This window comes from Rhodanobacter aciditrophus (assembly GCF_050026795.1).
Taxonomy (GTDB): Bacteria; Pseudomonadota; Gammaproteobacteria; order Xanthomonadales; family Rhodanobacteraceae; genus Rhodanobacter_A.
Window position 1 is genome coordinate 453683 of sequence record NZ_JALBWP010000012.1, and the last position, 55441, is coordinate 509123.

A 55441-nucleotide genomic window follows, 5' to 3' on the forward strand; every position below is an offset into this window, starting at 1 on the left:
TGGACCCTCAGGAACGTGCTTAGTGGGCTGTGCGTGGCGACCGAGAACGCCTCGACCTCCATTCGCGCGGCGGTGGTCCAGGCAACCTGCACCGGCGGGGCAGAACAGGAATGGCGGTTCCAGCTTCAAGGGAGCGACTACGAACTGGTCAACCAGAACAGCGGCCAGTGCCTCGATGTGGCCAACGGTTCGACACTGCCGCGCGCGCCGCTCATCCAGTACCCCTGCCGGGGCACCGCCAACCAGCGATGGACACTGGTACAGGCGAACTGAGATCCTGCACCGCGATGCACCGCCAATCCACGTCGAACGGCCCTGCTTCGGCGGCATCCGAACCATCGCCCGCCGTTCCCCGACCGGGGCATGAACGGAGGCCCATGGCCAAGCGGGCGGCACCGCACCGCAACGGCGGAACGCATCACGCGACAACCACGAGCCCTTGGCCATCCACCGCCATCGGCGTCGTGCCGCGCCGAAGCTGGAACCGGCGATCGCCGACCAGGCTGCCGGGTTCGTTCGACATGACCACGCCGAAGCGTACGCGGCTGGCGAGCTCAAGCGCGATCGCAGGCGCTGGTCGACGAGGAGATGCCCGTCGTGGCGGTGACACCGAGCGGTCCGCTGCTCGACAGGCCGAAATTCAACCTGCAGGAAGTGCGCGCTCGCGGCGGCCGCCGATCATGTTCGCCGACGGCGGCATCGGCATGGACGACATGAGCGGATACGGCACGATGCCCCGCGCCGCTTCGGGCGGCAGCTTCATCGCACCCGCGGTGTTCACCGTGCCGCTGCAGCTGCTGGCCTATCACGTCGCCGTCTTGCGCGGCACCGACGTGGATCAACCGCGCAATCTCGCCAAATCCGTGACGCTGGAGTGAGTCGACAAGCCCTGCATTCCTGAAGATCGCCCGCTCTACGGCATCCTGCCGATGCGCACCGAGGTACTGCGCGCCGCTCTCGCCGCGGCGTCCTGCCGGACCCATGCGGATTGCGTCGGGCGGGATGTTCATTGCGCGATCCGTGTCGGCATCCTGCCGCCCATCGACGCCTGCGATGATGGCCGCAGTGTGCCCACGACCATCGCGCACGTGATGCGCGTACTCGTACACGCAAAATTGACTTGTTCATGCCGCGGATTCAGACAGGGTTCGAGCCAGGGTCCCTACGATCGGGACGACTCGGCGTGAAACTTCGCATTCATGTCGTTGCACACGATGCGTGCATCGATCCGCCGCCAGCGGCCGATACAACACACGCGACCGGATCATTTGGCTGTTGTTCACTGACCGGCAATCCGGACGTGCAATGATCGATGCTCATTTCGTGCGGTGATGACCGGTCATCTCCAGCATGCGTTCGACGCATCGACATGACTGCGTAACGCCGAAAACGAAATAACCAGCGGGCATGCAAGCCGGCTTGCTATTCAGCCTCTTGAGTGAGGCGTGCGATTCAAATCCAAAACAGGGCCACGAAACTCGCACTTGTGTGGGTTTTCCTGACATTGACAGGAGGCCGGACCGCCATTTCTAGCATCCTTGGATCGACGCTGCATCGGGATTCGGGAGTATGACGGCGCTGTGTTTGAGCGGATACTGATCGTCTGCCTGGGTAATATCTGCCGCAGTCCTACGGCCGAATACCTGTTTCGACAGCGCACGGAATCACGTCACGTTGCCTTCAGCAGCGCGGGGCTTTGTGCGCCCATCGGAAGGCCCATGGATGCGACCGCCCTGCAGCTGCTTGCCGAAAACGGCATTGACGGCACGATGCACCGCGCACGCCAGTTGATGCCATCGATGCTGCGCGAAGCGGACCTGATACTTGGCATGGAAAGGGACCACGTCGCCGCAATGATTCACCTTGCGCCGGAAATCCGCGGCAAGGTTTACATGCTGGACAAATGGCTGGGTGAAAAAGATATCCCCGACCCTTATCGCCAGCAACGAATCGCCTTCGAACATGTTCACGAAATGATCGAAAAAGGAGTCGACAGCTGGCAGCTCTATCTTTGATCCCTGATTTCGCCTCCGGAGATGGCTACCCATATGACCGGCACACTAGCTCCCCTGCAGCGCGACAATGAAATCGACCTGGGCGAAATGCTCGGCACGCTTCACGACAACAAGTGGTTCATTGTCCGCATCGTCTGTATTTTTGTCCTGCTCGGTGTCATCTATGCACTGGTGGCCACGCCGGTCTATCAGGCCACCTCGACAGCCCAGGTCGAGCAGAAGGTGCCGGACCTGCCCGGCCTGAGCGCGCTCACCCAGACGCTTGGAGCGGAGGATCCCGAGGCCACCACCCAGTCGGCATTGATCACCTCGCGCATGGTGGTCGGCGCGGTGGTCGACAAGCTCAAGCTCACGGTGCAGAGCGGCCCGGAACGCTTCCCCCTGTTCGGCAACTTCATCGCCCGCCTCTATGCCTCGCACAACCCCGGCAACGTAGCTGCGCCGTGGTTCGGGATGGTCGGCTATGACTGGGGCGGCTCGAAGCTGGACATCTTCCGGCTGAACGTGCCCGACAATCTCCTGGACAAGCCGTTGACCCTCATTGCTGGCAGGAACGGCAACTACGTCCTGGAGGACGCGAAGGGAAACATCCTGGTCACCGGCAAGACGGGAGAAGTCGCCAGCAGCCAGGGCGTGACCATCCAGGTGAAGGCGCTCGCCGCCAACGAAGGCACGCACTTCCGCGTCATCCGCCATCGCCGGCTGACGGTGACCAACCAGCTCCGCAGAGCCATCAAGGTCAATGAGGAGGGCAAGGACTCGGGCATCCTCGACATGAGCTACGACAGCACCGATCCGGTGCTGGCGGCGAAGGTGCTGGGACAGGTCGGCGAACTGTATGTGCGCCAGGACGTGGAACGCAATTCCGCGGAGGCGGCGAACAGCCTGGAATTCGTCCGGGAGCAGCTGCCCAAGGTCCGCATGCAGCTGGAAAAGGCCACCGCCGCGCTCAACGCTTACCAGCTCAAGGCGCGTTCGGTTGACATCAACATGCAGACACAGGCGCTGCTGAACCAGGAAGTCGCCATCCAGACCAACATCCAGCAGCTGCGCCTGCAGCAGGCAGACATGCAGCGCCAGTACACGCCCGCGCATCCGGCCTACAAGGCCTTGATGCAGCAGATCGGCCAGCTGGAAGCCCGCAAGAACGCGATCGACAAGCAGGTCGGCAACCTGCCGAACACCCAGCAGGAACTGCTGAAGCTGACCCGCGACGTGCAGGTAAGCAACGACACCTACACCGGCCTGCTGAACCAGGCCCAGCAGCTGGACATTGCCCGCGCCGGCACGGTGGGCAACGTGCGGATCATCGACAACTCGGCGGTGGACATCACGCAGCCGATCTGGCCGAAGAAATCCATCGTGGTGCTGAGCAGCGCGTTCCTCGGCGGCTTCGTGGCGCTGCTGTGCGTCTTCATCCGGCAGGCGCTCAACCGCGGCATCGAAGACCCCGCCGTGATCGAGAACCTCGGCCTGCCCGTGTATGCCTCCATCCCGGTCAGCCTGCGCGAGCGGGCGCTGCACGACAGGCGCGTGCGCGGACACGACAGGCAACGGCTGCTGGTCACGGACGCGCCGGCGGACATGGCCACCGAGGCCCTGCGGAGTCTGCGCACCAGCCTGCATTTCGCGCGCCTGGAGGCAAAGAACAACGTACTCATGATCACCGGCTCCAGCCCGGACGTCGGCAAGACGTTCGTCTCCGCCAACCTGGCCTCGCTGGTTGCGCAGGGCAACCAGCGGGTACTGCTGATCGACGGGGACATGCGCATGGGGTCGCTGCACCGGGTCGTGGGCTGCCAGGCCGGCCCCGGCCTCTCCGAGCTCATCTCGGGCCAGGCCGATCTGGATGCGACGATGCAGCAGATAGGCTCGTCGCCGAACCTGCAATTCGTCGGGCGCGGCAAGGTGCCGCCGAACCCCTCCGAGCTGCTGATGAACGCCCGTTTCTCCACGCTGCTCGACCTCGTGAAGAAAACCTTCGACCTGATCATCATCGACACCCCGCCCATCCTGGCGGTGACCGATGCGGCGATCATCGGCCACCACGCCGGCACCGCGCTGATGGTGGTGCGCTTCGGACTCAACCAGGCGCGCGAGGTGGCGCTGGCCCGGCAGCGGTTCGAGCAGAACAACATCCACCTTCGCGGAGCCATCTTCAACGCCGTGGAGAAGCGCAGCAGCGGCTACTACTCCTACGCCTACTACGGCCTGGGCAAGCCGGCCAGGTGAGAGGTTCTGGCCCGTTGCAGCGACAAGGCGGCTGCGGGCATCGATGCCTCGCCGCACGCGGCGCCGCTGCGCCGGCCGCATCGCGAGAACGGACGGCGCCGGGCGCGGCGGCACCACGGACGGGCGGAAACCTCAATCGCACGAAGGCCGACACCGGCCACGCAGGAGCAGGATCCGTTTCCATGACCATCCCGTCGAAGAACTTCGCCCTGATCGGTGCCGCCGGTTACATCGCGCCCCGCCACATGCAGGCCATCAAGGCCACCGGCAACCGCCTGCTGGCCGCCTTCGATCCGAACGATTCGGTCGGCATCATCGACAGCCACTTTCCGGACGCCGATTTCTTCACGGAGTTCGAGCGCTTCGACAGGCACGTCGATCTGCGCCGGCGCGCCGGCAACGGCGGCCAGATCGACTACGTCTCCATCTGCTCGCCGAACTACCTGCACGACTCGCACATGCGCTTCGCCCTGCGTTCCGGCGCACACGCGATCTGCGAGAAACCGCTGGTGCTCAACCCCTGGAACATCGACGGCCTGCAGGAAATCGAGCGCGAGACCGGCAGGCGCGTCAACACCATCCTGCAGTTGCGTCTGCATCCGGCGATCATCGCGCTGCGCGACCGTGTCAAGCAGGGCCGGCGCCGCACCAAGCACGAGGTGGATCTTGCCTACGTCACCTCGCGCGGGCACTGGTACCTGCAGAGCTGGAAGGGCGACCCGAAGAAGTCCGGCGGCATAGCCACCAATATCGGCGTGCACTTCTTCGACATGCTGCATTACATCTTCGGCGCCCTGCAGACCAACCTGGTGCACGTGCGCAGCGACACGCGGGCGGCCGGTTACCTGGAATACGAGAACGCCCGCGTGCGTTGGTTCCTGTCGGTGGACATCGAGGACGTACCCGCGCCGCTGCGCGAGAACGGACAGCGTACCTACCGGTCGATCACCGTGGACGGCGAGGAGATCGAGTTCTCCGGCGGCTTCACCGACCTGCACAACCGCAGCTACGAGGAGATCCTCGCGGGACGGGGCTTTGGCCTGGAGGAAAACCGCGTCGCGATCGAGACCGTGGCCGCGATCCGCACCGGAAACATCGTGCCCGCTGCCGGCAACGGCCATCCTTTCCTGAATCGACAGGCCTGAGGAGCGAAACGCATGGACTACTACCAGCACCCTTCCGCCATCGTCGACGAAGGCGCGCGGATAGGCGCAGGCTCGCGCATATGGCACTTCGTGCACGTCTGTGGCGGGGCACGCATCGGCAGGGACGTCTCGCTGGGCCAGAACGTGTTCGTGGGCAACAATGTGCTCATTGGTGATCGCTGCAAGATCCAGAACAACGTGTCGGTATACGACAACGTGACGCTGGAGGAAGGCGTGTTCTGTGGCCCCAGCATGGTCTTCACCAACGTCTACAACCCCCGTTCGATGATCGAGCGCAAGGACCAATACCGCGACACCGCGGTGAAGCGCGGCGCCACGCTGGGTGCGAACTGCACCGTCGTCTGCGGCGTCACCATCGGCGAATTCGCTTTCGTGGGCGCCGGTGCGGTCGTCAACCGCGACGTACCGGCCCATGCCCTGGTGGTGGGCGTGCCGGCGCGCCAGATCGGCTGGATGAGCGAATTCGGCGAGCAGCTCGACCTGCCGCTGGAAGGAAGCGGCGAGGTCACCTGTCCGCATACCGGCACACGCTACCTGCTGAAGGGCCGCGCGCTTCACAAGGAGGTCGCCGCAACGTGATCGACTTCATCGACCTTGGCACCCAGCAGGCCCGCATCAAGGATCGTCTCGATGCCGCCATCGCGCGCGTGCTGGCGCATGGCCAGTACATACTCGGGCCGGAAGTCGCCGAGCTGGAGGAGAAGCTTGCCGCTTTCGTCGGCGCCAGGCACTGCATCAGCTGCGCGAACGGGACCGACGCGCTGCAGATTGCGCAGATGGCGCTGGGCGTCGGCATCGGCGACGAGGTCATCATGCCCGGCTTCACCTACATCGCCACGGCGGAGACCACGGCGTTGCTCGGCGCAAGGCCGGTGTACGTGGACATCGACCGGCGCACCTACAACCTCGACCCGGCCAGGCTCGAGGCGGCGATCACACCGCTGACGCGCACGATCGTCCCGGTGTCGCTTTATGGGCAATGCGCGGATTTCGACGCCATCAACGCCATCGCCGACAGGCACGGCATTCCGGTGATCGAGGATGCCGCGCAGAGTTTCGGCGCGCTCTACAAGGGGCGGCGCTCGTGCAACCTGAGCACGGTCGCCTGCACCAGCTTCTTCCCCAGCAAGCCGCTGGGCTGCTACGGCGACGGTGGCGCGGTGTTCACCAACGACGACCTGCTTGCGCAGGCGATGCGGCAGATCGCGCGTCACGGCCAGGATCGCCGCTACCACCACGTTCGCATCGGCATGAACAGCAGGCTGGATACGCTGCAGGCAGCCATCCTGCTGGCCAAGCTGGAGATATTCGAGGACGAAGTCGAACTGCGGCAACAGGTCGCGGCCCGTTACGACGCACTGCTCGCGCAGGCCGGCGTCGCCGTTCCACCTCATGTCGAAGCCCAGGGCACCAGCGTCTACGCCCAGTACACCATCTGCGTGGAGGAGCGCGAGTCACTGCAGGCGCGGCTGCGGGATGCCGGCATCCCGACCGCCGTGCATTACCCGCTCCCGATCAACCGACAGCCGGCTGTCGCGGATTCCCGCGCACACCTTCCGGTCGCCGACGAGGTGGCCCGGCAGGTGCTCAGTTTGCCCATGCACCCGTATCTGACGGAATCGCAGGCAAGCCTGGTCGTGGAGAACCTCGCCGCAGCATCAACGGAGCAGGTTCGCCGATGCTCGATCTCCTTGCCAGAGTGATAAGCGGCGCCGTCAACTGGGCGCAGCGCAGGAGTCACGCTCGCCGGCTGCGGGAGTACGTCGGCATATCGCCGCGCGCCACGGTTGGCCTCGGGTCGAAGCTGATCGGCCCCAAGCAGCATTTCCTGATCGGCGAACTGAGCTACCTCAACCAGGCGCATCTGTCGTGCGGAGCCCATTCCAGGGTCGTCATCGGCTGCAGTTGCGCCATCGGCTACAACGTGTCGATCAAGGCGATCACGCACTCGCTGCACAAGCCGACCAACAACGCGGCGGGCCCGATCATCCATCTGGAACGCGACATCGTCATCGGCGACGACTGCTGGATCGGCGACAACGTCTATATCCGGGAGGGGGTCACTCTCGGCAACAACGTGATCGTCGGCGCCAACTCCGTGGTCACGCGATCGGTGCCGGACAACCAGGTGGTCGCCGGCGTTCCTGCGCGAATCATCAAGGAGCGATGACATGCGCGTACCGCTCATCCAGCCCAGTCCAACGCACGATCCTGCCGCAGGCAATGGCTGCTGCCCCGGAGAGCAGGCGCGTCCGCCGCATCGGCACGAACGCGAGGCCGGCAAGGCCAGTCCGCCATTGCGGCCCGCGCGGGAGTCAACCACATGAAGAAGATCATATTCGGCAAGTGCTACGCCTTTTCCTGCGAAGCGGCCCTGCAAGGACTCCTGGCCGAAAGCCTGGAGCTGTACGTCGATGCCGATGGCCGGGAGCCTGCGGTGAACATCCACGTCGGCCACACCATCGCCAAGCGCAGGCCTTCGTCGATCAACCCCGCGGTGCACGACACGTTCGAGAACGGGATGCTTACCTCGTTTCCTTCGATCGACGTCTACTGGGAGCGCAGCGGCGGCGACACACTGGACGTGGAAGTGGCGCTCAAGCCACGCCGCGGCGTCCGGCGGCTGATCCACAAGCTGCTGTCGATGGAATATCCGCGCGAGGTCGAGGCGTTCGAGCAGCTGCTGCACGAATTCGTGCTGGTGCCCTCGGTCTATTTCTTCAGTGACCTGATGCCGATCCACGCGGCCTCGGTGGTGATCGGCGAACACGCCCTGCTGCTCGCCGGAACCGGCGGCGCCGGCAAGTCCTCCGCCTTGCTGGCGCTGAGGCGCAACAAGGATGCCTGCTTCATCGGCGACGACATCGTGGTCATGTCCGCCAATGCGCACATCTACGGCAACATGGCGTGGCCAAAGATCTACGGCTACAACTGCATCGGCAATGCGATGAAGCGCGAGATCCTCGCGGGGCGGGGTCTGATCGACCGCGCCCACTTCAGCATCAAGAACCGCATGAACTCGGCCAACGTGCGGCGGAAGATGTCGCCCGACCGCCTCTATCGCCACGTGGAATCGACGTCGGCTCCGCTTTCGAGCCTGTACTACCTGGTGCGCGAGGACGTACCCGGCATCTGCGTATCCGCGCTGGACCCGGATCACGCGATCGACATGACGATCGCCGTCGTCAGTGCCGAGTACAGCATCTTCCACGACCATCTCTACTGGGAGAAGTACAACGCCCTGGCCACCATGCGCACGGCCATGCTGACGATGGAGGAAGTGACCGCGAACTGGCGGCGGGTGCTTTCGGCAAGTCTCGCCAGGATCAGCTGCTTCAAGATCAGCATCCCGCTCCACGTGGACCACGCCGTCTACGAGCACAGCGTGACCGACATCATCGCTTCCAGCCTGGCGGTGAAGCCATGAAGGTCGCCATCCTGACCAACGCGTACCCCTATCCGCCCGGCGAGCAGTTCATCGAGGACGAAATCGGCTACTGGGCGACGCAGCCCGACCTCGACGTGACGCTGTTACCGGCGCTGGCCGCGGGAACGCCCCGGCCCGTGCCCGCTGGCATCGCGGTCGACCTCGCCATGGCGCGCTCCGTCCGGTCCGGGCGGCTGTGGTTCATGCTGCAGGCACTGGTTTCCGCGATCTTCCGGCGCGAGCTGGTTCAGCTAAGGCAATCGCGGAAGATGAGCCCGCCGACCGTCGTACGCGCCCTGCTGCACACGTCCAAGGTGCTCGAACAGGCTGCGCAGCTGCGCAGGTACGCCAGGATCCACGGCCGCATCGACGTGGCCTACTGCTACTGGAACGAAACCCAGGCCTATGCCGCCCTGCTCGCCCGGCAAGCCGGCGCGGTGCGCAAGGTCGTCTCCCGCGCGCACGGCTTCGATCTGTACGAGGTGCGCCGCAGCCATGGCTACATGCCGCTCAAGCGGCAATTCATTGCCGACCACGACGCGATCTTCGTGCTGTCGCGCCAGGCGTGGGGCTACCTGCGGCGGACCTACGGCGCGCCGCCGGAACGCATCCGGATCAGTGCGCTTGGCGTGCCGCTGCCCCCCGCACTCGCGCAGCCGAGTGCTCCTGGATGCCTGCATGTCGTCTCGGTGTCGTTCTGCCTGCGGGTGAAGCGGTTGGACAAGATCGTCGACGCCATGGCGCTGCTCGCCCGCCGGCACCCGGACGTCAGCATCGCCTGGACACACATCGGCGGCGGCCCGCTGCTGGAAGAGATCGAGGCGCTGGCGCAGGCGAAGCTGGCCGGCCTGGGCAACATCACGTGCACGTTCACCGGCGAGCTGCCCAACCGTGCGGTCAAGGCGTATTACCTCGGCGCCCCGGTGGACGCGCTGGTGAACGCCAGCGAGTCCGAGGGTGTCCCGGTTTCCATCATGGAAGCGATGAGTGCGGGCGTACCGGCCGTCGCTCCCGACGTGGGCGGCGTTGCCAGCCTGGTATCCGACCGCTGCGGCGCCCTGCTGAGCCCCTGCCCCGATGCCGGCGAGATCGCCCGCGCAGTGGAGCGGGTCGCGCTCGCGGAAGGGCGCGACGGGCTGCGCGCACAGGCGCGGCAAGTCATCGAATCCGCTTTCGACGCCGCCAGGAACTACCGCGACTTCGTCGCCAGCGTCGTCGCCATCGGCGCATCGGGCGACCGGCAACCGGCCCGGCACCCTCCCCGGGCCGCATACCCGCTCAGGCAAGGGTGACACAGCGGTGACGGCAACAAGGACTCAACTAGACAGGTCGACGGGTGAACATACGAACCGTTCTGGCATTTGCCATTGGCCCCATCACCAGCGCCGGGCTTGGACTGATAACGGTGCCGGCGATCGCATGGGTCTACCCTCCCGCCGACGTGGGGCGGTTGAACATCGTCCAGATCGCGGTGTCGTTTGGCGTGTTGCTGTTCAACCTGGGGCTCGACCGCGCGTACGTGCGGGAGTACCACGAGTGGAACGATCGCGGCGCGCTGCTGAAAGCCTGCTTCACGCCGGGGCTTGCGCTGATGCTGCTGGTGATGCTGGCTTCGATGCCGTTCGAGCGGCGCCTCGCCAACTGGCTGTTCGGCCTCGGGCATATCGGGTACTACTGGGCGCTGATGGCCTGCGTGGTCGTGAGCTTCATCTCCCGCTTCCTCTCGCTCATCCTGCGCATGCAGGACCGCGGCATGGCGTTCTCCGCGAGCCAGATCCTGCCCAAGGTGATCTTGCTGCTGGCCGTGGTCGCGCTCTCGCTGCCGGTCTTCTCCCGGACGTTCGGGGAACTGGAGGCGGCCTACCTGGCGTCGCTGCTGTCCGTGCTGTTCGTCTACAGCTGGAACACCCGGCGCGAGTGGAGCCCGGCGCTGCAGGCCCCGTTTCCCCGCGCGCGCATCCGCGGCCTGCTCGACTACGGCGTGCCGCTGATCTTCGCCGGCGTGGCCTACTGGGGGCTGGACGCCACCAGCACGCTGACCCTGCGCTCGCTCTCCACCCTTCCGCAGTTGGCGATCTACTCCGTCTCCATGAGCTTCGCCGGCGTGGGCGTGGTGTTCCAGACGATCTTCACCGTGCTGTGGGCGCCAATGGTCTACAAGTGGGTCGCCCACGGCGTGGACATGCGGCGTGTCGATCACGTCGCCCAACAGGCCCTGGCCGTGGTCTGCGCCATCTGGGTCCTGAGCGGGGCGCTGTCGTGGCTGACCGACTTCGTGCTGCCCGCACACTACGCCCAGGTGAAGTACCTGATGCTGTGCTGCATCGGCGAGCCGCTGCTCTATACCCTTTCCGAGGTGACTTGCGTCGGCATCGGGATCACGCGCCGGTCGATGCTGTCACTGTGGTCGACCGTCGCAGGGCTGGTCGTCAACGTGGCCCTCAGCGTATGGCTGGTGCCCGGCCATGGCGCCGCCGGCGCGGTGGTGGCCAACGCCACCGCGTTCCTGGTTTTTTTCGTGGCGCGGACCGAAGCGTCGGCCTACGTCTGGCGCCCCTTCCCGCGCGCGCGGCTGTACGCGTTCGTCACGCTCGGCGTGGCGCTTTCCATCGCCACGCTGGTGTACGGGCCCCGTGCCCCCGTCCACTTCAGCCTGGTCTGGCTGATGCTGCTGCCGGTCGTCGCATGGTGCTTCCGCAACGAATGGAGCGGCATGTATCGCTCGCTGCTCGATGCACTCAAGTCGAGGCGTGCCTACCCGCAGCCGGAAGAACAACCCGGGGCCCTGCCATGAACCGGGCCACACCCCACCCCGCGCAACGCTGCCATGGCGGATCCCGCCGGCGTCCTGCGGCAACGCCGCCGCAGGGCCCTGTCGCCCTGCCCGACATCGCCGCCGCATACCGTTGAGGCTGCGACGATGACGAAGATCAACGTGTTCGTCTTCGCGGCGCACCACCTGTCCGGCAACATCGCCGCACAACGGTTCAAGGGCCTGCTGAAATATCTGGACCCGGCGAAATACCGGATCTTCGTGTTCGCCCGCGGAACCGCAACGGGAACCGGCACGACACGGTCGGCGACCGGGAACGTCACCATCTTCGCGCTGCCGGGACACTGCGTGGGCAGCGAATCTTCCGCTGCAGCTTCGCTGCTGACCCTGGCGTCGGCTTTCCTGCGCCCGCTGCCGTTGCTGCTCGGCAACAGCAGCGGACAGCGGCGCCCCTGGCTCGTCCAGGCGCTGGCCAAGGCCGATCGGCTATGCGCGGAAAAACGGGCGACGGGCGAACGCTGCGCAGTCATCGGCACGTATTCGCCGATCGACGCCCTGGTCGCCGCCGCCAGCCTGGCCAGCCGGCACCGCATCGGCTGCATGCAGGACTTCCGCGACGGCCTGGTGTACGAACCGCTGGGCAGACCGGGACGCCTGCACGCGCTAGCGCGCCAGATGGTCGAGCGGCGCGTGGTGGCCCCCGCCACCTTGATCTCCTCGGTGAGCCGGCCCCTGGTCGACGACTTTCAACGCCGTTACCCCCACAAGACCACGATCAACCTTCCCAACGGCTTCGACCCCGAGGATTTCGCCAGCCCGGCCGACAGCTCCGGCAGCGCAAGGCAGGCTGCGGCGATCCTGGCCCGGCACGTTCCGCCCGGCGCGCAGCTGATCGGCCATTTCGGGCGCATCGGCGCCAGCGATGGATCCGCGTCGGACAGTCTCGACTACCTCATCGATGCCCTGAACGACTCCGCCGACGCCACGGCAGGCAGGCACCTGATGTTCGTGGGCGAGCTGACGCCGCGCGAGCGGACGTCCATCGAGCGCGCCAGGTTCTCCGTCAGCGTGCTGGAACCGGTCGAGCGCGCGCTGGCGCTGCAGCTGATGAAGCGGTGCGACACCTTGCTGCTGCTCACCGGCTCGCGCACCAGCTGCGCCACCGGGAAACTGTTCGAATACCTCGCCGCGGGAGCCGCCATCGTCTGCATTTCCGCTGTCCCCAACGAGGCGACGGCGATCCTCGGCGAGACGGGCGCCGGGCGGACCCTGCTGACCAGCACCACGACGGGGGCCGCAGCGCTGCGCGCGGCATTGTCCCCGCCCGCCGCCGACGCACGTCGCGACGTCAGCGCGTACAGCCGGGTTGCGCAGGCCGGCGCGCTCGACCGGTGGATCAGCCAGATGGTGACGGCATGAATTTCGGCAACGATCCGTCATCGGCGTCCCCTGCGCTGCCCGCCGCGCCGCCCGAGCTGCTGGGCGGCGCAGGCAAGTACCGCATCACTGCGCGGCACATCTTCCTTGGCGTGGCCTTCCTGCTGCTGCTGCTTGCGGTGGTCATCCCCAATTCGCTGCCCGTCCCCACGGCGGCGGCGATGGGGCTGGCGTTCTTCCTGGCACTACCCGGCATGCGCGTCGATCCCGGCTTCCGGACCCTGCTCGCGCTCTACGCCGCCACGGTGATCGTGACCGTCTTCTACATGGTCGTGGGCGGCATGCACGATGCGCCATTGGTCGCCCTCGCCCAGGTGTTCGCGATCTACATCGCGTCGCCGTTGCTCTGGATGCTCATTGCCCATTCCCTCCTGAGATGGATCGGGGCCGACCGGCTGATCGACTGGCTCGCCCTGCTCAGCCTGTTGTGCGCCCTGAGCGTCGGCGTGTTCTTCTACCTGTACCTCACGCGCGGCGCGGCGGCCGTGGCGTTCTTCTTCAAGGGCGCCAACGTCAATCTCAACAACGGATTCGCCGGCGCCACCATGCACGTCTACGGCTCGCTGATCTTCCTGTGCGGAGCCTTCTTCAGTTCGCCCGAACTCATCCGTAACCGGTTGCTGCGGTTTGCGCTGTTGGCGATGCTGCTGGCCAGCGCGCTCACCTCCGGCCGTTCTGCGCTGATCCTGTCGGTGCCCATGGGCTGGCTGCTCGGCCTGGCGCTGATGTCGCGCACGATCGGCAACACACGAAGGTCGGCGTTCACCCAGCTGGTCCGCTACGGCCTGCCGATGCTGGCGGCCGCCGCGGCCGCACTGTTCCTGCTGCAGGCCTATACGCAGATCAACCTGAGCACGGTGTTGAGCACCGTCACGGACAAGGTCGCCTCGGGCGGCGGCAGCGCACGGGTACAGATGGGCCATTCGCTGCTCCACGGCATCCTCGAGAACGGCGGCTTCGGCTCCGGCCACGGCGTCGGCGTCGACTACGTCAGCGATCCCATCCATCCGTGGCGCTACGAACTGGTGTGGATGGCCACGCTCTACCGGGTCGGAATATTCGGCACGCTGGTCTACGCCTTGCCGTTCCTGCTCTATTTCATCGGAGTGCTGCGCCTGGCCTACGGCCGTCGCCTTCCGGCGCGGCACAAGTTCATGTTCTGCGGCCTGGTCTGCGCCTTCCTCGCCACCAACACGAACCCCTACATCGAGGCCTTCGCCTTCCAGTGGATGTACGTCATCCCGCTGGTGGCGCTGTTCATCGAGTACCCGGACTGCTTCAGGAAGGCGCCGGAATGAAACGCCTCAAGGTGCTGCTGTTTTCCAGGTATTCGCGGCTAGGCCCAAGCAGCAGGCTTCGCAGCCTGCAATATCTGCCGTTGCTGCAGGACCGCGGCATCGACGTCGAAGCGCATGCGCTTTTCCCCGACACTTATCTCGAGAAGCTGTACGGAGACCACCCGGAGGCCGCCCGGCGCGGCGCGTGGCGACACTACGTTCGCCGGATCGGACAAGTCCTGCACCACGACAGGCACGATGTCGCCTGGATCGAGGGCGAGTTGTTCCCTTATCTGCCGCACTGGCTCGAATCGGCGCTGGCGCGCGCCGCCAGGCCCTACGTCGTGGACTACGACGATGCGCTGTTCCACAAGTACGACTTGTCGTCCAGTCCGCTGGTAAGGCGCGTGCTTGGCGACAAGATCGACCAGGTCATGCGCGGGGCCGCGTGCGTGGTCGCCGGCAATCGCTACCTCGCCGCGCGCGCCGCGCAGGCAGGCGCCAGGCGGATCGAGATCATTCCGACCGTCGTCGACGAGAAGCGCTATTCCGTGGTGGATCACGCGGACGTTGCGCGGCCGGTCATCGGCTGGGTCGGGTCGCCAGCCACCGAGGAATACCTGCTCGACAACCGCGAGGTGCTGGAGCAGGTGTGCACCAGGCTCCACGCCCGCCTGCTGCTGGTCGGGCCGCGGACGGAGGTCGCCGGCCAGTTCGGGGGTCTGGAACCCGAGGTGGTGGCATGGTCGGAGGACAGCGAGGCCGCCACGATCGCCCGCATGGACATCGGCATCATGCCGCTGCGCGACGGCCCGTGGGAACGCGGCAAGTGTGGCTACAAGATCATCCAGTACATGGCCTGCGGCCTGCCGGTGGTCGCCTCGACGGTCGGCGCGAACATCGACATCGTGCGACACGGCGAGAACGGCTTCCTGGCGAGCGGGACGGCTGCGTGGCGGGACGGTCTCGAACGGCTCATCCTGAGTCGCCCCTTGCGTACGCGCATGGGCCGGGCCGGCCGCGCGCGGGTCGAGGACGAATACAACGTAACCGCGCAGGCATCGCGTCTTGCCGAGGTGCTGCGCAGCGCGGGGTCGCACTGATGTGCGGCGTCGCCGGGTTCTGGCAGTTGCGCGGCGGCGCGCGGGACGCACTCCTGGACCAGGTGCAGTCGATGTCGGCCAGGCTGACCCATCGCGGTCCCGACGACAAGGGTTCATGGTGCGACGAATCGGCCGGCATCGCGCTCGCGCAGCGACGGCTGTCCATCCTCGATCTCTCGCCCGCCGGCCATCAGCCTATGCCGTCGGCCTGCGGACGCTATGTCCTCGTGTTCAACGGCGAGATCTACAACCACCTGGACCTGCGCCGCCGCCTTCTGGCAGAGGCTGCGGCGCCGGCGTGGCGCGGGCATTCGGACACCGAGACCCTGCTCGCCTGCTTCGTCGCCTGGGGCGTCGAGCAAACCCTGCGCGCCTGCGTCGGGATGTTTGCAATCGCACTGTGGGATCGCCAGCGGCGGGTACTCACGCTTGCGCGCGACCGCATGGGCGAGAAGCCGCTGTACTACGCATGGCAGGGCGATACCCTGCTGTTCGGCTCGGAACTCAAGGCGCTGAAGGCACATGCGGCCTTCCGCGCGGACGTCGACCGCGACGCACTGGCATTGCTGCTGCGCCACGATTGCATCCCCGCGCCGTATACGATCTACCGCGGTGTCTCCAAGCTTCGCCCCGGGCATCTGCTGCACATCGCCGCCGACGCCCCGCGAAACGCGCGGCCCGCGGGGTACTGGAGCTACAACGAGGCCGTCAGCGCCGGCCTGGACAACCCGTTCCGCGGGTCGGACGCCGAGGCCATCGATGCACTGGAGGAGCGGCTCAGCGCCAGCATCGGCGCGCAGATGCTGGCCGACGTGCCCCTGGGTGCGTTCCTCAGCGGCGGCATCGACAGCAGCACGGTCGTGGCGCTGATGCAGGCGCGCAGCAGCCGTCCCATCAAGACCTTCACCATGGGATTCGGCGAAACCGGCTACGACGAGGCCGCACATGCCAAGGCCGTGGCGAGGCATCTCGGCACCGAACACACCGAACTCTACGTGCGGCCCGACGACGCTCTGGCCGTCATCCCCAGGCTGCCCTCGATCTTCTGCGAACCGTTCAGCGACAGCTCGCAGATTCCCACCTTCCTGATCAGCCAGCTGACCCGTCGCGAAGTAACGGTGGCGCTGAGCGGCGACGGCGGCGACGAGCTCTTTGGCGGCTACAACCGCTATCTAGGTGCCCGCACGACCTGGGAGCGGATGCGCCGCCTGCCGCTGTTTGCGCGGCTCGCCGGCGCCGGCGTTCTGCGCTCCGTGTCGCCGAACGCATGGAACCGCTGGTTCGAACGCGCCAAGCCGCTGCTGCCGAAGCGATGGCACCTGGCCACACCAGGCGACAAGGCACAGAAGCTGGCCGGCGTGCTTCCGCTGTCCAGTGGCCACGCCTTCTTCCTTCACCTCGCCAGCCAATGGAAGAACCCCGCCAGCATCGTGATCGACGCACACGAACCCGCCACGCTGCTGACCGACCCGCGCGCCTGGCCGAACACCAGGAGCCTGGCGCAATGGATGATGGCCATGGATGCGCAGAGCTACCTGCCCGACGACATCCTGGTGAAGGTCGACCGTGCCGCGATGGCCAACAGCCTGGAGACCCGGGTGCCCATGCTGGACCATCGGGTGGTCGAGCTGGCGTGGCGCCTGCCCCTGCACCAGAAGATACGCAACGGCGAAGGCAAGTGGCTCCTGCGCCAGGTGCTGTATCGGCACGTGCCCAGGGAACTTGTCGAGCGGCCGAAGATGGGTTTCGGCATCCCGCTCGACCGCTGGTTGCGCGGCCCCCTGCGCGAGTGGGCGGAAACCCTGCTCGATGAGCGCCGCCTGCATCAGGAAGGCTTCTTCCGCCCCGCGCCGATCCGGCAGAAATGGAAAGAGCACCTGAGCGGGCGGCGCAACTGGCAGCACCCGCTGTGGACCGTGCTCATGTTCCAGGCGTGGCTGGATCAGAACCGGAGGACGTCGCCATCATGAAAACTGTCCTGTTCGCCAACACGGATTGGTACCTCTACAACTTCCGCCGTTCGCTGGCGATGGCGCTGCAGCGGCAGGGCTGCGACGTCCTGCTGATATCTCCGGCGGGGCCTTACGGCGACAAGCTTCGCGCCCTGGGCCTGCGCTGGGAGCCGCTGCCGATGGCGCGGCGCAGCCTCAACCCGCTGCGCGAAGCGGCCCTGCTGTGGCATCTCGTCCGCCTGCTGCGGCGCGAGCGGCCGATGCTGGTGCACGGCTTCACCATCAAATGCGCCGTGTACGGCTCGCTGGCGGCGCGGCTCGCGGGCGTGCCCGCCCGGGTGAACGCCGTGGCCGGGATGGGCTATGTGTTCACCAGTTCGGAGATGAAGGCGCGATCGCTGCGGCCGCTGGTGCGTGCGCTGTTGCGCCTCGCGCTCGGCGGACGGGGGGCACGCCTCATACTGCAGAATGCCGACGACGTGGCGTTGTTCCGGCGCGCCAGGCTGGTCGACGCGCAGCACATCCGCCTGATCCGCGGCTCGGGAGTGAACTGCGCGCAGTTCGCCACCGCGACGCGCACGATGGCGGCGAACGACGGACGCATGCGCGTGCTGCTGGCCAGCAGGCTGCTCTGGGACAAGGGCCTCGGCGAGTTCGTCGCCGCCCTGCGGCAGCTCCGCCGCGAGGGCTGCGCGATCCGCGCCCTGCTCGCCGGCACGCCTGATCCCGGCAACCCGGCTGCGGTTCCGGAAGAGACGATACGCGGCTGGGTCTCAGAGGGGCTGGTCACCTGGCTGGGTCACGTCGAGGACATGGCCGGCCTGCTGGCTTCGGTCGACGTGGTGGTGCTGCCGAGCCATCGCGAAGGACTGCCGAGAACCCTGGTCGAGGCCGCGGCCTGCGGGCTGCCACTGATCACCACGGACGTACCCGGTTGCCGCGAAGTGGTGACCGACGGCGTCGACGGCCTGCTGGTTCCGAAAGGCGACGGCGAGGCGCTGGCACATGCCATCCGGCGGCTGCGGGAAGACCCGGAGCTCGCGCGCCGTCTGGGCGACGCGGCCCGTCGCAAGGCAAGATCGCAATTCGACGAACACATCGTGATCCGGCAGACGCTGGCGGCCTATGCGGAGTTGTGCGACCCGCCTGCGGTGCCTGCCGAATCATCCCCTGGGCGCCCGTCTTCCGCGTCATGCGCCACGGTCACACCTCTCCCTCATGCGCCGTGCGGAGAAGCGCATCCACCCGCCACGGAATCGACCGATGAGCGTCACCGGCGACGCGACGTCCGTTCCCGGAGCCACACACGACAGGAGACCTGACCATGCGATCCCCACCACAGGTGACGAATGTCCTGGATTTCCTGCCTGCGACGGAGCATGCCGCCATCCGTGCGGGCAACAGCTCCTACGATTGCACGGGAGGCATCCAGGCAGCCATCGACAGGGCCGCAGGCAAGGTGTTCGTGCCCGCCGGGGTCTACCCCGTGAAGCAACTCAACCTCAAATCGGACATCGAGCTGTACGGTACGGGACCGGCCAGCGAGCTGAGGGCATACGACGATTCGCCCGCCTGCGAATTCATGCTCGTCACCTACGTGCGAGACGGTGGCACTCCCAACGTCGCGGACAACATGCGCAACATCTATCTGCACGACCTCAGGCTCAACGGACGCGTCGCCGAGTTCGGCTACCAGCAGTACTTCTACCTGCTGGCAGTCAACGCCACGTCGGACCTGACGGTCGAGCGGGTCACCTTCCACGGTTTTCGCGGGGACGGCATGTACGTGGGATCGGGAACGCTCCGCAGCACCGAACGCCACAACCAGCGCATCGCCGTGCGCGATTGCGTGTTCGACGGTGCGGTCAAGGACAACCGCAACGGCCTCTCCATCATCGATTGCGACCATCTGACGGTCGACAACTGCCTCTTCCAGAACATCGGCAACGCGAAGCTTTCCCACTCGGTGGGAGGCATCGATTTCGAACCGGACCATGACTGGAGCGTGTACCGCAACGTGACCATCGCCCATTGCCGCTTCGTCGACATCGACACGGTGAACACGGCCGGCATCACGTTCTTCAATGGCCACCAGTCGGGCGACAACATCCACGATTGGGTGGTGTCGGATTGCCAGTTCACGAATTGCTACTGGGGCATCGATTCCGCAACGAGGCCCAAGACCGCCGCGAGCGCAGCCGACAACCTCTCCGTGCTCAACTGCCGGTTCCTCAATTCGATCCGCGTCGACGTGGCGGTCAACGGCCTCAGCGGCACGCAGATCAGCGGATGCACTTTCCAGCGCTCGCCACCGGGTTCCGGCCCCGGCGGCGACGCGATAAGGCTGGGGTCCTTCGCCTACCGGACCAGCGAAAACGCCATCAACACGGTGATCACGGGCAATACCTTCATCGGCATACGTCCGCAGATGGGCGCAATCGGCGTGCTCGGCGCCAACCATGTGGTCTGCGCAGGCAATACATTCGTCGACATCCACGGGTCATGCATCAACTTCGCCGACGGCAGCACTCCCGACGACAGCCGTGACATCGAAGCGGTGATCATCTCCGGAAACAGGATCAGGCGGAGCGCACAGGCGACTCCCGGCGCCGCCGGCATGTCATTCCTGAGTACCAGCGATCGGATGCGCATCACCAGGGGGTATCTGGTGGTGAAGCGCTCGATCGAATACGCCAACGGCATCGAAGGCAACGTAAAGCACGTCGCAGCCGGCGCAACGATCGAGTTTGTGGGAATCAGGTGATCCGCCCTCCGGTATCGTGCGGCGCGGGCGCTTCGACGCAACCTGGCTCACCTTTTCGGCAACGTCAGCCGGGATGGATCGACAACCCGCCCCTGGCGAATCGACCCGCGCCCTGGCCCGGTGTTGCAGGCCAATCCCTCCTGCCTGCGCGCCTCCTGGCGCAGCCACATGCGCATGACTGTCACCATGTATACGCCAAGGATCAGGCAGAACGTCGTGAGATTCGCCCCCGCCGAATGCTCGACGCTGCTGACGACCGCGCCGATCGACGCGAGGCCGGCGGCAAGCGCGACCAGCGCAACCAGGGTGGTCCGGGGGCCCAGGCCGGCCTCCAGCAGGATGTGGTGGATATGCCCACGGTCAGGCTGGAACGGCGAGCGGCCCTGGCGCATGCGTCGGCACATCACCGCAAGCGTGTCGAACACCGGTAGCGCCACGCACCACAGGACGTCGACGGGCGACAGATGTGTCTGCGGCATCTGGCTCAACCGGATGAGCGCCCATGCCAGCAGGTAGCCGATCACCGTGCTGCCCGCGTCGCCGAGGAAAACCTTCCCGCCCGCGAAGCCGAGGTTGACCGCCAGGTACGGCAGCGTCGCCGCGGCCAGCAGGGCCAGCAGCACGATCGCCCCGTGCAGGGGCGTGGGCAAGGCAAAAAGGATGACGGCGGCGACGCTGACCAGGGTCAGACTGCCGGCCAGGCCGTCGATGCCGTCCATCATGTTGAACGCATTCATCAGGCCGATGACGGCAAGCACCGTAGCGGGGACGCCGAGCCAGCCCAGCACGACGTCGTGACCAAAGATGTGGCCCAGCGTGTGGATGTATACGCCGGTACTGGAGATGACCGTCAATATCACGATGGTCTGCGTCAGCAGGCGATCCCGTACGCTGAGGCTGAAGCGGTCATCCAGGGCGCCGAGCAGGGCAAGCACCGCGGCGGTCTCAAGCAGTATCCCCTCGAAGCGGTGGAAGGCGCCGTAGCAGAGGGCGCCTGCGATCATTCCGGTGAAAATCGCCAGCCCCCCCACCAGCGGCACCTCGCCAAGATGCCGTTTGCGTTGGTCAGGGCGGTCCACCAGGCCCAGCACGCCGGCAAACCGGCGCATCGCGACGATCACTACTGCCGACGTTCCTGCAGCAACCAAGCCATCGAGGATCAACCGCAGTTCCTGCATGGGACCTTCGCCTCCCAACCAATCTCGAGCGGGTCCCCCGGCTCCGAACGAGTTCAATTTGTGGGTGATTCAGCCGGCGGAGGGTGGAACCCTTGACGATCCGTGTCTCCAGACCGCGTATCCGCCAGGCCGATACTTTCTCCTGCTTGGATCAATCCGAAGCCGTTAGACAACTCGACAGTGACGAGGCGAGAGAAGCACAACGCTCTAACGCCAGACTTTCGAACCTATCATCTTTGGATGCCGTTTCTTATACCGCCAAAATGACCTATTCAGCCGCCGCCGGTTTATATAAGCGCCACATGAACCATATGTTCAAATAATGTTTGGATAAATCTGTCCATTCCATGAATCCATACTCTTGGCGCAGAGCCTCCTCCTGCGGCCAGAATATCCGCCCCAGGCGACTCGCAAGAACGAGGCAGAAACGGAGAAACGCATCGCGCTGGATTCCGGCGGGATGGACAACGTGCCGGGCAGTCGCGCGGCGCAATCAAGCCGATGCGCCTCTGCAAGAGGCGCATGGCATGTGCGTCAACGCGGCTGAAACGACGACCACTTGCCGATTCAGCACCGCCGCCACTTGCGCGGAGCTGCAGCGGAACACCATTTCAGGATTGCGTCAGTGGGTCGCGCTGTAATTTGCGGCAGCCGCACTGGTGACCAAGGTTGCCGACGGCAGCAACTGGCTCAGGAAACGATTCCAGCGGGTTATGCCTGCAGCACCGACGAATACGACATCACCCGGCTTCAACCTGAAATCGTCCGCGAGCGCAAACGCGGACGGCGAATGGGCATCGAGATGGAAGACCTTGGCCGGAGCGTTCTTGATGTCGTTCGCACCACGAACGACATAGACCGCCTTGCCGTTGGCCGTGACCGGGTTAAGGCCCCCAACACGGCCCAGCGCCTGGGTCAGCGTGATGTAGGGCAGCGTCCTGAACGTCACCGCCTGGGGACGCATCACCTCCCCCATCACGTACACCTCCTCGGAGTCGTTATAGGAAAGCAGCAGGCGATCCCCCGCCTTCAGGTAAATGTCCTTCGCCAAGTCCCGATTGTCGTACAGGGCGGCAAGGTCCAGATGGTAGTTGCGGCCGTCGCGGTTCAGCACCAGATCCGACATATTGGCCTGATCGGCATTGATGGTGGCCGTGCCCAGGGCCTGCGCCAGTGTCAGCGGAACCGAAGTGATCGGCTGGGGATCGGTCTTCATGAAAGCGCCCTGGAACAGCACGTGCTGGCTGTTGTAGCCGACGACGCTGACGTCCACCTGCGGTTTGGTCACGTACTTCGCGAGCTTCGACTGGATGGTCTGGCGCACCTCTTCAATCGTCATTCCCCCGACCTTGATGGCCCCCACGTAGGGATAGAACAGGGTACCGTCCGAGCGCACCAGGCGACCATTGGCTGCAGTCTGCTGCTGCGTACCGGCAGGCGACGTCAGCTCGGGATGATCCCACACCGTGATGTAAAGCGAGTCTCCCGGCCCGATACGATAGGGCCCAGGCTGATAAGACAACAGATCCTGCGGCACCGCTGCAGTCAGCACCGGTGATCGTTTTTCCGCCATTAGCTGCGGGGTGATCGTCACCAGCTGAATCTGGCTGCTGTCGGTTGGTGTGCCGCGAACCAACCCCTTCTCGGTCATATTTTGACCGGGCGACCACACACAGCCATTGGCAAGCAATGTAAACCCGAGAATGGTAAATGCACAGGTCTTTTTCATGATCAACAGGTCCTCAAAGATGCAATCTGCCGGTAATGCGCAAAATGCCAACTGACGGCACGAATGATTCCATGGGTCCATGCCTTTTTGGGCCGCACTCGCTCCTTCCCGAAAGCGATGGCCCGCTTTCGGGAACAGACAGCCAAACCAGATCGGTTGATAACTGCGGCGAAAATCAGCCGCCAGCAAGGGGAAGAACGTGATGACACATGCAATGTGAAAGAAACATCATAATCGGCATGCGTATTTAGAAACCGTACACCTGATTAAATCATCAACTGCAGGTTCATTACGCCACGCCAGATTCCTTTCCGACCGCAGGATCCGGCCTACCGGCGTCATCGACACGGTCATCTCTGTACGCATGGCAGCGGCGTGCCAGGAGCCAGGTTGCCGGGGGTGATCTGGCGCTGCAGGCGTCGCACCGCCGGCCGGTATCGATGCGCCTGCCGCGCTTCGATATCGGCAGTCCGTTGACAAATTTTTGTCCGTGGCTGACTCGCCGCGCCATCAGGCGCCTGATGCGTGCAACGCTCGAGCGATGTTCGCCAACCCGTCGCGGCACAGCCATGTGGGAGCCGGGCAGGCCATCACTCACCGCAATTCGCCAACGCTCGAGGCAAACCGCGACATCGATCGCAGATTCATACCCGGAGTCCCGGCGTGCAATCTCCGATCGTGCCCGCGCTGCCGTTTGGCACGATACTGGCATCATATCAAGGCCCTCAGCCGCCTGTTCAGCCAACCGGTACGGACGCGAAGAACCATGGAAAACAACGAGAACAAGCCGTTCTGGGGGAAAAATTCCCGGGGATTCTGGCTCATTGTTTGCCTGGTGATCAGCGCAGTCGCTGGCTGGGTGATGTTTCAAATGCACATCCTCCATTGATCCCGGGGATCCGGCACAGATCTCGCTGCCGGTAGGACATCGCCTCGGCGCCAGGCGCCCGAAGCCGTACATCGACGTATCGAACTCCTTCGTCGACTCGATGGTCGAAGCCTGGCGCACACACCGCTGGTGGTGGCCATGCAGCACATGGTGCCGGAGTAGCGTTGTCGGCACGCGGGAACGTGTTGCCACGCCATCCAACGACACCGCACATTAACTCTAGATGACTTTGCCCCGCGGCGTAGGATCCTGCAGGGGCCTGCACGATATACCGTGGCATGGGCGGCGTCGTGCCTGCGCAATCGCAAAAGCATGCTCCCCGCCGAAATGCCGACGCGCGCTGCGCGCGCATCGAAAATCCCGCAAGGGAGCACCTCGGGATGGCTGCATCGGAAAGCTGGAAAGCTGCACTCTTCCTGGAGAGCTGGCACGTCTTCACCAGCGTGAAGCGGCTGGAACTGGAATGAACACCGGCACATTCACCATATCCATCGACTTCGAGCTGTACTGGGGCGTGCGCGACTCCCGCGGCCTCGACGCTTTCCGCGATCGTCTGGATGGCGCTCGCAAGGCCATCCCGCTGATGCTCAATCTGTTCGAGCAACATCAGATCCACGCCACGTGGGCAACGGTGGGTTTCATCCTTTGCAGCGATCGCGACGCGGCCCTGTCGGCGGCACCGATCGAACGACCCGGTTACGAGAATCGCGCACTCTGCCCTTACCGGTATCTGGAACAATCGACAGCTCTCGACGGGCGCTACCATTTCGCGCCCGAGCTGGTCGAATTGATCGCTGCGACGCCGGGACAGGAGGTGGCGAGCCACACCTTCTCGCACTACTACTGCCGCGAAGCTGGCCAGACCGTAGCAGCGTTTCGCGCCGATCTTGCCGTGGCCGTCCGCACCGCAGCGGCACAAGGGCTCGTCCTGCGCAGCCTGGTGTTTCCCCGCAACCAGTGGAATCCCGACTATCTGGAAGTGCTGGCCGAACACGGCATCTCTGCCTACCGCGGCAACGAGCAGGGCTGGCTCTACGCCGCTACCAATCGGGTCGAGCAGAACGCGGTCAGACGCATAGGCCGGCTCTTGGACAGCTACGTCAATCTCAGCGGGCACCACACGTATCCGCTGGAGAGCTGTGCCGGCGGGCTGCCGCTCAACTTTCCGGCCAGCCGTTTCCTTCGTCCCTACAGCCGGCGGCTGGCCTGGCTGGACGGCTTGCGATTGCGCCGGATCACGCAGGCCATGCGCCACGCCGCCAGGCGCCATGAGGTCTTCCACATGTGGTGGCACCCACACAATTTCGGCATCGATACCGACCAGAACATGGGCTTTCTGGAACGGATCATCGAGGAGTTCGAATATTTGCGGCGCCATGACGGCATGCGCTCGCTGGGCATGGCCGAACTCGCCGACGCGTTGACTGCGCGATGAACCCGCGGACACCACGCATCGTCATGCTATGCGGCGATGGGCCCTCGTCCCGCTACATGTACAACGCACTGGCAAGCGAGATGGAAATCCTCGCCGTCGTGATGGAGCGCAAGCCCTCGGCCCGGGCCATGATCCGGCACCGGCTGCGCCAGCTGGGCTGGCGCACGGTCGTCGGCCAACTTGCCTTCCTCGCGTTCAATCGGCTGCTGGCGCAGCGCCAGCGCCGCCGCAGCAACGAACTGGCCCTTCGCTACGGGTTCCGGGACGAGCCGCCCCCCGCAGGCATCACCCATCGGGTGGACAGCGTCAACGCGGCCGTGGTGCGTCGCCTGCTCAGGAAACTCGACCCGGACGCCGTGGTCGTCAACGGCACACGGATCCTTTCGCGCAAGGTGATCGACTGCATCCCGCGTCCCTTCGTCAATACCCATGCCGGCATCACGCCGCGTTACCGAGGCGTGCACGGCGGCTACTGGGCGCTGGTCCACGACGATGCCGAAAACTGCGGCGTCACCGTGCACCTGGTCGATGCCGGCGTGGATACCGGCGGCGTGCTGTACCAGCAGCGGATCCAGATCGGAACCAGCGACGGCTTCAACACCTACCCACTGCACCAGCTTGCCGCCGGGATCCCGTTGATGAAGAAAGCCCTGCGCGACGTGGTCGACGGCACCGCGACCACCCGCGACGGTGTCGCCCCATCCCGACTCTGGTATCACCCGACACTCGGCCAGTATCTCAGGTACCGCTTTTCCAGGTCGGTCAAATAGCGCCTCCGGGTCAGGAACCCGGCAGCCATGGCGCCTCATGATCCGCCCTTCTCCGCATGGCGCGGTTTGCACTCGCCCCGGGCGATATCGGCCAAGAACAAGGCCGGAAGCCCTGATTTTCCGCAGTCTGCCGGCCTTCTTTGGACGTGGTGGCGTCTGTCCGACAATCCTCGGGAAGTCTTGCCCTGCAACGATCTTGGAAGTTGCAGGCTGCGAGTCCCCTTCCCCCAAAGTTGCCCCGGCGTGTCGCAATGACTGCCCAACTGGCACTCGCCAGCGCGGCTGGCGTGGGTCGATGGCCAGCGGGCCTTCGCGCGCGATGTGGTTGGGTTGGGCGGTTCACCCAGCACGCACTCTCGCTACGCGGTCATCGGATAGGGAGTATGGTGACTGGACATCCACTCGCCATGAGCCGCCCGAATGAGCAAAGCGCCCGAGACTCTGACCGCCGCCGACATCCACGCGGTGTATTCCAGCAAGAAGGTCGATTCTGTAGCTGAACATGCCACACAGTTTCATTCGACGAAGCGCTTTGCCCGCGATCCCGGACACACCGGCCAGGCACCCTTGAACCCCAGGGATCAAAAGGGCAAAAATCGCAGTTGAGCAGCGATCAGTCGCCCGGGCCATCCAATCATTCCTGCGGCTGCCACCCCGCCTTGCCAGGCTGGCGCAGCATCGGTCGCAATGCATGCCCCTGCGCACCACATCGGACAAGAAAAAGGCCGGAACCGTTGCTATTGCTAGGGTTTCCGGCCTTTTTTGGATGCCGTTGGACGGCTTGTTGGTGGGGTGGCGTCTATCTAACAATCGCCTGCAAGCGTTGCCCTGCAACGATTCCATGATTTGAAGCCGGCAAGCTACCGTCAAAGTTACCGTCAGACAGTCGCGATGCCCGGACGCCAGAACCTCACTCCATGGTGCATTCGCACCCATCAGTTCGGAGCAATGCGACGGTCTGCCCGAGGGTGGAGCAGGACGTTCGAAGTCGCTGGCGAAGGCCTCCCGGCCTAGCAGTAGACCCACGCCGGTCGAAGGTCTGCGCCTACAGCCAGTGCAGCTATGCCGGCGCATGCTCACGACGCCCCAGCCGTCAGGCCTTATCCGATGGCCGTCAGGCGATGCCGACGCGCATAAGTCAGGCGCGGGCCGATCCCTGGGGCACTATCCTTCAGGCATGCCATGCCCACCCATCTACTGGCAGAAGGCTCACTACGCGGACACGCTGTTCGCGAGCCTCGACCAGGCGGGCGTGAAGGTGTTCGCTACGATCGGCGCCTGTGTCGGGCCGCTGACCGGGCAATGGCTGGTCATCATCAAGCGCAAGGGTCGACCTGACCTAAGCGGCCGCGCGAGCTCCCTCGACCAAGCCAAACGGTTCGCGGAGCAATGGGCGCAGAGGCACTGGCAAACGGTTTAGGGGCACCGAACAGTACCCGCGGGGATGACGGCAGGTGCCGAATTGGGCCAGACCAGTCTGTGGAGAGGCCGCCATATTAACGAGCTCTGACAACTGTCATTGTCAGAGGTGCAAATTTTCCCAATGGCTCCGAGCCGCGGTGTTGCCGGTCGCCTGAACTCGCCTCCACAGACATAGGCGCCCAAGTAGCCGAAACGTTTCTACTTGGGCGCCTATCTATGTAGATAATAGGCGCCCAAGTAGGAACACGAGTGCCGTGAGGTGCCCTGAAATCCCGAGGGCCACGCGCCGTGATTCCCTCGCGCGCGCGCGCGCGCGCGATGTGGGCGGCTTGGTGGTGATCACCCTAAAGCTGGCGAGCTCGAACGGGACTATAGTGCGCTGACGTACCAAGGAGGTGCGTCACCTACCGGAGCTGCCGGCAGATAGGGGGCTCATGTACCGTCGATTCATCCTGGCCGCTGTGCTTGGTCTGGCCTATGCCTTTTCCACCGCCACGCCTGCTTACCAGCTGGCGCCGCCCCAGCCAGCGCCGAAGACGCAGCAGCAACCAGTACCGACCGCACACGACGATCGCCTGATCGAGTCGGGGAGCTACGTCAACAGGGCCGGCCTCACCGTTCACCGACCCGCGCACACGGTCTCGGGCAATGCCCCTACAGGGGCAACGGCTCAATGCAGAGATGGCGGCTACAGCTTCAGCCAGCACCATCGGGGCACCTGCTCGCATCACGGCGGTGTGGCGCGCTGGCTCTGACCTGGCAGGGTTGATAAGCACCGTTACATCGCTGCTGGCGTTTAACCAAGGGGAGCCAAAGATGCAAAGCCGCCTTCTTCAGCTGATTGGAGCTAGCACCTGCATTCTGCTCGCCGCATGCCAGGCGCAGCGGCAAGGCTCAGGGGACAATAGGTCACAGTCAGCCGCGAAAATTCGACAGCTATCTGATCAAGTTGCCCAACTTCAAAAAGACGTCACTTCCATGAAGGGTGACATCACGATGTCGCAGATGCGCCTTGACGCAAACGGCGTCGCCTACCTAACACCAGGGGACAACGGCTTCTCAATAGTCAATGCAGGTATTGGCAATCTGACCGTGCAACTCTCGGACGTCGTTCCCTACGCCAACGGATCGAAGGTCGTTCTCAAATTCGGCAACCCATACTCGGCCAGCATCAGTGGACTTAAAGCAACTCTCGACTGGGGACAAACGGGCCCCGATGGAATGCCAATCAATGCAGCCGAGACCACAAAGGACTTCACATTTCCACAGACTCTCCGGGCCGGAATGTGGACTTCCGTCCCGGTCATTCTGGAGGGCGTGCCACCATCACGCTTGGGCTTCGTAAGGGTGAGAAACGTTTCGCAGGCGGAAATTTTTCTGATGAACTAGCGATCTGCTCGCGCACGAAGCGCTGCAGGCAACTTCCGACGCAACTACAGCGCAAAGGGGGGCCAGGTGCTGGGCGCGCCTCACTTCAAGGAGTGAATGATTCCTAGCCGATACAGCACGTACCTGATGATCAGAATCAAGATCACAGCGGGCAACCATTTTCTTGCCCACTTCTTTGTCGCATCTGCTGCTTCCTGTACGCGCTTGTTTCGGCGCACCATGAACACCCTGTAGTCGTCTGTTTTATACGCGACGAACAGGCGCGATCGCGGGAGGGGTGGCGGCTTCACCCGAAAAACATTACATGGGCGAATTGACGCTGTCCAACAACTGTTTCTGACCCCGCAGCGCCTTGGCAAGCAGGCGTAGCTTGGGCCGCGTGCCACCCTTCCAGCCGTTACGGCTTGATGCGGCCTTGCCCTCGGCGCTTTGTGGCCCGGTGGATCTCAACCACGGCCGCCACAGGCGGATCGCCTCTGCCTGCCTTCGCCGACGCTCGGGTGTCCAGCCGTTTGCCATGGTCATGCTCCAATAGTTCGGTTCGCGCCCTCTCACTTTGCTTCGCGTGCGCGACCGCCGTGCCGTTGTTCACCTGCTGGTGCCCGTGTGCGATGTTGGCCTGCTTGGCGAATACCACGGGCGGGTTCTTGATCGCCGCTAGCGTCTCCAGTGTGGCGCGACACTGGTTCTGCGCACGCATGGCAAGCCGCAGGTACGTCTCGGTGGCTTCCAGGTGCTCACCCATGTTCATGGCCGCTCGGTGCGCCAGCTCGGCGAACATAACGTCTAGGGTGGTGGCCTGATTGCTCAGAACGGCTTCGACTTGACTGAGGTCGCCATCGTTCAAGGCGGCGGCCTGTTCCTTGAGCACGTGGGTGAGCTCCGTCAAACAAAGCTCACCCAAGTCAGCTTTTGCATACCGCACGATGGTTCGGGCAGCTCCAAGATGGGGGCTGATCGCGACCCTCGCCAGCGCGTGGTCGCGCGCCTCGCCCGGCTCGGCCTCGACAGCCAGGCTGCGGGACTTCGGCATGACGGGCGCAACTTTCTTGGATGGCATGGACGTTCCTTTGGTAGAGGGTGACCTACCGCGCATCACGCGTGCCCAACGCCGCCGCAGTCGATCCGCGGGAAGCTATCAGGCCTGCTGCCCATGCTGGGGAAGGTTGTCGCCAATTCCTTGATCACCTCGTTCGCACGATCCTCGATGGCTTCAAGAAAGGCAGACAGCGAGTCGGTCTTGTCCCGGTAAACCTTCGCGGCTTCCTGAAGGAGGTACAGTCCGGCCACCTTTGCGGGGGTCTCGGTTAGGTATGCGATGGCTTCCTCGGGACTGTGCCCGAGGAGGGTGCGCCCATCAGCTACAAGAGTCGCCCAGCCAGGACTGTTGAACAGGGCGACCAGGCGTTGCGTTGTGCCTTCGTCGATCTCTGGCAATGCACGCTTGTTCATAGATCACTCCGGGCTAAAGAAGGAACTGCCGCCGTTGATGAGACTGAACAGCCCAGAACCGAGGCCCGAATTTGAGCCACCGGAATTGAGCGCATTCAACAGCGATGCGCCAGCCATCAGGCCGCCTGTGATGTTGCCTGCTGTGTTCTGGAACACCGGCTGCGAGTTGGTCTGCGTGACCGGATGCGCGAGCGCGTTCACCTGGTTCATGTAGTTGCTGAGGTTGCTGTACGGCAGCTGCTGGTTGTAGTTCCAGGCGCTCTGTGCGCCGTTGATGTAGTTCTGCGCCTGCTGCTGCTCGAGCGCGCCGGCCTGCCCCACCGCGCCGAGGTTGGCGAGGTTTGACGCGTTGAGGCCTGGGGTGTTCGCCGCGGCCTGCTGCTGCAGGTTGCGCTCATTCTGGTAGTTGCCGCCGTAGATCTGCGTCGCCAGCTGGTTCATCTGGTCGTTCTGGACCGGAATCGACGCCTCGATGTTGCGACCCGCCTGTCCGAACTCACTGGAGACGCGGTTCTGCACCGCATTCGCGGCCTGGTTGAACGTGCTGGCGAGATACGGGTTGCTGTCCGGGTTGAGGTAGTTCCCGTCCAGCACGTTCTGCGTGTAGCCGTTGGCCGCGCCGAGCGTCGGGTTGCCGCCGGTGCCGAGGCTGTTCGCGCTCGTCAGGTACTGTTCCTGGATCGACGACAGCGGCGCCACCGTCGAGCCCGGGTAGTACTGCGGGCCGCCCTTCTGGTAGAGCTGCTGCGCCTGGCCTGCGCCGAACTGGTTGGCATCGTTGAGCCAGCTCGGCAGGGACGTGGCGTTCGTCGTGGTGACGTTGCTCGGGCCGCTGCTCATTGGCCAGTCTCCTTTTGCAGGTTGATGGCATTCATGGAATTTCCCTCCATTTCTCTTGTTGTGGGCGCTAGTGAGAGTGGAAGCATTGGCCTCGGCGTATGGCCTGCTGCTGCAAGAAACTGTGTGGTGGACTTGTCGAACCAGAGCGCAATCGATGGCTCGTTGCCTGTGGCGCGCTGCTTCAACACGTTGAGGTAGGTGTTGGCGTTACCGATGCGTTCGGGAATCAGCGTGCCGCTCCGCTCGAGGGCTTCCTGCGCGCGTTCGAGGGGCTTGTTGCGCCAGACCTCGATCACTGTGTCGACCATGTCAGTGATGCCGCCGGAACCCTTGACGGCCATCTTTCCGGCCGGGTGATCCTCGCTCTCGACCTTGCGCATGTGGGCCACGATGGCGACGTGCGTGCCTTCCAGCCGGGCGAAGTCCGAAAGCTCCTCCACGAACTGCTTCTGGCCGGCGTAGTCGTCGTCAGCGAACCCGCACTTGGTCAGGTTGTCGATCACAAACAGCTCGATGCCGTAGCGGCGCCTGGCGTAGCGGAAGACCTCGAGAATCCGCTTCGCCTTGGCTGCACCAGCCACATCGAAGGCCCACAGCTGCCCTTTGAGCGATCGGACGATGGCCCGGATGTAGGCCTCGGTCGGGTTCGGCGTGCCGGCGATCTGTCGCACCATCCGCATCAGCCAGACCGGCGTCCTGAACTCCATCGAAGCGACGCAGCAGCGGATATCGTGCGTGGCCATGCTGGCGACCACATGCGAGATGACGGCGCTCTTGCCGTGGCCGTTTACACCGGCCCAGATAGATGTCTCGCCCGGACGAAGTAGCAGCAGGTCGTGAGTCTTCTGCCAAGGAAGGCGAAGACCCTCATCAACTCGGGTGAACTCGCTCCACACCGCATCCTCGAAATCCGCTGCCGGCTTCAACTCCGATGGATCGAGAGTCCGTGCGTCGCGCAGGCAACCGGCCATTTCCGTGTCCGTGACTCCCTGCATCAGGCAGTCGTTGGCGTCCTTGTAGGGCAGCTGTACCAGCCGGCAGCGTTCCCGCCCCAGACGTTCGGCGATTTCACGCTCGGCCTGCTGCCCCGGGCCATCGCTGTCCAGCGAGAGGTAGATCGTGTCGTAGACGGACAGGCGGTCGAACTCGGTCGCAATCCAACCCTGCTTGGCGCCACCACCGCCGCCCATCGGCACCGACAGGGCCGGGAAGCCGTAGGTGTGCCAGGCCATGGCATCCAGTTCGCCCTCGGTGATGATCACGCAGCGTGCGTCGTCGGCAATCGCTTGCCAGCCGAATAGGCACGGCTCGCACTCGGCATCCTGCCGGAACGACTTCGGTAACTTGCGGTACTTCGCGGCTACCAATTCGCCGTCCCGGAGGTATGGAAACATCAGCCAGCCGTCACGAGATGCGAGGCGATACGCCTCGATGGTGCCAGGAGCGATTCTCCGCGCCTCAGTGAGCCACGCAGCATGCTCGGAATGGAGACGTACCACCCCGTCCCTCGTCGGCCTCTGGAAGCGCCTCTGGGGCGGATCGAGTCGATCCTCGCGAATGCCGAGGTAATCGAGCGCCTCCTTGCACGCGTCGCGCAGTGAGAGCTTTCGGCAGGCCATCCACAGCCCGACCAGGTCACCGCTATCGCCGGAGCTGAAGTCGCTCCAGACGCCCGCCTTGTCGCCAGTCAGGTGCACCCCAAGCGACTGGCCGGCCTCCCCGTCTGCCGATCCAACGCGCCATTCCTGGCCGACGCGCTTGCCGTTCGGAAGCAGCAGGCGCACCACGCCATCGACCTGAGCGGATAGCCGCTGAGCAATCTCGGTCGCTCGCATCAGACCGCCCTCCTCAGCCAGCTTTCGTCGTCGTTGCCCGGCGCGGCATGAGCCCCATTGCTCCGCGCCGGCTCGGCTTCGTCTTCCCAACGGCGCCCGTTGAGCCACGTCGCGGCATGCGGGATGTACCGGCCACCGTCACGCTGCCACTGATCCGACTGCCGCTGCTTGGCCAGCGCAGCCAGCATCACACCCATCAGCGCCTCGTCAGGCCTGAGCTTGGTTAGCGCCTTCACGGCAGCCCGCTTGCCGACATGCCGCGGGTAGGCTGACCAGAACCGCTCGAGGTTCGCTGCTGGATCGGTCGATCGCTCAGCGATCTGAGCAAGAGTTTTCCTCTGGGAAGGGGAATCAGGAATCAGGGAAGGGGAATCAGCCGGGCCGGAACTGTGTGCGGCCTGTTCTTGCACTGTGCTGGCACTGTGCGGGTTCTGTGCTCCTCCGTGGTTAGCTCCGTGCTCGCCTGGTGCCGGTATCAAACTGGCCGGTTCCCGCACATGTGGGTTCTGGTGCTTTGTGAAGTTCGGAATGGCGATATACCCCACTCCACCAACCACATAGCGCACGACAAAGGCATGCTGTTCGAGCTCGTCGAGTAGCGCCCCAATGTCGCACTGGTCGTAAGGCAGATACTCAGCCTTGAGTCGCTTCGGGCGATCTTCCAGGCGACCCTCGCGGTCTGCCTCACACCACAGCCCTACAAACAGGATGCGAGCGAGCGGATTGCACTCGGCGAGGGCGTCGTTCTTGAAGAATCCCGGTTTGATGTTCCTTGCGCGTGGCACGTCACACCCCCTGCAGGTCGAGGAGGCGAAACGTGGATTCCACGACCGCGGCAGGAACAACGCCGTGGCAGAACCCAGCGATGATTTTCGACTTGACCTGCCGGCGTATGCGTAGGCCCATCGGCGCCTCCATGCGCCGGATCTGTTCCGGGGAACGCTCGGCGATGGCCTGGCGCATCTGCTCCCAGAGTGCTGATGCCGCGTTGCGGTCGCCAAGCGCTTGGGCGGTGATGCAGGCCTCGCCGAGGTCCCGGATGCGACGCTCGTGGCGCGCGTCTTGGAGGAAGGTCACCGTGTTCATGCGGCGCCTCCATGCAGGACATACAGGGCCACCTTGCGGTGCTTGCGACCCTGATCATCGTGCTGCTCGACACGAACCGTTTGGATGTTGTGGCCAGCCTCTCGCAACTCCTTGATGCGCATGGCTGGGTGCATGACGTTCAAATCACGACGCGCGGTAATGGTGTCGATGGCCCCCTTCTGAAGGTGATCCAGAAGACGCTGGCGCTGCGCCTGGGTGCTGGTGTTGCTGATCTGCGCCGCGGTGCTAGACTGATGGTGTCCGCCAAGACAAACCACCTCGTTGCCCGCCTCGCGCGGGCTTCGTCGTTCTAGGGGAAGGCTCATGCCGCAATCCCCCGATTGGCCGCAATGCGGCTATCCACCCAAGCCTGGACTTCTGACTCGACCCAGGCGGAAGTGCGCTCGGTGAGGCGGATCTGGCGGGGGAACTGGCCGGCCGCGATGAGGCGGTAGACCATGGCCTTGGACAGGCCTGTGCGCTGAGTGGCCTCGCGGATGCGGATCAGGCGCCTCGGTCGCTGCGCCTCCTGCGCGCCGTGCATGGTCTGCGGAACTGCATGGTTTTGCATGGACTGAACTCCACTTCATTGACTGAGGTGGAGATTCAAATAGCACACAACTTCGGGTGCGCAACAAGGCGTCGGTCTTAGGCTCCGGTAAGCTTCCTAGCTTCCAGTTAGCCTCCATTCCGCACGCTAGGCTCCGGGTTAGGCTCCTTCAAAATTGCCCAGGCGCTTCCGCAGTAGCTCACGATCCAAGGTGCGCGGCGAGCTACCTAGCTTCTGCCAAGTGACGCTAAATTCCGATCTGTCAGCGGCGATGACACAGCTTCCCTCCTTGCCCGCCCGGGCCATCAGCTTGAGCATGACACTGTGCACATCAACGATCGTGCGCGTATCACTGTTTTGGATTTCCGCAATAGCCTCCAGGATCTCCCTTCCGATGGCGTCAACCCTTTTTCGTCCTGGGCGGACACCGGTGCTTTCGCTTGTCTCAGGAAGACGGTCGTCCGTGCCGGACGGCGAGATGGTCGCCTGCTGGTCGCCATCTTCTTCCACAACTACCAGCAGTGCCCCGCGCGCGAAGCTCATGAGGTCGTCGCGAGACAGAAGCAGTTGCTCGGCGCTTACCTGCAGTCGGATATCAGTCGCAGAAACCGCCAAGTTCGTCACCGGATCGCGCGCCGTGATGCTGCCCGTGCGTATCGCATCCTTCAGAGCGCCGATGAATTGCTCGTCGGCATAAGCACGTAGCATGGCCTGATCCAGGGCGTCGAAGTCGACACCATCTTCCACATGCGGAAACCTAGCCAGCGCCAAAAGCTTGGCCGCTTCGTCAAGCTTAAAAAACGGCTTGCTTGCCGGAATATAGGCAATGGCAGCTTGCGGCTTGTTCATTGCGCACACCTCTGCGCCCTTCAATGAGGAGCCGCGCCAGCCGGGGAAGGTGCCCGGTATTCGGGGATCAGCCTAGGCGCGGCTTCAAAAGCTCAGGCGATGGCCTGGAACAGGGTGCGTATGCGTTCGTTGCCCCCGGCCCGCACACTCTCCGAGTCAAGCCAGAGACCGCAATTCACGAAGCGCGAAAGCATTTGGGCGAGCTCTACACGTTCTGCCTCTGGCAGCTCCATAGCGTCCGCCAATACGGCGGCCATCCGATCACCACCAGCAATCCTAGAGCTCATGCGTGACTTCTCCTGGCCCCAGTCGGCTTTCGCTTTGAACCGGGCGCTTTTCAGAGCGGCGTTGTTCGGCTTCATCGTCATGCTCCACCTCTGCAGTTCGTGCTGAAGGAACCGCCAAGCCGTTGCGGCTGTGGCGGGGTCGTGCGGGGTTGGCGAACCGGTGTACGAGGTAACCGGCCAGCCCGAAGGCTGCCCCGCACGCCCCCATAAAAGTGGGCATGACGCAACGGACACAAAAAAAGCGCCATCGGCGCCGTTGCGCCCCGTAACTATCAGGTCGCCAAACCTGGCCCCCGAATTGGCGGGGGCGACGTGATCCTGCTCCCGCTACCATCCACAGTCAAGCGCCGTGAGCAGAGATCGAAGGTATGAGCTTGTGCCTATCCCGCGACGAGATTACCGAGCTGTGCCGCAGCAGGATGAAGGCAAAGCAGGTGGCGTTCCTGTGCCGCAATGGCATCCGGCACTACATAGATCTGAACGGCTGGCCCGTGGTCACCAGGGCCGCGGTGGAGGGCAACAAGGAGGTGGCGCCAGCGATTCCAGAGTGGCGGCCGAACAAGGCAAGGGACCTAGTCTGACGTGGGGTGCCCACTGTGCGCGCGACCGCGCGTGACCCTCGATCCGGTCGAGCACCGGCAGGCGGTGGCGGCGTGATGTCAGTCGACCTTTCCGCCGGACAGGATGACCCGATGCCCGCGATCGTTCGGTTTGCAGCCCTGGCCGCCCAGGATATCCACGACGAGGCCAAGCTCTCGAAACAGCCGGATGTGTTCCTCTGGAACCGCATCCAGCCTCGGCCACACATCGAGCCTCTTCAGGCTGTGCAGCTGCTCAGGTGTCAGAACCATGCGTGAGTCTCCCATCTTTTTCAATGCGTCGATGGTGCGCGCCATCCTCGAAGGGCGCGACAGCGTCAGGGTCGCAGCGTGATGTCAGTCCTTGTTGCGCCGGCCGCCGTGAATGCCTTCAGCTCGGACCTTGGCCTGCACGTCTCCATGGACGTCGGCCATGCTCGCCGACACACCGGAAATCGCATGCCCGACCGGGTAGCCGCTATCCCAGCACACGCCGCTCCAGACGACCCGGCCATCCTCTTCGCGGGTCTCAACCTGGGCTTCGAAGTCCCGGCCCTGCTCATCGATCAACGGAACCAAAATGGCCATGCCTGAACTCCCCACCCTGTTAGCTGATCCGATGGTCGCGCGGAGGCTCTGGACCCGCAAGCTGCCCGCGCACCGCAGCGCCTTATTCCGGCTTCCACTCTCGAAAGCCGTTCATCCCGTCACGTATTGCGGCAAGGAATGTGCGCCCTTCCATGGTCAGGTCGAGATAGATCCGATGCCCGTCGACTCCGGTCGAGGTAAGCGATTGCGTAGCCGCTTCATCAGGTATCGGGCGTAGGAATCCAAGCACCACGAAACGGCCAGCGATATCGAGGTCGATAGTTTCGTGACACCTGTGCTCGACCTGGAATAGCAGGTCGACGTCGTTCTGCGTCAGCGAAGTGGAGATTTCCATGATGATTGCCAAGGCGCTTGCGGTCCTGGGACTGCTACTCAACGCTGCGGGCACTGTCCTGCTATGGCGGTCCAGCCCATCTGGCTATGGGCTCACGCCCTACGCGAACGAATCAGTGCTGCAGGAGGCAGCCGCCGTTGCCAAGAGGATGAGCCGAGGGCAGCGAATAGCCATATGTCTTCTGATGTTGGGAGCAGCCTGCCAGTTTCCCCTCATCGTACTAGGGTAGCGCGTGAAGGATCGGCGGCTTGATGGTGCAGTGCTACCGTCCAACATAAAATGAAGGGGCGGCACATAGCCCGCGCACCCACTGCTCTCTCCGGCGATCGCAGATAGAGGCATAGCGCATGTCCAGCTCCATTCATGAGCGTCGATCCGAGGTCCGCCATGTCGCACAAGACAGCTGAGTATCGCGGCATCGCGATTCGGTATGGCTACGACATCACGACCGACGGCTATAGGGCCAACTTCGTCTTGTCCGAAGAGTGGCGCAGACGGCCTGGGTTCCAGCGCGCCGTCACCACCAATCTCCCAGCGGCTATCGCGCCGGGCAAGAACCACGCAGACGGCGGCACCGAGGATGAAGCGCTTGCTCGGGCGCGAGCGATGATCGACAGCTACTTGGACGGCGCGTAGCCCAGAAAGCAGAAGCCCCGCGCGGGGCGGGGCGTCTGCGGACAGTTCATCTTGGTCACGCGGCTCGTTGCCAACCATGCTCAGTGTCGGCGAACTGAAGTCGCTCCAATTCACGCATTTTGCGATCGAGCTGGTTGCAGCGGTCCACGGCCTTCTTGAGCTCCGCATTCCCTGAAAGAATCTCTTTCACTAGGCCACGGAGGAGCAGCGCTGCCGCCGTGGGAACGGGGTGAACATCGCGCTCCCAGTTCGAAACGGTAAGCACTGTTACATCCATAAGCTCAGCAACAGCGCGTTGCGCCATGTCTGCGTACTTACGCAGAAAGCGAAATATCTTGCCGTCCATTTCTCCACTCATCTCCACGAGTTCCCTTGCTATTGCGGCGTGAAGACCTTCCAGATCATGGATCGAAACGGCCTCTTCTCCCGACGAAAGGGTGCGGGTCGTGTACCCGTTCTGGAGATACACGTTATCGAGGCCAACGCCCCGGTAACAGTACATAAAATGCCTCCTCAGCCTTACTTAGGCAGCAATCACAGTGATGACGACGACAAAATTTCCCATCCTGTCAGTGTCAAGAGCAAGAACGACGCGGACGATGTCGCCGGCCGTGTCAGCCTCCATGGTGAACTTCCAATTCCGATCGTCGCTTAGTGAGGGATCAGTGATGACTTCTCCACGACGAAGCACTTGCAACACCTGACGGTCACTTATGCCGCGATCCCACATGCGATCTAGCGCATGCTGGGTCCAAATGATCCGTGCGCTATCCTCAATTACCTCGCGCACTAGAGTGGCCGCATCCTCACGGCTCACCGCTTCCGGCAGCGATGGCCGGCCATGGAACGGAATCACATCACCCATGGACATATAGTATCTATAGGTTTGTCGGCAAGATGCAACCCCGACTTTAGGCCTACCCCGTGACTCGTTCAGTTATTGGCTGGCAGCAAAGCCATAACGAGCATGCATCAGCGCGCGCTCAACCCGCCTTCGTCCTGATCGCCACCACGTTCCCGCCGGCACGCAGCGCATCGAGGTAGTCGGCCCAGCCTTGCATCATCTTCCGCCGCTCCGGCAGATGTGCCGTGCGGTTGTAGGCGCGGCCGTTCGGGTCTTTCACGGCATGCGCCAGCTGGTGCTCGATGAAGTCCACACGGTAGCCCAGAACTTCGTCCAGAATCGTGCGTGCGGTGGCGCGGAAGCCGTGCGCCGTCATGGTGTCGGTGCCGTAGCCCATGCGTCGCAAGGCGGCATTGATCGCGTTGTTGCTCATCGGGCGCCGCGGCGAGCGGCCACCCGGAAACACGTACTGGCCTCGCCCGGTCAGCTGGTGCAGTTCGCGCAGGATCGCCACCGCCTGCTCGCACAGCGGCACCAGGTGCGGCTGGCGCATCTTCATCTTGCCGGCAGGGATGTTCCACTCGCCCGCGTCCAGATCGAACTCTGCCCACTCCGCATGCCGAAGCTCGCCCGGGCGGACAAATAGCAGGGCCGACAGCTTCAAGGCTGCCCGCGTGGTGATATCGCCCGTGTAGCCCTCGATGGCACGCAGCAGCCCACCCAGGACGGCAGGGTCTGTGATGGCGGCATGGTGGCGCTCTGCCGGCGAGGCGATGGCGCCTTTCAGGTCGGCCACGGGGTTCCGGTCGGCCCGTCCGGTGGCGATCGCGTAGCGCATGACCTGGCCGCAGGTTTGCAACACCCGGTGCGCCGACTCCAGCGCACCGCGCTCCTCCATCCGGCGCCCTACCCTAAGGAACTCAGGTGCGGACAGCTCGGCTATGGGCCGTCCACCGACGTACGGATAGACGTCGTTCGCCATCCACGCCTCAACCTTGACCCGGTAATGCTCAACCCAGGTCTGCTTGCCCAGCCACTCGCGGGCGACCACTTCGAAGCTGTTGGCCGCCCGTTCCTCCCCTGCCGCTTTCTCGGCCTTGCGCTGCTCGCTGGGGTCTATCCCTGCCGCCAGCAGCTTGCGAGCCGCGTCGCGCTTGTCGCGGGCATCAGCAAGGCCGGTGTCGGGGTAGGTGCCCAGGCTCAGCGTCTTGCGCTTGCCGTTGTGGCGATAGTCCAAGCGCCACCATTTGGAGCCGTTCGGGTTCAGCAGCAAGTACATGCCGGCACCGTCGGTGAGCTTCTGCGGCTTGTCGGAGGCCTTGGCCTTGCGGATTGCTGTGTCGGTAAGCGCCATGACGGTAACCCCCTCTGACGGTAGGCCGGTTACCGGCGAATCTACCGCCATCAGACGGTAGCTTTCAATGACCGCGATAGACCGTATGAGACAAGAAAAAGGCCGGAGCCCTTGGTATTGCTGGGGTTTCCGGCCTTTATTGGATGCCGTTGGACGGCTTGTTGGTGGAGGTGGCGGGAGTCGAACCCGCGTCCGAAGGCGCTTGACGCCCGGTACTACATGCTTAGCTCACCGTTGGATCTCGTCCCGCGACAGCACGATGTGCGAAGCGCATCGAAGGACCAGCCTGCTTGATTTGACCCTGGCCGACAGGCGGCGGCTTCGGGCGATCCCGTGATAATGACCCTACACCGGCGAGCACGAGCACAAGCGGGTTCGGGGCTAGGCCTTAAGCGGCCAGAGCGTAGTTGTCGTCGTTGGCAACTATGAGTTTGCGGCTGGATTAACGAGGAAAGCTGCCCCCTCGGCATGCACCAAGCCATCTCACTACCCCCGTCGAAGCCAGTACACCCCCGGGGAAAACGGTATGGCCGAACAAGTATATGGGGTCGCGGCGCGAGGCTTCAATGCGGTGCGCCGCTCCCGTGCATCGTTCCTTACATTTCCACGCAATCGAACCGCCGGTCCGCGTCCACCTCGGCGTCGTAGTCCACGTCCGCCCGGTCGAAGCCGAACAGCTTCAGGAACTCGTGCTTGTAGCCGGCATAGTCGGTGACCTGCCTGAGGTTTTCCGTGGTGACGGTCGGCCAGAGGGTCTTGCAGGGGGTTTGCACGTCGTCGCGCAGTTCCCAGTCGTCCAGGCGCACGCGGCCCTCGTCGTCGGTTGGCGCGGTGGCGCCGTCGGCGCGGTACAGGCGGTCGTGGAACAGGCGGTTGATCTGTTCGATGCAGCCCTCGTGGATGCCCTTTTCCTTCATGACCTTGAAGGCGATGGAGACGTACAGCGGGATCACCGGGATGGCGGCGCTGGCCTGGGTGACCACGGACTTCATCACGCCCACGTACGCGTCGAGGCCAGGGTGACGGCTGCGCAGTTGCTTCGCCGTGTTGTCGAGGTGCTGCTTGGCCTGGCCCAGCGTGCCGTGCCAGTACATCGGCCAGGTGATCTCGGTGCCGATGTAGCTGTAGGCGATGGTCTTGGCATGGTCGGCCAGCACACCGGCCTGGCTCAGCGCGTCGATCCACAGCGCCCAATCCTCGCCGCCCATCACGGTGACGGTGTCCTTGATCTCCTGCTCGGTGGCCGGCTCGATGGTGGCCTCGATCACGGTGTCCTTGTTGGTGTCGACCGAAGTGTTGGTGAACGGCTGGCCGATGGTCTTGAGCGCGGAGCGCACCACCTCGCCGGTGTCCGGCAGCTTGCGCACGGGTGAGGCCAGCGAGTAGACCACCAGGTCGATCGGGCCGCCCATCTCGTTCTTGATGATCTCGATGGCGCGCGCGCGGGTCTCGTGGGCGAAGGCGTCGCCGTTGATGGACTTCGCGTACAGTCCGGCCTGCTTGGCCGCCTTGTCGAATGCGGCGGAGTTGTACCAGCCGGCGGTGCCGGTCTTGTCCTCGCTGCTGGGTTTTTCGAAGAACACGCCCAGCGTGGCGGCGCCGTAGCCGAACGCGGCAGTGATGCGCGAAGCGAGGCCGTAGCCGGTGGAGGCGCCGATCACCAGCACGCGCTTCGGGCCCAGGCCGCCGTCGTGGATGGCGGCCCGGGTGGTGGCGATCTGCTCGGCCACGTTGTGCTCGCAGCCGACCGGGTGGGCCGTGACACAGATGAAACCGCGCACTTTGGGTTTGATGATCACTGGGACTCGCTCCGCAAGGGAAATGCAAAGCGGCATCTTAGCGAAGCCGGGGGAACATGCGCTGCGGTAGGGAGTGTTGCGGCCCGTGGCAGGCGCTGGTCCTCCCCGCCGGGAGAGAGCCGGGGTGAGCGTACGGAGGTTGCTTGCGCGCTACGGTTTGTACGCCCCGGTCCGGCGCTGCACGGCTTCCGGAAAGGAACGGGGCAACCGACACGGGCTCAGTCGACGGACTGCATCGCACGCACCAGCGCGCGTACCTGCTCCACGTCGCTGCGCAGTTCGCCGCCCTGCATGTCGGTCAGCGACGACGGCCGATGACGCATGCCCGAAGGCAGCTGCCGCTTGGCGGAGGCATGGATTTCACGCGCACCGGTGGCCGCGGCGAGTGCGGCGATGTTGCGCTCGGTGACGCCGGCGCCGGGCATGATGCGGATGCGACCGCGGGCCTGCGCGATCAGCTCGCGGATCAGCACGGCGCCTTCCATCGCGCTGGCCTGGCCACCGGAGGTGAGCACGCGTTCGCAGCCCAGCGCGATCACGTCGTCCAGCGCGCGGCGCGGGTCGCGCACCAGGTCGAAGGCGCGATGGAAGGTGACGCCGAGGTGGCCCGCCGCGGCGATCAGGCCACAGCAGCGCTCCATGTCCACGTCGCCGTCGGCGTCGAGCACGCCGAGCACCACGCCGTCGCAGCCCAGCGCCACGCACGTCTCGATGTCGCGGCGCATGGCCTCGCATTCGTCGTCGTCGTAGAGGAAGTCCCCGGCGCGCGGGCGGATCAGCACGTAGAGCGGAATGCGCAGCCGCTCGCGCGCCATTGCGACGGTGGCGTACGAGGGCGTGAGGCCCCCCAGTTCCAGTGCGCCGCACAGCTCCACCCGTCCTGCCCCACCCGTCTGCGCGGCCAGCGCGGACGCCACGGAGTTGGCGGCAATTTCAAGCAGGCGTGCGCTCATGTCGGATGGATGCTCTTCGAGGTTCACGGGGACACCGGTCGCGCGGTCTCTTGGTGATCATCCATGACTGCGGGAATCAAACGGGCAGCCATCCATGGCCGCACTGTCGAATCCTTTGCGATCCTCCATGATCGCGGGAATCAAACGGGCAGCCATCCATGGCTGCACTGCCGAATCCTTTGCGATCCTCCATGATCGCGGAAATCAAACGGGCAGCCATCCATGGCTGCACTCCTCAATGGGAAAACGAAAAGCCCCGCGCCTTGGCGCGGGGCCTGGTTTCACTGCATGGCCGGAACGGATGCCCGGCAGACGGAGATCAACCTGCGATTTCGACGCCCGAAGCCTGGGCGCCCTTCGGCCCCTGGGTGACTTCGAACTTCACGCGTTGGCCTTCCTGCAGGCTGCGAAAGCCCTTGGAATTGATCGCCGAGAAATGGACGAACACGTCCTCCCCACCGTCCTCGGGCGCGATGAAACCGAAGCCCTTGGCGTCGTTGAACCACTTGACCGTACCGAAACGCATTGCTGGAACCTCTGGAAGCATGGACAGGGCGCACCCGACCGAGCTCGAACCATCCCCCTGGCTCACCGTCCTGGTGCCCGGAAAGTATCAACATGTTTCAAGGCAAAGCGCAATATGCGCTTGCCGATTCCCTGCGCTAAACCCCATGTCCGGCACACGGGGACGGATCATGCAGCAATCCGGTGACGCGCGATCACGCGCGCAGCATCGCATCGAGCAGGCGCGGCACCTCCGCGGTGGCTGCGGCGAGGTGGGCAAAGATCTCCTCGATGCTGATCTCGGCCTCGTCACCGCAGCCGGCGGCGTAGTTCGCCACCAGGGCAAGGCAGGCATAGTCCAGCCCCAGCTCGCGCGCCAGTGCCGCCTCGGGCATGCCGGTCATGCCGACCAGGTCGCAGCCGTCGCGTTTCATGCGCGCGATCTCGGCGCGGGTCTCCAGCCGTGGCCCTTGGGTGACACCGTAGCATCCGCCATCGATCGCAGCGATGCCGGCCTGGCGTGCGGCCTGCAGCAGTCGATGGCGCAGCGAGGCGGTGTACGGCTCGCTGAAATCGATGTGGTTCACCTCGGCGCCTTCGACGTCGCAGAAGCTGGTGTAACGGCCGTGGGTGTAGTCGATCAGCTGGTCGGGCACCACGATGGCGCGCGGGCCCATGTCGGCGCGGATGCCGCCCACCGCGTTGACGCCGACCACCGTGCGTGCGCCGAGCCTGTGCAGCGCCCACAGGTTGGCGCGGTAGTTCACCCGGTGCGGCGGCAGGCTGTGGCTCTCGCCGTGGCGGGCGAGAAAGGCCACGCGCTTGCCCCCGAAATCGCCCAGCACGATCTCGCCAGAAGCCGCACCGAACGGGGTTTCCACCGCGCGCCGGCTGGTGTTCTCGAGTCCCTGGAACTGGTACAGGCCGCTGCCGCCGATCACGGCGAGGTCGATCGGATGGTCGCTCATGCGAAGGTTCCGAGGAAGTTGTGGAGATGGCGCGCCAGCAGTTCGCGGGTACGCTCGTCGGCCAGCCGGCCGTCGGCAATCTTGGTGTGCGCCTGAAACACCAGCACCTCGCCCTGCGGCTCGACCACCGCACCGGCGCGGCGCAGCACCAGCCGCAACTGGTCCTGCGCGCGTACCGTGCCGGTGACGCCGGGGCTGGCACCGACGATGCACACGCGCTTGCCGGCCAGCGGTGCGGACGGCCGGGCGATACCGGGGCGCGAGATCCAGTCGACGGCGTTCTTCAGCACGCCGGTGATGCCGCCGTTGTACTCCGGGCAGGCCAGCAGCAGCGCGTCGGCCTGCGCCACGGCATCCTTCAGCGCGGCAACCGGCGCGGGATCGCCCTGCTGTTCCACGTCCTGGTCGAACAGCGGCAAGCCATGCAGGTCATGGATGGCAAGGGTCGCGTCCGCCGGCAACAGCTCCTGCGCGGCATGCAGCAGCGCGGTGTTGAACGACGCCCGGCGCAGGCTGCCGGAGATGCCGAGAATGTTCATGCGGACTCCCGTGGATGCGCCGTTCAGCGCAACGCGTAGATGGCCGGCAGGTTGCGACCCTGCTCGTGATAGTCCATGCCGTAGCCGAACACGTAGCGATCCGGCAGCACCACGCCGTTGAAGTCGGAGGCGATGCCTTCGACCAGGCGGTCGTGATCCTTGCAGCACAGGCTGGCGATCAGCACCCGTTTCGCGCCGCGGCGCAGGCAGTCGTCGCGCACGGCCTTCAGCGTTTGGCCCTCGTCGAGGATGTCGTCCACCAGCAGCACGGTGCGCCCGGCGAGGTTCGCCACGGGCTCGCGCAGCCAGTGCAGGTCGCTGCCGGAGGTGGCGCCGCGGTAGCGGGTGGCGTGCACGTAGTCGAATTCGAGGTCGGTGCGGATCGAGAGCGCCAGTTGCCCGGCAAACATCAGCGCGCCGTTCATCACGGTGAGGAACACCGCGCGCTCGCCATCCAGCGCGGCGTCGATCTGCCGGCCGAGGTCGGCGATCACGGTCTCGATCTCCGCGCGCTCGAACAGCACGTCGGCGTGCGCCAGCGCGTCGCGGAGGGAGGGAAGCGTCTCGTTCATGCGTTGCCCTGTGCGGCGTCCAGCGCCGTGATGCGCGCGACGAAACGGTCGCGCTGGGGGTTGTCGGTGAGGCTTTCCCAACTGGCGCCGATCGCGCCGCGCAGCGGAACCAGCCGCTCGGGGTGTGCCGGCGTGCGCCCGGCGACGGCGGCGACGGCCTCGTCCACCACCTCGGGGAAGCAGGCCAGCACGAGGTCGCAGCCGGCGTCCAGGTGGCCCCGCACGCGCTCCGCCACACCGCCGGCCACGCCTGCCGCCGCCATGCTGATGTCGTCGCTGATCGCCGCACCGGTGAAGCCCAGTTCGCCGCGCAGGATCTCGCCGATCCAGGCTCGCGAGTAGCCGGCCGGCTGCGCGTCCACGGCGGGATAGACCACGTGCGCCATCATCACCGCTTCCGCCCCCGCCGCGATGCACTCGGCAAACGGGCGGAGATCGTCGCGGCGGATGTCCTCCAGCAGGCGCGGATCGATGGCCTGCGCCTTGTGCGTGTCGGCGGCCACCGAGCCGTGGCCGGGGAAGTGCTTCAGCACCGCCGCCATGCCGGCCAGGTGCATGCCGCGCACGTAGGCCGTGGCGAGTTCGGCGGCCACGGCGGGGTCGGCGTGGAAGGCGCGCACGCCGATCGCCGCGTTGCCGCGCGCCAGATCCGCCACCGGCGCGAAACTGAAATCCACGCCGCTGGCACGCAATTCGCTGGCCATCACCCAGGCATGTTCCTCGGCGAGGCGCACGGCTTCGCCGGGATCGCGGTCGTATGCCTCGCCGATCCGCGCCAGCGCCGGCAGCCGGGTGAAGCCGTCGCGGAAGCGCTGCACCGGGCCACCTTCCTGGTCCACCGCGATCAGCAGTTCCTCGCCGCCGATCCCGCGGATGGATTCGCACAGCGCCATCAGCTGCGCACGGTCGGCGTAGTTGCGCGCGAACAGGATCACGCCCGCCACGCCGGGCGCGGCGAGCCACGCGCGCTCGCGTTCGGCGACTTCAAGCCCGGCCAGGCCGATCAGCAGCATCAGGCATCCGCTCCATCGTTGGCGTCGCGCTCGGCCGGCGTCCAGCGGGCGTACGGATGCGCGATCAGGTTGACGTTGTAGTAGCGCGCCAGCGCGCTCACCTCGCGGCCCAGCCAGGACGGCCGCGGAAACGGCGCGTCCGCCCGCGGCAGCTCCACCTCGGCCACCACGAGGCCGGCATTGTCGCCCAGAAACTCGTCGATCTCGAACGGCGCGCCATCGACCGTGACGTGATGGCGCCGCTTGCTCAACACCCCGCCGCACAGCGTGGCGAGCAGTTCGTCGGCGTCATCGGGCGGAATCGCGTAGTCGTACTCGGCGCGCTCCACGCCCAGCCGCGCCGCCTTGATGTTGAGCCAGGCCTCGTCCCCCGCCCGCCGCACCCGCACCGAGGCACGCGCGTGCCCGGCCGCCAGCGCCGCCGCGCCGACCAGATAACCCTGCGCGATGCTCTCGCTGCGCTCGACCTGCGCACGCCAGCTGTCGTCGCGCAGCAGGAATTTCCTCTCGATCTCGATGCCCATAGTCAGTAGTTGCGTCGCGCCCGGAGCGTGGTTTTCATGAAGAGTGCGGCCAAGGATGGCCGCATTTTTGACTTTCGCATTCCATGGATGGATGCGGGGCTACTCCATGGATCGCCGCTTGCCGGCCTTAGCGGTCATGGAGACCGCTCGAACAGGGCAATGGATTCGACATGCGCCGTGTGCGGAAACATGTCCATCACGCCCGCCGCGCTGAGCCTGAAGCCGTGCTGGTTGACCAGGATGCCGGCGTCGCGGGCCAGCGAGGCGGGATGGCAGGAGACGTAGACGATGCGGCTGGTTGCCTTGTGCGGCAGGTAGGCCAGCACCTGGTCGGCACCGGCCCGCGGCGGATCGAGCAGCAGCTTGTCCCAGGGCTGGCGCGCCCAGTCGGCGCCGCGCTGGTCCTCGAACAGGTTGGCGACGTGGAAGCTGGCGTTGGCGATGCCGTTGCGACGCGCGTTCTCGCCGGCGCGCTCGACCAGGCCGTGCTCGCCTTCCACGCCGGCCACCGCGGCCACGCGGCGCGCGATCGGCAGGGTGAAGTTGCCCAGCCCGCAGAAGAGGTCCAGCACGCGGTCGGTCGGCTGCGGATCGAGCAGCTCCATCGCGCGTGCCATCATCCTGCGGTTCATGCCGGCGTTGACCTGCACGAAGTCCAGCGGCTGGAATTCCAGCTCCACGTCCTGCGCGCCGCCGCCCGGCGACAGCTTGAACGCCAGCCGTGGCGCCTCCGGCCACAGCGGATGCACGCTGCTCACGCCGCCCGGTTGCAGGTAGATCGCGAAGCCGTGCTGCCGGCCGAACGCGGCCAGCGTCGCGCGATCGCCTTCGCTCAGCGGCTGCATGTGGCGGAACACCAGCGCCACGGTGTCGTCGCCCGCGGCAAACTCGATCTGGGGAATGTCCGCGGCGGCGTCCATTGCGCCGACCAGGTCGCCGATCAGCTCGATCTTCGATCCCAGCGCGGGATGCACCACGTCGCAATGGCGGATGTCGGCCACGTAGCGCGGGTTGGCCTCTTCGCGGAAACCGACCAGCACGCGGCCCTTCTTTGCCACCGCGCGTACCGAAAGTCGCCCCTTGCGACGATAGCCCCAGGGCTCGCCGACGAGCGGCGGCAGCCACTGCGCCGGCTCCACCTTGCCGATGCGCGCAAAGTTGTCGGCCAGCACGCGCTGCTTGGCGGCAATCTGCGCCGCCGCGTCCAGGTGCTGCAGCGAGCAGCCGCCGCATTGGCCGAAGTGCGGGCACCTCGGCTGGACGCGATGCGGCGAGGCCACGACGACCTCGCTCACCTCGGCCTCGTCGAAATGGCGGTGGCGCTTGCGGATGCGCAGGCGCACGCGTTCGCCCTCGAGCGCACCGGCGACAAACACCGCCTTGCCGTCGATGCGGGCGACGCCGCGGCCGTCGTGGCCGAGGTCGGTGATGTCAGCTTCGAGCTCCACCGCGGGCGCGCGGGAGCGGGAGTTGGATCGGGACATGGTCTGCGGGGCTACGACACGGCAAGGGCAGACCGGGCATTATCGCCGAATGCGCGGCCCGGTGCCCGCACCGCTCCGCCCTACTTGCGCCGCCACGCGCCGGAGGCGTCCTGGTAGTACCAGCCGGCGTGCGCGTGCTCGATCCAGGTCTGGGCGAAAGTGGCGCGGATCTGCGCCTCCCATTCGGGATGGTTGTTGGCGTTGGCGATCTCGCGGTACAGCGCGGCGCGGTCGCGGTTCTCGTCGGCCACGGTGGCATTCGCCTGGGCGCGCGCGGACAGCGGTACCTTGGCAGCGTCGCGCATGGCCACCATGCCATCATGGGTGAAGCCCACCGCACCGCTGTCGAGCAGGGCCTTGAGCGAACCCTGGAAGCGTGCGCGCATGCGGTCGTGGATCGCCTGCACTGCCGGCGTCTGCACGCGCAGGTTCGGCACGTCGGCGGCGTATGCTGCCGGCACCAGGAGGTCGAGCAGCATCGCCGAGGGTTGGTGCGCCGGCGGCGGGTTGTCCTGCGCGGGCGCGTTCTTGTCCGCTGCAGGCGGCGTCTTGTGCCCGCTGCCGTCGAGCACCGTGCCGATGAACTGGTCGGCGGCCTTCTGCGCCGCCGCCTCGGGAAAGTAGACGTTGATCGTGACGCAACCCACCAGCATGACGGCCAGCATGGCGAGAGTGGTGCGGGCGAGCTTGCGCATGTGGCACTCCTGTGAACGGCGACGGGGACGATCGCGTTTCGGCTTCAGGGAAAAATTCCGCATCCCATGGGACTTTCCATTGGCGCGTCCGGCACCGGCCCGTACACGCCCCGGCGGAATCAGCCACATGCCGTGACCGATTCGCAACCATCCATCCTTGGACGCGCCGAGAGGCTGCCCATGTGCGGCCTCTCAGCGGACCACCGGCGCGCGGCCGCTGACCGCCTCGCGCAGACGGCGCACCAGGGTGGGCCAGTCGACCCGGGTCTGGTGGCCCACCACCTCGAGGTGCGGCAGGCCGCTGCCTTCGACGATAGTGTAGCCGCCCTCGTTGCTCTCCAGCCCCCCCATCTGGCAGACCGCGCCGTTCAGCGTGCAACTGAGGCCGATGCGCTTGTAGGCGAAGGTCTTGAACAGCTTCAGCATCGCGCCCTGCAGGCCGCCGGCCAGGCCGCCGCCGCCCACCGTGGTGAGGTTGTTCACCGCGCGCTGGCTGATGCGTCCGCCACCGCCGGCAAGCAGCGAGGCCTTGAACGCGACCGGGCTCCAGTTCACCAGGCGCAGGTCGTCGATGGAGCCATCCAGCCGGCCGGTGATGCTGCCGAAATCGAAAACGCTGGTGATCGCACCGAGGTCGAGCTGGTTGAGGCTGATATCGCCGGCCAGCACCGGCGTATTGCCGAACGGCTGCTGCAGCGAGAGATGGGTGACATCGACGAAGCCGTCGAACACGTTCACCGTAAGGCCGCCCTCCAGCTCGAAACGGTCGCCGACCCAGCGCAGCGAGGGGATCGCCCCGCCCAGGGTGCCGGGGAACGACGGCCAGCCCAGCGCATGGCTGAAGCTGGCCATGTCTACGCCGGTGACGGTGAGGCTGGTGGCAAGACGCTGGCCCTTCGCCGCCGCCGGGCGCCAGTCCAGGCTCGTCAGCCGCAGTTGCCCCTTCAGCACCGGCACGACGAGCGGCTGCTGCAACGCCAGCGTGCCGCCGCGGCTCTGCCAGCGCGACTGCGCGGCGCCATGGGGAATGCGGTAGAACTGCAGGCCCTGCCAGCCCAGCGTGGTGGCGGGGCGATCGCCCTGTGCCGACCAGTCGAGGCCGCCATGCAGGCCACTCACTGCGAAGCGGCCGTCGCCGTCGGCCAGGTCCAGCCCTTCGGTGTCGAACGCGAACGCCCGCAGGCCGTTGCCGCCCAGGTCCAGGCTGCCGCTCAGGTGCCCGGAGGAGCGCAGATCGCGCAGCCCCAGCGTGGCCAGCCAGGCCTGGCCGTAGCGCTGGTAGGCGGCGGGGAAGCTGGCGTGGAAGCGGTCGAGTTGCAGCTTCTGCAGGTTCCCCTTGGCGTCGAATGCCAGCGCGCCGTCCAGCTGCAGCGCGTCGGCGTCGTCGAAACGCAGCCGTTCCAGCTCGAGCACGCCGCGCCGGGCGTGCGCGTTGACATCCAGCTGCACCGGGTGCGCAGGCAGCTTCGCGTACAGCGGCCCCAGCAGCAGCTCGCCGCCGGCCAGGCTGCCTTGCAGGCCGATCCGCGCACCGTCGTCGCCGCTGTCGAAGCCGAAGCGTCCCTTGCCGCCGACCCCCTGCCCCGCCAGCGTGCCGCTCGGGGTGTCGAAGCCCACGCCGGCCAGCGTGAACTGGCCGGACGACTGCACGCCCGTGCCGCTCGCGTCCAGCGCGAGGTCGGCGTCCAGCCGGCCGCCGGTGAGCCGGCCCGACCACACCGTACCGAGCAGCCCCTGCAGCCAGCCGGCCGGCAGCTGGCGCAGGCTGACCTGTGCATGGCTGGGCTGGTCCAGCGGCAGCCACGCGGTGGCCTGCGCCTTGTCCTGCCGCAGCTCCACCTGCATGGTGTCGGAGCCGGGGTTCACCGCCCAGGTCAGCTGGGCATTGCCCAGCGCACCGCCCGGCGCGCCACGCAATTGCACCCGGCCGTCGAACACCCAGCGCTGCTGCGCATCGCGCTGCAGCCGGCCGTCCAGACGCAGGCCCACGTGCCGCCAGCCCACCGCGGCGACGTCCGCCTGGCTCGCCTGCAGCTGCAGGTGCAGCCCGCCCGCCGGGTCCTCGCTGAGCTGCGCGTTCAGGTCCTGCAGGCTCAGGCCCGGCAGGCTGAGCTGCTTCGCGACGACCGTGATGTCCGCCTGCACCGGCTGCGCCAGGCCGAGGCCGAGCAGCAGGAGCAGGCACAGCAGCAGGTGGCTTGATGTCGATCGCATGTCGGGCCATTCTGCCAAAACCAGCTGAACCAAGGACCCGGTCATGCCAGCCAGCCCCGCCGCATCCCTCCCACCGCGCGTGCTGGTGGCCGATGACGATCCGGCCAGCCGCCGCTTCCTCTGCGACGGATTGCGTGCACTGGGCGCCGAGGTGGCGGACTGCGGCGATGGCGCGCAGGCGCTGCAACTGGCCCGCGACGAAGCCTTCGACCTGCTGCTGCTGGACTGCCGCATGCCCGGCGCCGGCGCCCGCGAGGTGCTGGCCGCCCTGCGCGCCGATGGCCAGGCCGGCTCCGCCGGCAGCCTTGCGGTCGCCAGTTCCGCCGAGCTGGATGCCGCCGTGCGTGGCGAGCTGCTTGCCGCCGGCTTCGGCGACGTGCTGGGCAAGCCCTGCGGCATCGCCGAGCTGCAGCGCGTGCTGGCCCTGCTGCCGGGCTTCGCTCCGGTGCTGGACGACGCGGCGGCCCTGCGCGCCAGCGGCGATGCCGCCACCATGCAGGCACTGCGCCAGCTGCTGCGTGGCGAACTGGCCCTGCTGTACCAGGAACTGGGCATGCCGGATTGCGATCCGGCGGCGCTGGACGACCGCCTGCACCGGTTGCGCTCGTCCTGCGGCTTCTGCGGCGCGGCCGCGCTTGCCGCCGAGGTGACGCATCTGCAACGGCGATTGCGCGAGCAGCCGCACGCCGCCGCTCCGGCCGTCGCACAATTCCGCGGCGCCGTGCAGATCACCCTGCAGGCCTTGGACACCTGACTGGGGTTCGCCGGGACCGGCGCCGCTTCAGCGCTGCGGCCGCACGCCTGCCAGCACCCGCCAGGCGCGCAGTTCGCCACCGCCCAGGTGATAGCGGATCACGTCACGCATGAGCCGCCGCAACGCCGCGACGCCCTCGCGGTCCGGCATGCGGTCCTCGGCCAGCGCCAGCAGATCGGCGCCGCGCACGGCGTGGGCGGTGCCGGCGCCGCAGCGCAGCGCGCCCTGTTCCACGTCGTAGCGGTAGTGCGCCTGCGCCTGCAGGGCCTCCTCGCCGCCGGCTTCGTGGCGCAGCTGCAGGCCGTAGCCGATCGCTTCCAGCAGGTCGCGCTCGAAACGGCGCAGCGTCCACGACGCCGATTCGCCGGCGGCCAGCCGCGCCAGCGTCTGCGCATAGGCGTCGAACAGCGCCGGATGGGCGTCCTGCCGCGCCGTGAGGCGCACCACCAGTTCGTTGAGGTAAAGCCCGGCCAGGCCCTGGTCGCCAGCCAGCCGCAGCGGCATGCCCACCGTCTCGGCAGCGGCCAGCGTGGCCAGCTCGCCGCGCAGCAGCAGGTCGAGCGCCAGCGGCTGGAACGGTTCCAGTTGCGCCCGCCGCAGCTTCGCCCGTTCGCCGCGCACCCCGCGCGCCACCACGCCGAGCCGGCCATGGTCGCGGGTGAGGCATTCCAGCAACAGCGAAGTCTCGCGATAGGGCCGCGCGTGCAGCACGTAAGCGGGTTGCTGGTCGAGGCGCATCGCGGCCCGGCAGGCGTCAGTCGGTGTAGCCGAACTTCTTCAGCATCGCCTCGTCGTCCACCCAGCCCTCGCGCACCTTCACCCACAGCTTGAGGAAGACCTTGCGCTCGAACAGGCGCTCCATGTGGCGGCGCGCGGCGGTACCGATGGCCTTGAGCTGGGCGCCACCCTGGCCGATCACGATGGCCTTCTGACCGTCGCGTTCCACCCAGATCACCGCATGGATCTCGGCGACACCGTCGGGGCGGTCGTTGAACTGCTCGATCTCCACCGTGGTGGCGTAGGGCAGCTCCTGGTCCAGCCGCAGCATCAGCTGCTCGCGCACCATCTCGGCGGCGAGGAAGCGTTCGCTGCGGTCGGTGATCTCGTCCTCGCCGTAGACCGGCGGACGCACCGGCAGGCGGCCGCGGATGGCGCGCTCCAGTTCGGCCAGGCCCTTCTTCTTCAGCGCACTGACGTAGTGGATTTCGTCGTAGGTGTGCTTTTCGCTGAGCGAGGCCACGAACGGCAGCAGCGCGCCCTTGTCCTTGCTCAGGTCCACCTTGTTGATGACCAGCAGGCGCGGCGCCTTCTGCTCGGTGAGGGCGGCGTACAGAGCCTCGTCCTCGTCGGTCCAGCGGCCGGCTTCGATCACCTGCACCACCAGGTCCACGTCGCTGATCGCCGCGCGCGCGGCGCGATTGAGGCTGCGGTTCATCGCGCGCTTGGCACCGCGGTGGAGGCCCGGCGTGTCGACGTAGAGGATCTGCCCCGCCTCGCTGCTGGCGATGCCGAGGATGCGGTGGCGGGTGGTCTGCGGGCGCGGGCTGACGATGGAGAGGCGGAAGCCGATCAGCGCGTTGAGCAAGGTCGACTTGCCCACGTTCGGGCGGCCGGCCAGCGCCACCAGGCCGCAGTGGTAGTCGGCGTGCGGCAGCGCGGCGTCGGCGCCGGGTTCGATGGAATGATCCATGGGGGAAAGGTACTCGGGCAGGTATGCGGCATTGTAGTGCGCCGGATCGCGCCTGACGGCGGCCGGCGCGGGCACGCTCAGGAAGTGCGCGACTGCTGCCCGGCCAGGCGGGCCAGCACGACCTCGGCGGCGTCCTGTTCGGCCTGGCGACGGCTGGAGCCGCTGGCCTCGGCGCTGAAAGGCATGGGCTCGGCCACCGTGCAGCGCACGTCGAAGATCTTGGCGTGGTCCTCGCCGCGGCTGTCGATGAGCTCGTACTGCGGCAGCGCATGGCCATGACCCTGCAGCCATTCCTGCAGCCGGGTCTTGGCATCCTTGGAGGAGCGCTGCAGCGCGGCGATGCGCTCGCCGAACAGCTCGCGCACCAGCTGCCGGCAGGCATCGAGGCCGCCGTCGAGGAACACCGCCGCCAGCGAAGCCTCGAACGCGTCGGCCAGGATCGAATCGCGGCGAAAGCCGCCGCTCTTCAGCTCGCCGGGGCCGAGCTTGAGCGCATCGCCCAGTTCCAGTTCGCGTGCGATCGCCGCCAACGCCTGGCCGTTGACCAGTTGCGCGCGCAGACGCGACAACTCGCCCTCGCTGGCCTTCGGATGCGCCTCGTACAGCATCTCGGCCACGAAGGCACCCAGCAGGGCGTCGCCGAGGAACTCCAGACGTTCGTTGTTCGGCTTGCCGGCGCTGCGGTGGGTCAGCGCCAGCGCGGCGAGACCGGGGTCGCGGAAACGGTAGTTCAGGGTCAAGCGGTACGACTCACGGGTTTCGGCTCACTCGCTCACGTTGCCCTGCAACGGCACGGTCTTCTCGAAGTGCAGCAGGAAGTCGATGTTGTACATGAACGGGATGTCCTTGTCGTAGGCGACGTGCAGCTCGCTGGTGCCGCCGCTGTCGCGGCTGATCGTGATGTCGGTCGGCTTGACCGTGGCGTCGTCCACGTACTGGAAGTCCATCTTGCGCAGCAGGTCGCGGCGGATCTCGTCCAGCGATTTGCCGGTGGTGCCCTCGCTGGCGAGGCCGTTCATTGCCTTCACCACGCCGCCGTACTCGCTGTAGGCCGGCACCAGCTTCATCGCCATGTAGCCGAAGAAGCCCACCACCAGCAGGATCATCAGGAACCCCACCAGGGTCACGCCCGACTGTCTCGTTTTCATAGTCCCCTCGCTATGCGACCGGCGCGGTCGGCTGTACTTGTGTGCGCCGATTATGCCAGCGCCCGCGCGAACTGCATCCGCGGCCGCGTCACATCAATGGATGATCGTGCCGATGCGGTGGAAGTCCACGCCGCCGGTACCCCAGCCCTTCCAGCTCATCCAGATCATGAAGGCCTTGCCCGCCAGGTCCTGCTCCGGCAGGCAGCCCCACCACCGGCTGTCGGTGCTGTTGTTGCGGTTGTCGCCCATCACGATGTAGCAGCCCGGCGGCACCCTGGACGGCACCACCGCGTTCGGGATCGAATTGGGCGTGGTGTAGGCGGGCATGCGCGCGATGGTGTGGTTCACCACCTTGCCGTCCTCGCGCACCAG

Annotated in this window: 60 protein-coding genes and 1 other RNA gene (2 of these 61 cut by a window edge); 26 read left to right on the top strand and 35 right to left on the bottom strand. The window is 65.6% G+C overall.

Annotation, left to right across the window (positions count from 1 at the left end; translation table 11 throughout):
- The 17 genes from ACQGNW_RS15080 to ACQGNW_RS15160 all read left to right on the top strand — a co-directional run.
- Positions 1-273: the 3' end of an RICIN domain-containing protein gene (locus tag ACQGNW_RS15080; protein WP_426664047.1), read on the top strand. The gene continues 1239 nt to the left of window position 1, outside the view; 273 of the gene's 1512 nt are visible here — the last part of the coding sequence; its start codon lies beyond the left edge, outside the window; its stop codon occupies positions 271-273.
- A 248-nt stretch (positions 274-521) separates the two neighbouring features.
- Positions 522-878, top strand: a complete 357-nt coding sequence (locus tag ACQGNW_RS15085) for a hypothetical protein (protein WP_426664049.1) — start codon at positions 522-524, stop codon at positions 876-878.
- 702 nt (positions 879-1580) lie between these two features.
- Positions 1581-2015, top strand: coding sequence for a low molecular weight protein-tyrosine-phosphatase (locus tag ACQGNW_RS15090; RefSeq protein ID WP_426664050.1), 435 nt, complete (start codon positions 1581-1583; stop codon positions 2013-2015).
- Positions 2016-2048: 33 nt separating this feature from the next.
- Positions 2049-4247 (top strand): polysaccharide biosynthesis tyrosine autokinase, encoded by a 2199-nt coding sequence (locus tag ACQGNW_RS15095; protein ID WP_426664051.1) that lies wholly within the window; start codon positions 2049-2051, stop codon positions 4245-4247.
- Positions 4248-4429: 182 nt separating this feature from the next.
- Positions 4430-5392, top strand: a complete 963-nt coding sequence (locus tag ACQGNW_RS15100; RefSeq protein ID WP_426664052.1) for a Gfo/Idh/MocA family protein — start codon at positions 4430-4432, stop codon at positions 5390-5392.
- Positions 5393-5404: 12 nt separating this feature from the next.
- Positions 5405-5992 (top strand): acyltransferase, encoded by a 588-nt coding sequence (locus tag ACQGNW_RS15105; protein ID WP_426664054.1) that lies wholly within the window; start codon positions 5405-5407, stop codon positions 5990-5992.
- A complete protein-coding gene (locus ACQGNW_RS15110; protein WP_426664055.1) occupies positions 5989-7116 on the top strand; it encodes a DegT/DnrJ/EryC1/StrS family aminotransferase in 1128 nt (375 codons plus the stop codon). Before ACQGNW_RS15105 ends, ACQGNW_RS15110 begins: the two co-directional genes overlap by 4 nt.
- A complete protein-coding gene (locus ACQGNW_RS15115; protein ID WP_426664056.1) occupies positions 7092-7583 on the top strand; it encodes an acyltransferase in 492 nt (163 codons plus the stop codon). Before ACQGNW_RS15110 ends, ACQGNW_RS15115 begins: the two co-directional genes overlap by 25 nt.
- Before the next feature lie 153 nt (positions 7584-7736).
- Entirely contained in the window at positions 7737-8840 is a 1104-nt protein-coding gene (locus tag ACQGNW_RS15120; RefSeq protein WP_426664057.1) for a hypothetical protein, read from the top strand.
- Entirely contained in the window at positions 8837-10132 is a 1296-nt protein-coding gene (locus ACQGNW_RS15125; protein ID WP_426664058.1) for a glycosyltransferase, read from the top strand. Before ACQGNW_RS15120 ends, ACQGNW_RS15125 begins: the two co-directional genes overlap by 4 nt.
- A gap of 44 nt (positions 10133-10176) precedes the next feature.
- Entirely contained in the window at positions 10177-11634 is a 1458-nt protein-coding gene (locus ACQGNW_RS15130) for a lipopolysaccharide biosynthesis protein (protein ID WP_426664059.1), read from the top strand.
- Between the two features lie 33 nt (positions 11635-11667).
- Positions 11668-13032 (top strand): glycosyltransferase family protein, encoded by a 1365-nt coding sequence (locus ACQGNW_RS15135; protein WP_426664060.1) that lies wholly within the window; start codon positions 11668-11670, stop codon positions 13030-13032.
- Positions 13029-14348, top strand: a complete 1320-nt coding sequence (locus ACQGNW_RS15140) for a hypothetical protein (protein ID WP_426664061.1) — start codon at positions 13029-13031, stop codon at positions 14346-14348. Before ACQGNW_RS15135 ends, ACQGNW_RS15140 begins: the two co-directional genes overlap by 4 nt.
- Positions 14345-15430: a glycosyltransferase family 4 protein gene (locus tag ACQGNW_RS15145; RefSeq protein ID WP_426664062.1), complete on the top strand. Its 1086-nt coding sequence runs from the start codon at positions 14345-14347 to the stop codon at positions 15428-15430. Before ACQGNW_RS15140 ends, ACQGNW_RS15145 begins: the two co-directional genes overlap by 4 nt.
- Positions 15430-17400: an asparagine synthase (glutamine-hydrolyzing) gene (gene asnB / locus ACQGNW_RS15150; RefSeq protein WP_426664063.1), complete on the top strand. Its 1971-nt coding sequence runs from the start codon at positions 15430-15432 to the stop codon at positions 17398-17400. Before ACQGNW_RS15145 ends, asnB begins: the two co-directional genes overlap by 1 nt.
- Positions 17397-18704, top strand: a complete 1308-nt coding sequence (locus ACQGNW_RS15155; protein WP_426664064.1) for a glycosyltransferase family 4 protein — start codon at positions 17397-17399, stop codon at positions 18702-18704. The genes asnB and ACQGNW_RS15155 overlap by 4 nt, the downstream gene beginning before the upstream one ends.
- 2 nt (positions 18705-18706) lie before the next feature.
- A complete protein-coding gene (locus ACQGNW_RS15160) occupies positions 18707-20146 on the top strand; it encodes a right-handed parallel beta-helix repeat-containing protein (RefSeq protein ID WP_426664065.1) in 1440 nt (479 codons plus the stop codon).
- A gap of 47 nt (positions 20147-20193) precedes the next feature.
- Here the strand turns inward: ACQGNW_RS15160 and ACQGNW_RS15165 are convergent, their stop codons facing one another.
- Both ACQGNW_RS15165 and ACQGNW_RS15170 read right to left on the bottom strand, forming a co-directional pair.
- The gene (locus tag ACQGNW_RS15165) at positions 20194-21324 is read right to left on the bottom strand and encodes an undecaprenyl/decaprenyl-phosphate alpha-N-acetylglucosaminyl 1-phosphate transferase (RefSeq protein WP_426664066.1); all 1131 of its coding nucleotides are present in this window, start codon (positions 21322-21324) and stop codon (positions 20194-20196) included.
- A 622-nt stretch (positions 21325-21946) separates the two neighbouring features.
- Positions 21947-23053 (bottom strand): polysaccharide biosynthesis/export family protein, encoded by a 1107-nt coding sequence (locus tag ACQGNW_RS15170; RefSeq protein WP_483434308.1) that lies wholly within the window; start codon positions 23051-23053, stop codon positions 21947-21949.
- A gap of 1167 nt (positions 23054-24220) precedes the next feature.
- Here ACQGNW_RS15170 and ACQGNW_RS15175 point away from each other — a divergent pair.
- From ACQGNW_RS15175 to ACQGNW_RS15200, 6 genes are all read left to right on the top strand, one after another.
- Positions 24221-24409 carry a hypothetical protein gene (locus ACQGNW_RS15175; RefSeq protein ID WP_426664067.1) on the top strand — a complete coding sequence of 63 codons (189 nt, stop codon included), beginning with the start codon at positions 24221-24223 and terminating at the stop codon, positions 24407-24409.
- Complete coding sequence (locus ACQGNW_RS15180) at positions 24406-25377, top strand: polysaccharide deacetylase family protein (RefSeq protein ID WP_426664068.1); 972 nt, start codon at positions 24406-24408, stop codon at positions 25375-25377. The genes ACQGNW_RS15175 and ACQGNW_RS15180 overlap by 4 nt, the downstream gene beginning before the upstream one ends.
- A gap of 56 nt (positions 25378-25433) precedes the next feature.
- A complete protein-coding gene (locus tag ACQGNW_RS15185) occupies positions 25434-26147 on the top strand; it encodes a formyl transferase (protein ID WP_426664069.1) in 714 nt (237 codons plus the stop codon).
- A gap of 420 nt (positions 26148-26567) precedes the next feature.
- Positions 26568-26753 (top strand): hypothetical protein, encoded by a 186-nt coding sequence (locus tag ACQGNW_RS15190; RefSeq protein ID WP_426664070.1) that lies wholly within the window; start codon positions 26568-26570, stop codon positions 26751-26753.
- A gap of 1250 nt (positions 26754-28003) precedes the next feature.
- The gene (locus ACQGNW_RS15195) at positions 28004-28324 is read left to right on the top strand and encodes a DUF3761 domain-containing protein (protein WP_426664071.1); all 321 of its coding nucleotides are present in this window, start codon (positions 28004-28006) and stop codon (positions 28322-28324) included.
- A gap of 61 nt (positions 28325-28385) precedes the next feature.
- Positions 28386-28958: a DUF3251 domain-containing protein gene (locus ACQGNW_RS15200; RefSeq protein WP_426664072.1), complete on the top strand. Its 573-nt coding sequence runs from the start codon at positions 28386-28388 to the stop codon at positions 28956-28958.
- 397 nt (positions 28959-29355) lie between these two features.
- Here the strand turns inward: ACQGNW_RS15200 and ACQGNW_RS15205 are convergent, their stop codons facing one another.
- From ACQGNW_RS15205 to ACQGNW_RS15250, 10 genes are all read right to left on the bottom strand, one after another.
- On the bottom strand, positions 29356-30018 hold the full coding sequence (locus ACQGNW_RS15205) for a hypothetical protein (RefSeq protein ID WP_426664073.1): 663 nt from the start codon (positions 30016-30018) through the stop codon (positions 29356-29358).
- Between the two features lie 35 nt (positions 30019-30053).
- A complete protein-coding gene (locus ACQGNW_RS15210; protein ID WP_426664074.1) occupies positions 30054-30410 on the bottom strand; it encodes a hypothetical protein in 357 nt (118 codons plus the stop codon).
- A gap of 3 nt (positions 30411-30413) precedes the next feature.
- Positions 30414-31250 carry a hypothetical protein gene (locus tag ACQGNW_RS15215; RefSeq protein WP_426664075.1) on the bottom strand — a complete coding sequence of 279 codons (837 nt, stop codon included), beginning with the start codon at positions 31248-31250 and terminating at the stop codon, positions 30414-30416.
- Positions 31247-33085, bottom strand: coding sequence for a bifunctional DNA primase/helicase (locus ACQGNW_RS15220; RefSeq protein ID WP_426664076.1), 1839 nt, complete (start codon positions 33083-33085; stop codon positions 31247-31249). The genes ACQGNW_RS15215 and ACQGNW_RS15220 overlap by 4 nt, the downstream gene beginning before the upstream one ends.
- Entirely contained in the window at positions 33085-33870 is a 786-nt protein-coding gene (locus tag ACQGNW_RS15225; RefSeq protein WP_426664077.1) for a hypothetical protein, read from the bottom strand. Before ACQGNW_RS15225 ends, ACQGNW_RS15220 begins: the two co-directional genes overlap by 1 nt.
- Position 33871: 1 nt before the next feature.
- On the bottom strand, positions 33872-34171 hold the full coding sequence (locus ACQGNW_RS15230) for a hypothetical protein (RefSeq protein ID WP_426664078.1): 300 nt from the start codon (positions 34169-34171) through the stop codon (positions 33872-33874).
- Positions 34168-34497 (bottom strand): helix-turn-helix domain-containing protein, encoded by a 330-nt coding sequence (locus ACQGNW_RS15235; RefSeq protein ID WP_426664079.1) that lies wholly within the window; start codon positions 34495-34497, stop codon positions 34168-34170. Before ACQGNW_RS15235 ends, ACQGNW_RS15230 begins: the two co-directional genes overlap by 4 nt.
- Entirely contained in the window at positions 34494-34742 is a 249-nt protein-coding gene (locus ACQGNW_RS15240) for a helix-turn-helix transcriptional regulator (protein ID WP_426664080.1), read from the bottom strand. Before ACQGNW_RS15240 ends, ACQGNW_RS15235 begins: the two co-directional genes overlap by 4 nt.
- Before the next feature lie 138 nt (positions 34743-34880).
- On the bottom strand, positions 34881-35570 hold the full coding sequence (locus tag ACQGNW_RS15245) for a hypothetical protein (RefSeq protein ID WP_426664081.1): 690 nt from the start codon (positions 35568-35570) through the stop codon (positions 34881-34883).
- A 92-nt stretch (positions 35571-35662) separates the two neighbouring features.
- The gene (locus ACQGNW_RS15250; RefSeq protein ID WP_426664082.1) at positions 35663-35932 is read right to left on the bottom strand and encodes a hypothetical protein; all 270 of its coding nucleotides are present in this window, start codon (positions 35930-35932) and stop codon (positions 35663-35665) included.
- Positions 35933-36225: 293 nt separating this feature from the next.
- Between ACQGNW_RS15250 and ACQGNW_RS15255 the strand changes: the two genes are divergently transcribed.
- On the top strand, positions 36226-36438 hold the full coding sequence (locus ACQGNW_RS15255) for a DUF4224 domain-containing protein (protein ID WP_426664083.1): 213 nt from the start codon (positions 36226-36228) through the stop codon (positions 36436-36438).
- 78 nt (positions 36439-36516) lie between these two features.
- On the opposite strand, the gene ACQGNW_RS15260 is transcribed toward ACQGNW_RS15255, so the two are convergent.
- From ACQGNW_RS15260 to ACQGNW_RS15270, 3 genes are all read right to left on the bottom strand, one after another.
- The gene (locus tag ACQGNW_RS15260; protein ID WP_426664084.1) at positions 36517-36753 is read right to left on the bottom strand and encodes a hypothetical protein; all 237 of its coding nucleotides are present in this window, start codon (positions 36751-36753) and stop codon (positions 36517-36519) included.
- Positions 36754-36792: 39 nt separating this feature from the next.
- The gene (locus ACQGNW_RS15265) at positions 36793-37023 is read right to left on the bottom strand and encodes a hypothetical protein (RefSeq protein ID WP_426664085.1); all 231 of its coding nucleotides are present in this window, start codon (positions 37021-37023) and stop codon (positions 36793-36795) included.
- 82 nt (positions 37024-37105) lie between these two features.
- Positions 37106-37378, bottom strand: coding sequence for a hypothetical protein (locus ACQGNW_RS15270; protein WP_426664086.1), 273 nt, complete (start codon positions 37376-37378; stop codon positions 37106-37108).
- A gap of 387 nt (positions 37379-37765) precedes the next feature.
- Between ACQGNW_RS15270 and ACQGNW_RS15275 the strand changes: the two genes are divergently transcribed.
- On the top strand, positions 37766-38014 hold the full coding sequence (locus ACQGNW_RS15275) for a hypothetical protein (protein WP_426664087.1): 249 nt from the start codon (positions 37766-37768) through the stop codon (positions 38012-38014).
- Between the two features lie 55 nt (positions 38015-38069).
- Here ACQGNW_RS15275 and ACQGNW_RS15280 read toward each other — a convergent pair whose 3' ends face one another.
- The 15 genes from ACQGNW_RS15280 to ACQGNW_RS15350 form a co-directional block, all read right to left on the bottom strand.
- On the bottom strand, positions 38070-38516 hold the full coding sequence (locus ACQGNW_RS15280) for a helix-turn-helix domain-containing protein (RefSeq protein ID WP_426664089.1): 447 nt from the start codon (positions 38514-38516) through the stop codon (positions 38070-38072).
- Positions 38517-38537: 21 nt separating this feature from the next.
- Positions 38538-38879 carry a DUF4258 domain-containing protein gene (locus ACQGNW_RS15285; RefSeq protein WP_426664090.1) on the bottom strand — a complete coding sequence of 114 codons (342 nt, stop codon included), beginning with the start codon at positions 38877-38879 and terminating at the stop codon, positions 38538-38540.
- A gap of 118 nt (positions 38880-38997) precedes the next feature.
- Positions 38998-40212: a tyrosine-type recombinase/integrase gene (locus ACQGNW_RS15290; protein ID WP_426664091.1), complete on the bottom strand. Its 1215-nt coding sequence runs from the start codon at positions 40210-40212 to the stop codon at positions 38998-39000.
- Between the two features lie 162 nt (positions 40213-40374).
- Positions 40375-40726, bottom strand: a transfer-messenger RNA (tmRNA) gene (gene ssrA, locus ACQGNW_RS15295).
- An 82-nt stretch (positions 40727-40808) separates the two neighbouring features.
- Positions 40809-42011 carry an enoyl-ACP reductase FabV gene (gene fabV / locus ACQGNW_RS15300; protein ID WP_426664092.1) on the bottom strand — a complete coding sequence of 401 codons (1203 nt, stop codon included), beginning with the start codon at positions 42009-42011 and terminating at the stop codon, positions 40809-40811.
- A 218-nt stretch (positions 42012-42229) separates the two neighbouring features.
- A complete protein-coding gene (locus tag ACQGNW_RS15305) occupies positions 42230-42964 on the bottom strand; it encodes a copper homeostasis protein CutC (protein WP_426664093.1) in 735 nt (244 codons plus the stop codon).
- Between the two features lie 319 nt (positions 42965-43283).
- The gene (locus tag ACQGNW_RS15310; protein ID WP_049620931.1) at positions 43284-43490 is read right to left on the bottom strand and encodes a cold-shock protein; all 207 of its coding nucleotides are present in this window, start codon (positions 43488-43490) and stop codon (positions 43284-43286) included.
- A gap of 193 nt (positions 43491-43683) precedes the next feature.
- Entirely contained in the window at positions 43684-44436 is a 753-nt protein-coding gene (locus ACQGNW_RS15315) for an S-methyl-5'-thioinosine phosphorylase (RefSeq protein ID WP_426664094.1), read from the bottom strand.
- On the bottom strand, positions 44433-44975 hold the full coding sequence (locus tag ACQGNW_RS15320) for an NADPH-dependent FMN reductase (RefSeq protein WP_426664095.1): 543 nt from the start codon (positions 44973-44975) through the stop codon (positions 44433-44435). The genes ACQGNW_RS15315 and ACQGNW_RS15320 overlap by 4 nt, the downstream gene beginning before the upstream one ends.
- A gap of 23 nt (positions 44976-44998) precedes the next feature.
- Positions 44999-45547, bottom strand: a complete 549-nt coding sequence (locus tag ACQGNW_RS15325) for a hypoxanthine-guanine phosphoribosyltransferase (RefSeq protein WP_426664096.1) — start codon at positions 45545-45547, stop codon at positions 44999-45001.
- A complete protein-coding gene (nagZ, locus tag ACQGNW_RS15330; RefSeq protein ID WP_426664097.1) occupies positions 45544-46560 on the bottom strand; it encodes a beta-N-acetylhexosaminidase in 1017 nt (338 codons plus the stop codon). Before nagZ ends, ACQGNW_RS15325 begins: the two co-directional genes overlap by 4 nt.
- Positions 46560-47084 (bottom strand): CYTH domain-containing protein, encoded by a 525-nt coding sequence (locus ACQGNW_RS15335; RefSeq protein WP_426664098.1) that lies wholly within the window; start codon positions 47082-47084, stop codon positions 46560-46562. The genes nagZ and ACQGNW_RS15335 overlap by 1 nt, the downstream gene beginning before the upstream one ends.
- 134 nt (positions 47085-47218) lie before the next feature.
- A complete protein-coding gene (gene rlmD, locus ACQGNW_RS15340) occupies positions 47219-48568 on the bottom strand; it encodes a 23S rRNA (uracil(1939)-C(5))-methyltransferase RlmD (protein WP_426664099.1) in 1350 nt (449 codons plus the stop codon).
- 80 nt (positions 48569-48648) lie between these two features.
- Entirely contained in the window at positions 48649-49263 is a 615-nt protein-coding gene (locus tag ACQGNW_RS15345; RefSeq protein WP_426664101.1) for a YdbL family probable chaperone protein, read from the bottom strand.
- A 192-nt stretch (positions 49264-49455) separates the two neighbouring features.
- Positions 49456-51477 carry a hypothetical protein gene (locus tag ACQGNW_RS15350; RefSeq protein WP_426664102.1) on the bottom strand — a complete coding sequence of 674 codons (2022 nt, stop codon included), beginning with the start codon at positions 51475-51477 and terminating at the stop codon, positions 49456-49458.
- A 43-nt stretch (positions 51478-51520) separates the two neighbouring features.
- Here ACQGNW_RS15350 and ACQGNW_RS15355 point away from each other — a divergent pair, with 43 nt between their 5' ends.
- Positions 51521-52231 (top strand): response regulator, encoded by a 711-nt coding sequence (locus tag ACQGNW_RS15355; protein ID WP_426664103.1) that lies wholly within the window; start codon positions 51521-51523, stop codon positions 52229-52231.
- A 27-nt stretch (positions 52232-52258) separates the two neighbouring features.
- On the opposite strand, the gene recO is transcribed toward ACQGNW_RS15355, so the two are convergent.
- From recO to lepB, 5 genes are all read right to left on the bottom strand, one after another.
- Positions 52259-52969: a DNA repair protein RecO gene (recO, locus tag ACQGNW_RS15360; RefSeq protein WP_426664104.1), complete on the bottom strand. Its 711-nt coding sequence runs from the start codon at positions 52967-52969 to the stop codon at positions 52259-52261.
- 16 nt (positions 52970-52985) lie between these two features.
- Positions 52986-53921, bottom strand: coding sequence for a GTPase Era (gene era / locus ACQGNW_RS15365; protein WP_426664105.1), 936 nt, complete (start codon positions 53919-53921; stop codon positions 52986-52988).
- Between the two features lie 77 nt (positions 53922-53998).
- Positions 53999-54661, bottom strand: coding sequence for a ribonuclease III (gene rnc / locus ACQGNW_RS15370; protein ID WP_426664106.1), 663 nt, complete (start codon positions 54659-54661; stop codon positions 53999-54001).
- Between the two features lie 24 nt (positions 54662-54685).
- Positions 54686-55069 (bottom strand): DUF4845 domain-containing protein, encoded by a 384-nt coding sequence (locus ACQGNW_RS15375; RefSeq protein ID WP_426664107.1) that lies wholly within the window; start codon positions 55067-55069, stop codon positions 54686-54688.
- 93 nt (positions 55070-55162) lie between these two features.
- Positions 55163-55441 carry the 3' end of a signal peptidase I gene (gene lepB, locus ACQGNW_RS15380; protein ID WP_426664108.1) on the bottom strand. 636 nt of this gene lie beyond the right edge of the window, so the window shows 279 of its 915 coding nt (coding positions 637-915); the start codon falls outside the window, past its right edge; the stop codon is at positions 55163-55165.

Bases quoted from the DNA above. Each gene is read 5' to 3' on its own strand.
- ACQGNW_RS15335 (WP_426664098.1), bottom strand. From the start codon at position 47,084: ATGGGCATCGAGATCGAGAGGAAATTCCTGCTGCGCGACGACAGCTGG.
- rlmD (WP_426664099.1), bottom strand. From the start codon at position 48,568: ATGTCCCGATCCAACTCCCGCTCCCGCGCGCCCGCGGTGGAGCTCGAA.
- ACQGNW_RS15180 (WP_426664068.1), top strand. From the start codon at position 24,406: ATGAACACCGGCACATTCACCATATCCATCGACTTCGAGCTGTACTGG.
- ACQGNW_RS15305 (WP_426664093.1), bottom strand. From the start codon at position 42,964: ATGAGCGCACGCCTGCTTGAAATTGCCGCCAACTCCGTGGCGTCCGCG.
- ACQGNW_RS15135 (WP_426664060.1), top strand. From the start codon at position 11,668: ATGGCGGATCCCGCCGGCGTCCTGCGGCAACGCCGCCGCAGGGCCCTG.
- ACQGNW_RS15160 (WP_426664065.1), top strand. From the start codon at position 18,707: ATGCGATCCCCACCACAGGTGACGAATGTCCTGGATTTCCTGCCTGCG.
- ACQGNW_RS15290 (WP_426664091.1), bottom strand. From the start codon at position 40,212: ATGGCGCTTACCGACACAGCAATCCGCAAGGCCAAGGCCTCCGACAAG.
- asnB (WP_426664063.1), top strand. From the start codon at position 15,430: ATGTGCGGCGTCGCCGGGTTCTGGCAGTTGCGCGGCGGCGCGCGGGAC.
- ACQGNW_RS15245 (WP_426664081.1), bottom strand. From the start codon at position 35,570: ATGAACAAGCCGCAAGCTGCCATTGCCTATATTCCGGCAAGCAAGCCG.
- ACQGNW_RS15140 (WP_426664061.1), top strand. From the start codon at position 13,029: ATGAATTTCGGCAACGATCCGTCATCGGCGTCCCCTGCGCTGCCCGCC.
- ACQGNW_RS15325 (WP_426664096.1), bottom strand. From the start codon at position 45,547: ATGAACGAGACGCTTCCCTCCCTCCGCGACGCGCTGGCGCACGCCGAC.
- ACQGNW_RS15230 (WP_426664078.1), bottom strand. From the start codon at position 34,171: ATGAACACGGTGACCTTCCTCCAAGACGCGCGCCACGAGCGTCGCATC.
- ACQGNW_RS15235 (WP_426664079.1), bottom strand. From the start codon at position 34,497: ATGAGCCTTCCCCTAGAACGACGAAGCCCGCGCGAGGCGGGCAACGAG.
- era (WP_426664105.1), bottom strand. From the start codon at position 53,921: ATGGATCATTCCATCGAACCCGGCGCCGACGCCGCGCTGCCGCACGCC.
- ACQGNW_RS15120 (WP_426664057.1), top strand. From the start codon at position 7,737: ATGAAGAAGATCATATTCGGCAAGTGCTACGCCTTTTCCTGCGAAGCG.
- ACQGNW_RS15200 (WP_426664072.1), top strand. From the start codon at position 28,386: ATGCAAAGCCGCCTTCTTCAGCTGATTGGAGCTAGCACCTGCATTCTG.
- ACQGNW_RS15195 (WP_426664071.1), top strand. From the start codon at position 28,004: ATGTACCGTCGATTCATCCTGGCCGCTGTGCTTGGTCTGGCCTATGCC.
- ACQGNW_RS15210 (WP_426664074.1), bottom strand. From the start codon at position 30,410: ATGAACAAGCGTGCATTGCCAGAGATCGACGAAGGCACAACGCAACGC.
- ACQGNW_RS15185 (WP_426664069.1), top strand. From the start codon at position 25,434: ATGTACAACGCACTGGCAAGCGAGATGGAAATCCTCGCCGTCGTGATG.
- ACQGNW_RS15205 (WP_426664073.1), bottom strand. From the start codon at position 30,018: ATGCCATCCAAGAAAGTTGCGCCCGTCATGCCGAAGTCCCGCAGCCTG.
- ACQGNW_RS15285 (WP_426664090.1), bottom strand. From the start codon at position 38,879: ATGGGTGATGTGATTCCGTTCCATGGCCGGCCATCGCTGCCGGAAGCG.
- ACQGNW_RS15170 (WP_483434308.1), bottom strand. From the start codon at position 23,053: ATGAAAAAGACCTGTGCATTTACCATTCTCGGGTTTACATTGCTTGCC.
- ACQGNW_RS15310 (WP_049620931.1), bottom strand. From the start codon at position 43,490: ATGCGTTTCGGTACGGTCAAGTGGTTCAACGACGCCAAGGGCTTCGGT.
- ACQGNW_RS15320 (WP_426664095.1), bottom strand. From the start codon at position 44,975: ATGAACATTCTCGGCATCTCCGGCAGCCTGCGCCGGGCGTCGTTCAAC.
- ACQGNW_RS15270 (WP_426664086.1), bottom strand. From the start codon at position 37,378: ATGGAAATCTCCACTTCGCTGACGCAGAACGACGTCGACCTGCTATTC.
- ACQGNW_RS15350 (WP_426664102.1), bottom strand. From the start codon at position 51,477: ATGCGATCGACATCAAGCCACCTGCTGCTGTGCCTGCTCCTGCTGCTC.
- ACQGNW_RS15100 (WP_426664052.1), top strand. From the start codon at position 4,430: ATGACCATCCCGTCGAAGAACTTCGCCCTGATCGGTGCCGCCGGTTAC.
- ACQGNW_RS15220 (WP_426664076.1), bottom strand. From the start codon at position 33,085: ATGCGAGCGACCGAGATTGCTCAGCGGCTATCCGCTCAGGTCGATGGC.
- ACQGNW_RS15260 (WP_426664084.1), bottom strand. From the start codon at position 36,753: ATGGCGCGCACCATCGACGCATTGAAAAAGATGGGAGACTCACGCATG.
- ACQGNW_RS15105 (WP_426664054.1), top strand. From the start codon at position 5,405: ATGGACTACTACCAGCACCCTTCCGCCATCGTCGACGAAGGCGCGCGG.
- ACQGNW_RS15165 (WP_426664066.1), bottom strand. From the start codon at position 21,324: ATGCAGGAACTGCGGTTGATCCTCGATGGCTTGGTTGCTGCAGGAACG.
- ACQGNW_RS15375 (WP_426664107.1), bottom strand. From the start codon at position 55,069: ATGAAAACGAGACAGTCGGGCGTGACCCTGGTGGGGTTCCTGATGATC.
- ACQGNW_RS15095 (WP_426664051.1), top strand. From the start codon at position 2,049: ATGACCGGCACACTAGCTCCCCTGCAGCGCGACAATGAAATCGACCTG.
- ACQGNW_RS15280 (WP_426664089.1), bottom strand. From the start codon at position 38,516: ATGTACTGTTACCGGGGCGTTGGCCTCGATAACGTGTATCTCCAGAAC.
- ACQGNW_RS15315 (WP_426664094.1), bottom strand. From the start codon at position 44,436: ATGAGCGACCATCCGATCGACCTCGCCGTGATCGGCGGCAGCGGCCTG.
- ACQGNW_RS15275 (WP_426664087.1), top strand. From the start codon at position 37,766: ATGTCGCACAAGACAGCTGAGTATCGCGGCATCGCGATTCGGTATGGC.
- ACQGNW_RS15265 (WP_426664085.1), bottom strand. From the start codon at position 37,023: ATGGCCATTTTGGTTCCGTTGATCGATGAGCAGGGCCGGGACTTCGAA.
- ACQGNW_RS15145 (WP_426664062.1), top strand. From the start codon at position 14,345: ATGAAACGCCTCAAGGTGCTGCTGTTTTCCAGGTATTCGCGGCTAGGC.
- ACQGNW_RS15085 (WP_426664049.1), top strand. From the start codon at position 522: ATGACCACGCCGAAGCGTACGCGGCTGGCGAGCTCAAGCGCGATCGCA.
- ACQGNW_RS15125 (WP_426664058.1), top strand. From the start codon at position 8,837: ATGAAGGTCGCCATCCTGACCAACGCGTACCCCTATCCGCCCGGCGAG.
- ACQGNW_RS15255 (WP_426664083.1), top strand. From the start codon at position 36,226: ATGAGCTTGTGCCTATCCCGCGACGAGATTACCGAGCTGTGCCGCAGC.
- recO (WP_426664104.1), bottom strand. From the start codon at position 52,969: ATGCGCCTCGACCAGCAACCCGCTTACGTGCTGCACGCGCGGCCCTAT.
- nagZ (WP_426664097.1), bottom strand. From the start codon at position 46,560: ATGCTGCTGATCGGCCTGGCCGGGCTTGAAGTCGCCGAACGCGAGCGC.
- ACQGNW_RS15240 (WP_426664080.1), bottom strand. From the start codon at position 34,742: ATGCAAAACCATGCAGTTCCGCAGACCATGCACGGCGCGCAGGAGGCG.
- ACQGNW_RS15215 (WP_426664075.1), bottom strand. From the start codon at position 31,250: ATGAGCAGCGGCCCGAGCAACGTCACCACGACGAACGCCACGTCCCTG.
- ACQGNW_RS15115 (WP_426664056.1), top strand. From the start codon at position 7,092: ATGCTCGATCTCCTTGCCAGAGTGATAAGCGGCGCCGTCAACTGGGCG.
- ACQGNW_RS15155 (WP_426664064.1), top strand. From the start codon at position 17,397: ATGAAAACTGTCCTGTTCGCCAACACGGATTGGTACCTCTACAACTTC.
- ACQGNW_RS15175 (WP_426664067.1), top strand. From the start codon at position 24,221: ATGGGCGGCGTCGTGCCTGCGCAATCGCAAAAGCATGCTCCCCGCCGA.
- ACQGNW_RS15250 (WP_426664082.1), bottom strand. From the start codon at position 35,932: ATGAAGCCGAACAACGCCGCTCTGAAAAGCGCCCGGTTCAAAGCGAAA.
- ACQGNW_RS15345 (WP_426664101.1), bottom strand. From the start codon at position 49,263: ATGCGCAAGCTCGCCCGCACCACTCTCGCCATGCTGGCCGTCATGCTG.
- ACQGNW_RS15355 (WP_426664103.1), top strand. From the start codon at position 51,521: ATGCCAGCCAGCCCCGCCGCATCCCTCCCACCGCGCGTGCTGGTGGCC.
- ACQGNW_RS15190 (WP_426664070.1), top strand. From the start codon at position 26,568: ATGAGCAAAGCGCCCGAGACTCTGACCGCCGCCGACATCCACGCGGTG.